Annotated in this window: 41 protein-coding genes, 2 tRNA genes, 2 rRNA genes, 2 pseudogenes and 1 riboswitch (1 of these 48 only partly in view); of the genes and pseudogenes, 14 read left to right on the top strand and 33 right to left on the bottom strand. The window is 44.7% G+C overall.

Annotated elements, in window-relative coordinates:
• Window positions 1-494 carry the 3' portion of an alpha/beta fold hydrolase gene (locus GLW00_RS16630; RefSeq protein ID WP_160915952.1) on the top strand. 331 nt of this gene lie to the left of the window's left edge, so the window shows 494 of its 825 coding nt (coding positions 332-825); the start codon falls outside the window, past its left edge; its stop codon occupies window positions 492-494.
• 58 nt (window positions 495-552) lie between these two features.
• A complete protein-coding gene (locus GLW00_RS16635) occupies window positions 553-999 on the top strand; it encodes a staygreen family protein (RefSeq protein WP_160915954.1) in 447 nt (148 codons plus the stop codon).
• A gap of 114 nt (window positions 1,000-1,113) precedes the next feature.
• On the opposite strand, the gene rlmD is transcribed toward GLW00_RS16635, so the two are convergent.
• A complete protein-coding gene (rlmD, locus tag GLW00_RS16640; RefSeq protein WP_160915956.1) occupies window positions 1,114-2,574 on the bottom strand; it encodes a 23S rRNA (uracil(1939)-C(5))-methyltransferase RlmD in 1,461 nt (486 codons plus the stop codon).
• A gap of 111 nt (window positions 2,575-2,685) precedes the next feature.
• The gene (locus tag GLW00_RS16645) at window positions 2,686-3,870 is read right to left on the bottom strand and encodes an MFS transporter (protein ID WP_160915958.1); all 1,185 of its coding nucleotides are present in this window, start codon (window positions 3,868-3,870) and stop codon (window positions 2,686-2,688) included.
• Window positions 3,871-4,415: 545 nt separating this feature from the next.
• Between GLW00_RS16645 and GLW00_RS16650 the strand changes: the two genes are divergently transcribed.
• Window positions 4,416-5,234 (top strand): pyruvate, water dikinase regulatory protein, encoded by an 819-nt coding sequence (locus GLW00_RS16650; RefSeq protein ID WP_160915960.1) that lies wholly within the window; start codon window positions 4,416-4,418, stop codon window positions 5,232-5,234.
• Window positions 5,234-7,909 carry a pyruvate, phosphate dikinase gene (ppdK, locus tag GLW00_RS16655; RefSeq protein WP_160915962.1) on the top strand — a complete coding sequence of 892 codons (2,676 nt, stop codon included), beginning with the start codon at window positions 5,234-5,236 and terminating at the stop codon, window positions 7,907-7,909. Before GLW00_RS16650 ends, ppdK begins: the two co-directional genes overlap by 1 nt.
• Before the next feature lie 206 nt (window positions 7,910-8,115).
• Here the strand turns inward: ppdK and betA are convergent, their stop codons facing one another.
• The 4 genes from betA to GLW00_RS16675 form a co-directional block, all read right to left on the bottom strand.
• Window positions 8,116-9,819, bottom strand: a complete 1,704-nt coding sequence (gene betA, locus GLW00_RS16660) for a choline dehydrogenase (protein ID WP_160916028.1) — start codon at window positions 9,817-9,819, stop codon at window positions 8,116-8,118.
• A 108-nt stretch (window positions 9,820-9,927) separates the two neighbouring features.
• Entirely contained in the window at window positions 9,928-11,406 is a 1,479-nt protein-coding gene (gene betB, locus GLW00_RS16665) for a betaine-aldehyde dehydrogenase (protein WP_237417547.1), read from the bottom strand.
• A gap of 595 nt (window positions 11,407-12,001) precedes the next feature.
• On the bottom strand, window positions 12,002-12,712 hold the full coding sequence (locus GLW00_RS16670) for a nitroreductase family protein (protein WP_160915966.1): 711 nt from the start codon (window positions 12,710-12,712) through the stop codon (window positions 12,002-12,004).
• Between the two features lie 112 nt (window positions 12,713-12,824).
• On the bottom strand, window positions 12,825-13,238 hold the full coding sequence (locus tag GLW00_RS16675) for an RrF2 family transcriptional regulator (protein ID WP_160915968.1): 414 nt from the start codon (window positions 13,236-13,238) through the stop codon (window positions 12,825-12,827).
• Window positions 13,239-13,643: 405 nt separating this feature from the next.
• Between GLW00_RS16675 and GLW00_RS16680 the strand changes: the two genes are divergently transcribed.
• Together GLW00_RS16680 and GLW00_RS16685 are read left to right on the top strand one after the other, a co-directional pair.
• Complete coding sequence (locus GLW00_RS16680) at window positions 13,644-14,966, top strand: BMQ_0737 family morphogenetic spore coat protein (protein WP_160915970.1); 1,323 nt, start codon at window positions 13,644-13,646, stop codon at window positions 14,964-14,966.
• Window positions 14,960-15,709 (top strand): hypothetical protein, encoded by a 750-nt coding sequence (locus tag GLW00_RS16685; protein WP_160915972.1) that lies wholly within the window; start codon window positions 14,960-14,962, stop codon window positions 15,707-15,709. Before GLW00_RS16680 ends, GLW00_RS16685 begins: the two co-directional genes overlap by 7 nt.
• A gap of 92 nt (window positions 15,710-15,801) precedes the next feature.
• Here the strand turns inward: GLW00_RS16685 and GLW00_RS16690 are convergent, their stop codons facing one another.
• Window positions 15,802-16,110 carry an SDR family oxidoreductase gene (locus GLW00_RS16690; protein ID WP_335808492.1) on the bottom strand — a complete coding sequence of 103 codons (309 nt, stop codon included), beginning with the start codon at window positions 16,108-16,110 and terminating at the stop codon, window positions 15,802-15,804.
• On the opposite strand from GLW00_RS16690, the pseudogene GLW00_RS16695 reads away from it, so the two are divergent.
• Window positions 16,062-16,289 (top strand): annotated as a pseudogene (locus GLW00_RS16695) (M28 family peptidase); the annotation flags it as partial. The gene GLW00_RS16690 and the pseudogene GLW00_RS16695 sit on opposite strands and share 49 nt — an antisense overlap.
• 201 nt (window positions 16,290-16,490) lie before the next feature.
• Complete coding sequence (locus GLW00_RS16700) at window positions 16,491-18,008, top strand: multicopper oxidase family protein (protein ID WP_160915974.1); 1,518 nt, start codon at window positions 16,491-16,493, stop codon at window positions 18,006-18,008.
• 92 nt (window positions 18,009-18,100) lie between these two features.
• Here GLW00_RS16700 and GLW00_RS16705 read toward each other — a convergent pair whose 3' ends face one another.
• The 8 genes and pseudogenes from GLW00_RS16705 to GLW00_RS16735 form a co-directional block, all read right to left on the bottom strand.
• Window positions 18,101-19,249: an MFS transporter gene (locus GLW00_RS16705; protein ID WP_160915976.1), complete on the bottom strand. Its 1,149-nt coding sequence runs from the start codon at window positions 19,247-19,249 to the stop codon at window positions 18,101-18,103.
• 317 nt (window positions 19,250-19,566) lie between these two features.
• Window positions 19,567-20,484 carry an endonuclease gene (locus GLW00_RS16710; RefSeq protein ID WP_160915978.1) on the bottom strand — a complete coding sequence of 306 codons (918 nt, stop codon included), beginning with the start codon at window positions 20,482-20,484 and terminating at the stop codon, window positions 19,567-19,569.
• A gap of 429 nt (window positions 20,485-20,913) precedes the next feature.
• Window positions 20,914-21,852: a nucleoside hydrolase gene (locus GLW00_RS16715; protein ID WP_160915980.1), complete on the bottom strand. Its 939-nt coding sequence runs from the start codon at window positions 21,850-21,852 to the stop codon at window positions 20,914-20,916.
• A gap of 74 nt (window positions 21,853-21,926) precedes the next feature.
• Window positions 21,927-22,028, bottom strand: a riboswitch (purine riboswitch).
• A 137-nt stretch (window positions 22,029-22,165) separates the two neighbouring features.
• Window positions 22,166-22,612, bottom strand: coding sequence for a threonine/serine exporter family protein (locus tag GLW00_RS16720; RefSeq protein WP_160915982.1), 447 nt, complete (start codon window positions 22,610-22,612; stop codon window positions 22,166-22,168).
• A gap of 18 nt (window positions 22,613-22,630) precedes the next feature.
• Window positions 22,631-23,374, bottom strand: a complete 744-nt coding sequence (locus tag GLW00_RS16725) for a threonine/serine exporter family protein (protein ID WP_206946816.1) — start codon at window positions 23,372-23,374, stop codon at window positions 22,631-22,633.
• Between the two features lie 48 nt (window positions 23,375-23,422).
• Window positions 23,423-23,581 (bottom strand): annotated as a pseudogene (locus GLW00_RS20975) (IS91 family transposase); the annotation flags it as partial.
• A 686-nt stretch (window positions 23,582-24,267) separates the two neighbouring features.
• A complete protein-coding gene (locus GLW00_RS16730; protein WP_160915984.1) occupies window positions 24,268-25,401 on the bottom strand; it encodes an MFS transporter in 1,134 nt (377 codons plus the stop codon).
• Window positions 25,402-25,458: 57 nt separating this feature from the next.
• A complete protein-coding gene (locus GLW00_RS16735; protein WP_160915986.1) occupies window positions 25,459-26,013 on the bottom strand; it encodes a TetR/AcrR family transcriptional regulator in 555 nt (184 codons plus the stop codon).
• 191 nt (window positions 26,014-26,204) lie between these two features.
• On the opposite strand from GLW00_RS16735, the gene GLW00_RS16740 reads away from it, so the two are divergent.
• Window positions 26,205-27,692, top strand: a complete 1,488-nt coding sequence (locus tag GLW00_RS16740) for a glycine betaine uptake BCCT transporter (RefSeq protein ID WP_160915988.1) — start codon at window positions 26,205-26,207, stop codon at window positions 27,690-27,692.
• A 119-nt stretch (window positions 27,693-27,811) separates the two neighbouring features.
• Here the strand turns inward: GLW00_RS16740 and GLW00_RS16745 are convergent, their stop codons facing one another.
• The 3 genes from GLW00_RS16745 to GLW00_RS16755 form a co-directional block, all read right to left on the bottom strand.
• Entirely contained in the window at window positions 27,812-28,558 is a 747-nt protein-coding gene (locus GLW00_RS16745) for an SDR family NAD(P)-dependent oxidoreductase (protein ID WP_202412546.1), read from the bottom strand.
• Between the two features lie 470 nt (window positions 28,559-29,028).
• A complete protein-coding gene (locus GLW00_RS20830) occupies window positions 29,029-29,190 on the bottom strand; it encodes a hypothetical protein (RefSeq protein ID WP_272482824.1) in 162 nt (53 codons plus the stop codon).
• Window positions 29,177-29,584 (bottom strand): Lrp/AsnC family transcriptional regulator, encoded by a 408-nt coding sequence (locus GLW00_RS16755; protein ID WP_160915990.1) that lies wholly within the window; start codon window positions 29,582-29,584, stop codon window positions 29,177-29,179. Before GLW00_RS16755 ends, GLW00_RS20830 begins: the two co-directional genes overlap by 14 nt.
• A 130-nt stretch (window positions 29,585-29,714) precedes the next feature.
• Between GLW00_RS16755 and GLW00_RS16760 the strand changes: the two genes are divergently transcribed.
• Window positions 29,715-30,494, top strand: coding sequence for an MBL fold metallo-hydrolase (locus GLW00_RS16760; RefSeq protein ID WP_160915992.1), 780 nt, complete (start codon window positions 29,715-29,717; stop codon window positions 30,492-30,494).
• A gap of 451 nt (window positions 30,495-30,945) precedes the next feature.
• On the opposite strand, the gene groL is transcribed toward GLW00_RS16760, so the two are convergent.
• Window positions 30,946-32,577: a chaperonin GroEL gene (groL, locus tag GLW00_RS16765; RefSeq protein ID WP_160915994.1), complete on the bottom strand. Its 1,632-nt coding sequence runs from the start codon at window positions 32,575-32,577 to the stop codon at window positions 30,946-30,948.
• A gap of 57 nt (window positions 32,578-32,634) precedes the next feature.
• Complete coding sequence (groES, locus tag GLW00_RS16770) at window positions 32,635-32,919, bottom strand: co-chaperone GroES (RefSeq protein ID WP_089654972.1); 285 nt, start codon at window positions 32,917-32,919, stop codon at window positions 32,635-32,637.
• Between the two features lie 262 nt (window positions 32,920-33,181).
• On the opposite strand from groES, the gene GLW00_RS16775 reads away from it, so the two are divergent.
• Together GLW00_RS16775 and GLW00_RS16780 are read left to right on the top strand one after the other, a co-directional pair.
• Complete coding sequence (locus GLW00_RS16775) at window positions 33,182-33,898, top strand: CPBP family intramembrane glutamic endopeptidase (RefSeq protein ID WP_160915996.1); 717 nt, start codon at window positions 33,182-33,184, stop codon at window positions 33,896-33,898.
• Window position 33,899: 1 nt separating this feature from the next.
• Window positions 33,900-34,100: a YdiK family protein gene (locus GLW00_RS16780; protein WP_089654970.1), complete on the top strand. Its 201-nt coding sequence runs from the start codon at window positions 33,900-33,902 to the stop codon at window positions 34,098-34,100.
• Window positions 34,101-34,143: 43 nt separating this feature from the next.
• Here the strand turns inward: GLW00_RS16780 and GLW00_RS16785 are convergent, their stop codons facing one another.
• Window positions 34,144-35,556 carry an MDR family MFS transporter gene (locus tag GLW00_RS16785; protein WP_160915998.1) on the bottom strand — a complete coding sequence of 471 codons (1,413 nt, stop codon included), beginning with the start codon at window positions 35,554-35,556 and terminating at the stop codon, window positions 34,144-34,146.
• Window positions 35,557-35,734: 178 nt separating this feature from the next.
• On the opposite strand from GLW00_RS16785, the gene GLW00_RS16790 reads away from it, so the two are divergent.
• Window positions 35,735-36,556, top strand: a complete 822-nt coding sequence (locus tag GLW00_RS16790) for an SDR family oxidoreductase (protein ID WP_160916000.1) — start codon at window positions 35,735-35,737, stop codon at window positions 36,554-36,556.
• A 37-nt stretch (window positions 36,557-36,593) separates the two neighbouring features.
• On the opposite strand, the gene GLW00_RS16795 is transcribed toward GLW00_RS16790, so the two are convergent.
• The 3 genes from GLW00_RS16795 to moaC are packed head-to-tail and all read right to left on the bottom strand — an operon-like array spanning window position 36,594 to window position 38,366.
• Window positions 36,594-37,148 (bottom strand): GNAT family N-acetyltransferase, encoded by a 555-nt coding sequence (locus GLW00_RS16795; RefSeq protein ID WP_160916002.1) that lies wholly within the window; start codon window positions 37,146-37,148, stop codon window positions 36,594-36,596.
• A 60-nt stretch (window positions 37,149-37,208) separates the two neighbouring features.
• On the bottom strand, window positions 37,209-37,868 hold the full coding sequence (locus GLW00_RS16800) for a redox-sensing transcriptional repressor Rex (protein ID WP_160916004.1): 660 nt from the start codon (window positions 37,866-37,868) through the stop codon (window positions 37,209-37,211).
• Between the two features lie 15 nt (window positions 37,869-37,883).
• Window positions 37,884-38,366, bottom strand: coding sequence for a cyclic pyranopterin monophosphate synthase MoaC (moaC, locus tag GLW00_RS16805; RefSeq protein WP_160916007.1), 483 nt, complete (start codon window positions 38,364-38,366; stop codon window positions 37,884-37,886).
• Between the two features lie 160 nt (window positions 38,367-38,526).
• Between moaC and GLW00_RS16810 the strand changes: the two genes are divergently transcribed.
• Window positions 38,527-40,461, top strand: a complete 1,935-nt coding sequence (locus GLW00_RS16810; RefSeq protein ID WP_160916009.1) for an ABC-F family ATP-binding cassette domain-containing protein — start codon at window positions 38,527-38,529, stop codon at window positions 40,459-40,461.
• A 412-nt stretch (window positions 40,462-40,873) separates the two neighbouring features.
• Here GLW00_RS16810 and tsaD read toward each other — a convergent pair whose 3' ends face one another.
• The 9 genes from tsaD to GLW00_RS16855 form a co-directional block, all read right to left on the bottom strand.
• Window positions 40,874-41,905, bottom strand: a complete 1,032-nt coding sequence (gene tsaD, locus GLW00_RS16815) for a tRNA (adenosine(37)-N6)-threonylcarbamoyltransferase complex transferase subunit TsaD (RefSeq protein WP_160916011.1) — start codon at window positions 41,903-41,905, stop codon at window positions 40,874-40,876.
• Window positions 41,902-42,345 carry a ribosomal protein S18-alanine N-acetyltransferase gene (gene rimI / locus GLW00_RS16820; protein WP_160916012.1) on the bottom strand — a complete coding sequence of 148 codons (444 nt, stop codon included), beginning with the start codon at window positions 42,343-42,345 and terminating at the stop codon, window positions 41,902-41,904. Before rimI ends, tsaD begins: the two co-directional genes overlap by 4 nt.
• A gap of 1 nt (window position 42,346) precedes the next feature.
• Window positions 42,347-43,033, bottom strand: coding sequence for a tRNA (adenosine(37)-N6)-threonylcarbamoyltransferase complex dimerization subunit type 1 TsaB (gene tsaB, locus GLW00_RS16825; protein WP_160916014.1), 687 nt, complete (start codon window positions 43,031-43,033; stop codon window positions 42,347-42,349).
• Complete coding sequence (tsaE, locus tag GLW00_RS16830) at window positions 43,030-43,485, bottom strand: tRNA (adenosine(37)-N6)-threonylcarbamoyltransferase complex ATPase subunit type 1 TsaE (protein WP_160916016.1); 456 nt, start codon at window positions 43,483-43,485, stop codon at window positions 43,030-43,032. The genes tsaB and tsaE overlap by 4 nt, the downstream gene beginning before the upstream one ends.
• Entirely contained in the window at window positions 43,486-44,472 is a 987-nt protein-coding gene (gene thiL / locus GLW00_RS16835; protein ID WP_160916018.1) for a thiamine-phosphate kinase, read from the bottom strand.
• A 158-nt stretch (window positions 44,473-44,630) separates the two neighbouring features.
• Window positions 44,631-44,707 (bottom strand) — tRNA-Asp (locus GLW00_RS16840).
• Between the two features lie 113 nt (window positions 44,708-44,820).
• Window positions 44,821-44,897, bottom strand: a tRNA-Met gene (locus tag GLW00_RS16845).
• Window positions 44,898-44,981: 84 nt separating this feature from the next.
• Window positions 44,982-45,095: ribosomal RNA gene (gene rrf / locus GLW00_RS16850) — 5S ribosomal RNA — on the bottom strand.
• A gap of 89 nt (window positions 45,096-45,184) precedes the next feature.
• Window positions 45,185-45,305: ribosomal RNA gene (locus tag GLW00_RS16855) — 23S ribosomal RNA — on the bottom strand; the annotation flags it as partial.

The following is a 45,305-nucleotide window of genomic DNA, read 5'->3' on the forward strand; positions in this document are numbered from 1 at the left end:
TTGGAACCGATGGGATCAAGTCTGTCATGCTGATCGATATGCCGCCGAAATCTTTATCGTTGAAACAAGACGAGGACTGGGTGGAGGGTCCACTTGATGACCTGGCTGCAGCGTATACGAACTTCCTCCGACACCCCAGAGGACAGCGGGAATTCATTTCGGCTTATGCCACCGGTGTAATGGTCCAACGGGAACTGACCAAAGAAGAATTGAATTGGATGGTAGAGCAGTCTTTGAAAACCCCCTACTATATCGCGGCCAACTTATTCTCTTCCGGTCTCTTTTCGGATTATCGAAAAGAAGCGGAAGAAAGCAGTGCATCCATTCCGACGCTTTTCGTTGTCGCCGAACATTGGGGAGAGACAGCGACCGCTTACCTTAACAAGCTGACGCCTTCCGCTTCGGTGAAGACTCTGGGAGGACACCTCATGTTTTGGGAGCACCATGGGAAGTTCAACCAGATGGTCGAAGAATTTTTGAGTGAGTCTCATTAATTTTTTAAGGCTTTCTGCCTGGGGTTCCCAACACCATTCTTTATGAGGGAGGGCCCTTTTGAAAAGGCTTGATCCAGACAAACTTTTCGTTGAGTTTAGACCTGGGGTTACAAAAAACGCTCCCCTGTTAGGACGCAAGTATACACTGACCCACTCCGACATAACGGCAGAGCTATTTCTTACGCTGGGATTGACGTATGCCTATGACAAGATCACTCAGATGAGAGATGAAGTGCTTGAGGAATGGAGGATAGAAAATGGTCGTCCCTATCTCTATGTCTACGTTTATGTGGATGGACAATATGGATCTCACCAATCCGCTGTTCGAAATGCCATCTTCAGACGTGAACTACCCTTAGCCCTTGAAGCTATCAGGTATGGGGACCGGTATTTTTTTGAAGCCTATCCCGAATTGGATCATGCCCCCATTTTCATTCGTTTTGATTCCATAGATCCCCGATACAATCGCTATGAGTACTGGGGTTACCCGAAGGATTATAAGTAGACTCGACAGGATGTCACCTGCCCAAGTCACAGATATACAGAAAAAGGTTCATCCACTGCTTTGGATGAACCTTTTTCTCATGAAGATAGCCAGTATCGTGGATTCAGATCCTGGTTATTTTTTCAGCACTAACTTTGCCACAGATTCCACATGATACGTCTGTGGAAACATATCCACGGGCTGAATGCCTTCCACTTCATAGCCGTTCTTTACTAAATATTTCATATCCCGCGCCTGTGTTTCCGGGTTACAGGACACATAAACCACTCGCTTCGGCTTAAGCTTCACAACGCTTGATAAGAAGGCTTCGTCACTACCACTTCTCGGCGGGTCCATAATTACGACGTCTGCTTTCTCCCCGCGCGCAGCCATATCGACCATGAATTCACCAGCATCCCCTTGGTAGAAGCGTGCATTGGTCACGCCATTGCGCTTCGAATTTCGGATGGCATCCCGGACCGCATCCTTGTTCACCTCTACTCCAATGACTTTGCCAGCTTTGCGGCTGGCCACAAGACCGATCGTACCAATTCCGCAGTACGCATCAATCACGGTGTCGTTTCCAGTCAGCTCGGCCATTTCAATCGCTTTTCCATAAAGCTTCTCCGTCTGAACAGGATTGATTTGGTAAAAGGACTTTGCTGAAATTTCAAATTCCAGCCCGCACAACGTATCTGTAATCGTTCCCTTGCCGAACAGCACTTTCTCCTGTTCGCCCAAAACAACACTTGTATCCCGTTTGTTCACATTCAACAGCATGGTCGTTATATCAGGGTGAGCTTTTCTTAAAGCTTTAACGAAGTTGTTTTTCCCCTTGAACTCAGAGGAGGCAGCAACGAGTACCACCATAACCTCTCCGCTGACTTTACCTACTTTGATCAACACATGCCGTAAGAAGCCACGTCCAGTGTCTTCGTTATACGGCTGCATTTTCGAATTCCTCATATAATCTTTGATGGTGTCTATGATTTCGTCCGCTTTCGGATCATGAATGAGACATCGATCCATTGGAATGATTTCATGCGTGTGCTGCGCATACAGACCACCAATGACCTGACGCTTGTGATTCAAACCGAATGTATTATGATTCTTGTTGCGGTAATCATAGGGGTGGTCCATCGTGTAAATAGGATCCGGTTTTCCAAACGGTTTCATCAATTGATCAATGGTTTCCTGCTTGAAACGGGCCTGGGCATCGTTACTCATATGCTGAAGCTGGCATCCTCCGCATTCGTAATAATATGGACAAGGTGGGTCGACTCGTTCTTGTGCAGAAGTGATTACATTCTTCACCTCTGCGTCCAAAAACTTCCCTTTTTGAACGATGTTCACCTCAGCCTTTTCACCTGATAAAAGCAAAGGGACTTCCAACTGTTTCCCCTTCCACTCGGCAATCCCCTTCCCTTCATCGGTGAGACCTGTGCACGTGACCTGTGCGGTTATAGGTTTCTGCCCCCGTGCAGGTTTACCCTTAGAAGGTCTATTCGGAGAAAAGTTCTGTTTCCCGGTTGGCCTGCCCACCTTTTTCGGTTTCTTATTCAGCTTTTTATTTCCTTGATGCTTTCGTTTACTCATAGGCACTTCCTGTCTTTGCTTATTTGCCCCTCATTATAAACTACCGGGAGCCGGCGGTAAAACAGAGAGAAGAAAAACGAGCCTCCCCCTTAGATTGGGAAGGCTCCTAAATTAGCTCTTTTTAAGTTTTTGAACCATAAGGAATCCGGCTGTCATCGTAAAAAAGATCAGCAATAGACCCGCAAAACCGTTGGTGAAACCTGTGCGCTCAATGGCAAATCCGAACATTGGAAAGCTGACCATAATGATAAAGCTCTCCATTAAACCGATCAATGAAAAGAAGGTGGATCTGACATTGCTTTTTAATAAGTTTTGCACAAATGAACTGAAGATGGGTTCGAATAAACTCAACAGCTGTGCAAGGAATAGGAAGGATAAGAGAATAGCCCAGTCCACAGCGAAGATGAACAGGATGAAAAACAAAAAGAACAGGCCTAAACCGTAATGTAAAAGATTGAAGAACTCAAATCGTTTTTCGACCTTGTAGGCGATTTTCGCCATGACAACACCCAATAGTCCCTCGATTGTAAATACAGCACCTACAACTACAGAAGAGTAACCTAACTGGATAAAGTATTCCTGGCCATAAAAAACGAGTATAACCATAACCGCACTCGCCAGAATAAATAACACCACAGGCTGGTGGAGGACCGAATTCCGCTTCCATACATCGATACCTAATTTAAATTGATGGACCCACTGGTTATACCATCGTCCGCCGATGTCCTCTGTCTTTTCTCGTTCCGGTTCTTTCAGTAAAAACAGAGGAATCAAGGCAAGGATATGGGTGAAGATGGTGGAGCCATAGACCCACTCCCAGCTGATCTCTGCCATGAATCCTCCCAGGAACTTAGCAAGGCTCAAGGATAATAGAGCAAGAGCCGTCATGCTTCCGATCACCTTCGTATAATCTTTCTCCCTATTTTCATTTTTCAACGTATCATATGCAAAAGCCTGTTCCGCGCCTGAGTGGAAAGTAACCATGATTCCCATCGATAAAAAGGCGAGTGTGAACATCGAAAAGGTACCGCTGATCAACATGAACAGGCCATAAAAAAGACTGAACACATTCCCGATGACTAAGCTCACTTTTCTCCCGTACAAATCAGCAATCATTCCTGTGGGTACCTCAAACAGGACAATCGCCAAGTGAAGAAAAGCTTCCAACAAACCAATCTGACCGAACGTCATCCCTCTGTCTCCGAGGTAGATGACCCACAAGGCCCGGTCAAAAAACAACTGAGCAAAAAAGATATAGAAATACAGCATATAGATACTGCGTTTTGTTTTAAACATGGTCATTCGTCCTCTCTTCTACATAAAAAAGCCACACGTGATCATTCCCGTGTGGCAGCCTCCGCTAATTAAAGGAAATCATACATACGTTCACTTTATGGAATTCAGCTAAAAAAGGACACACCTGTCCCTCTGATCGCTGATTTTCCAATAATAGACATCATGAAAAGCAGGTGCTTATCCTCACTTTTGATGTCTAAGGTGAATGCATGCATGAATTTCCCTCCTTTATGTACAAGATTGATCCCCATTATATAACGGTTCAGAACTTAAGACAACTTCATCTGGTCCAATAGCAATCCTCTGATTCTCTATTTCATCCGAAAGCGAATCGATCTTTTCAAAAACAGTCCATACAATAAACGACCTTTTTGTTGTATCTCTATGAAAACAATGATACTATACTATTCAGTAATAGTATGACACATTAAAACGAATCAGAACAATTAGTGTGACATAATAAAAGGGCCATAAATGCAGGAAGCTGTACATAACATCATCGCTTTCCCGGCCCTCCTCATCACTAAAAGTAAGGGAGATGGATTGTGACTACTAAAGAAATGGTGTATATCGTGTCAGATTCAGTCGGTGAAACAGCTGAATTAATGGTAAAAGCTGTGGCGAGTCAGTTTTTTGGTCAGGATGTTGAAATCCAGCACTTCTCCTATGTAGAAGATGAGCAGGATATTAATAATGTCATCACAGTGGCGAAGTATCGTCCATCCATCATCGCTTACACCATCGTCCTTCCTGATTTGAAGGAATACCTTGACCACAGGGCTGAAGAAGAACAAATCATTGCGGTGGATTTAATGTATCCGTTGATGAATGCGTTCGCTGAAAAATTCAATATGCAGCCTAATCGTCAACCGGGACAGATGAGAAAGTTGGATGAGAACTACTTTAAACGAGTGGAAGCAATTGAGTTTGCTGTGAAGTATGATGACGGACAGGAAGTCAGAGGATTGAAACAAGCCGATATTGTTCTTGTCGGAGTGTCACGAACCTCAAAGACTCCTCTTTCTATGTATCTAGCGAATAAGCAATTCAAGGTGGCCAACGTCCCGCTCATCCCGGAGGTCCCGCCTCCAGAAGAACTTTTTAACATCCCTAGAAAAAAGTGCGTGGGATTGATCATCTCACCGGAAAAATTAAATGACATTCGCAGAGAGCGATTAAAACGACTCGGGTTAACGAACTCAGCCAGTTATGCCTCATTGAATCGAATTTTTGAAGAATTAACATGTGCGGAAGACATCATGAAAAAGATTGGGTGTCCAGTCATCGATGTCTCCAATAAAGCCATCGAAGAGACGGCCGATATCATTCTGGCCATGTTTAATAAAAGGGGGAGCTTTGCCTAATGGAAAACAATGTTGTATTCATGTTTGATCACACAGAAAGCGGCAAGAAGGAACTTCTAGGTGGAAAAGGCGCAAACTTAGCGGAAATGACCCGTATCGGTTTACCTGTCCCATATGGTTTTACGATTACGACCGCTGCCTGTAACGCGTACTATGATGCAGGTGAAGTCATTTCGCCGGAAGTCGAAGCCCAGGTATTACAATCCCTTCAAACGCTTGAATCCAAAACAGATAAACGCTTAGGCGATCCAACCAATCCGCTGCTTGTTTCGGTGCGCTCAGGTGCTGTACATTCCATGCCCGGGATGATGGATACTGTTTTGAACCTTGGCATGAATGATGAAACGGTCAAAGGAATGGCAGAACTTACGAATAACCCTCGCTTTGCCTATGACTCCTACCGCCGGTTCATTCAGATGTTCGGGAATGTTGTTCTGGATATAGAAAACTATCTTTTTGAACAACAGTTGGAAGAGATCCGTGAAGAAAAAGGGTACCACTCCGATACAGAATTGACAGCTGAAGATTGGAAGCTGGTCATCGAAGCATTCAAAACCACTGTGGTCAAATATACGAAACGAAGCTTCCCTCAAGATCCTAAAGAACAACTTTTCCTTACCATTCAGGCTGTGTTTGACTCATGGAATAATCAGCGGGCCGTCCTGTACCGCCGCCTTCATCAAATCCCTGGACACCTTGGGACAGCCGTCAATATTCAAAGCATGGTTTTCGGAAATATGGGGGAAGATTCCGGGACAGGCGTCGCCTTTACACGCAATCCTTCTACTGGTGAGTCCAAACTTTATGGGGAATACTTGATCAACGCACAGGGAGAAGACGTTGTGGCAGGAATTCGTACACCTCAGCCAATTGCGACGCTCAAAGATGAGATGCCGGATGTGTTTCAACAATTGGTGGAGACCTGTCAGCTGTTAGAAGACCATTACAAAGATATGCAGGACATTGAATTCACCGTAGAACGCGGGAAGCTGTTCATCCTTCAAACACGGACAGGTAAACGAACCGCCCAGGCTGCCATTCGTATCGCAGTTGAAATGGTGAAAGAAAAAATCATGGATCAGCGTGAAGCTCTTTTACGTGTGGACCCAGATCAGCTCAACCAGCTCCTCCACCACCGCATTGATCCTGACTACAAGAGAGAAAAATTAGCGGCTGGCTTACCCGCTTCCCCTGGAGCAGCCACCGGCCAGGTCGTCTTTGATGCAGATGAAGCCGATCAGCTGTCCAAGGATGGAAAAAAGGTGATTCTCGTTCGACCAGAAACGACGCCTGATGATATCCATGGCATCATCGCCTCTCAAGCTACCGTTACGAGCCGGGGCGGGATGACCAGTCATGCCGCCGTAGTCGCAAGAGGTATGGGGAAAGCCTGTATCTGCGGATGTGACGCGTTGAAAATTCATTTGGATTCCAAACAGTTCATTGTAGGGGATACCACTGTGAACCACGGAGATATCATTACGATCGATGGTTCAACCGGAGAAATATTCCTCGGTGAAATTCCAATGATCGAACCGGAACTTTCAGAGGAATTCCAGTTACTTCTACGCTGGGCAGATGAAGAAAGAAAAATGGGGGTACGGGCGAATGCCGACAATCCGACAGATGCAGCGAAAGCTCTGGAGTTTGGAGCCGGCGGCATTGGACTCTGCCGTACAGAGCATATGTTTATGGACAGCTCCCGCATCCCTACCGTTCAAAGCATGATATTATCTGAATCCATTACGGAACGGAAGGAGCATCTCGATCAGCTCCTGCCGATGCAGCAGCAGGATTTTGAACAGATTTTTGAAACGATGCAGGGCCACCCGATTACCGTACGCTTGCTGGATCCACCACTTCATGAATTTATGCCGGACAAAGAAGAACTGCTTGTTGATGTGACGAAACTGCAAATCACAAGTCCTGACTCCAACGAGCTGCAGGCAAAGCAAAACCTTTTACGCAAAGTACGATTATTAGAAGAGGCGAATCCAATGTTGGGCCTCCGTGGCTGCCGCTTAGGTATGATCCATCCTGAAATTTACGAAATGCAGATCCTGGCTATTTTCCAAGCGATGTCTACCGTCATGAAAAAAGGAATCGCCGTGAAACCGGAAATCATGATCCCTCTTGTCAGCCACGTAAATGAACTGAAAGAAATGCGTCAATTGGTCGTTCGGATCAGCCAGCACGTTCAGTCGGAAACAGGACAGGAATTCGAGTACCTGATTGGAACCATGATTGAAACGCCACGCGCAGCACTTACAGCCGATCAAATTGCTGGAGAAGCTGACTTTTTCTCCTTTGGAACCAATGATCTAACTCAAACAACGTTTGGATTCAGTCGAGACGATGCAGAAGGGAAATTCCTCCAATATTATGTAGATAGCGATGTGCTCCAGAGAAATCCGTTCGTTTCCTTAGACCAGGACGGCGTCGGGAAACTGGTGGAAACTGGTGTGAACCTCGGCAAAGAGACAAATCCTGCACTGAAAACAGGGATTTGTGGAGAGCACGGTGGAGAAAAAGAGTCCATTCAATTTTGCTATGATTTAGGGCTGGAGTATGTAAGCTGTTCTCCTTTCCGAGTTCCATCCGCAAGACTCGCAGCCGCTCAGTCCACCATCCGCAGTGAACGGAACAAGTCCCGGAAAGAACCGCAGTATAATTAATGGAAGAATGAATACCGAATTTCCTTCTATCTTGATAAAAATCACGCTCCATCCTCTTTGGATGGAGCGTGATTCTTTTCTGCCTATTCCCTTCTATTTCACGATCCTGGATCATCAATCCCCTACCATAAAAAAGAGAAGGCCCTCCATCATTCATGTACGCTTCTCAAGCCACACATTGTGATAGAGTCCTTCTCTATAGACTTTTATTTGGTTACAGCTTTTTTAGATTTAGGAACTGTCCCTGCTTCCGCTGGGTGAACGCCATGCTGGTAGTAATCAGCGTCGATTGGATTCAGTGGTTTACGGCCAAGGATCAGGTCTGCTGCTTTCTCTGCCAGCATCAATACAGGAGCATGGATGTTTCCGTTTGTCACGTAAGGCATAGCCGATGCATCGACCACGCGTACGTTATCAAGTCCGTGAACCTTCATGGATTCCGGGTCTACGACAGACATTGGATCCGATTCAGGTCCCATTTTCGCTGTACAGGATGGGTGAAGAGCTGTCTCCGCATCTTCTCTTACCCATTCAAGGATTTCTTCTTCTGTTTGAACCGTAGGACCAGGTGAAATTTCACCGGCATTGTATTGTTTCATAGATGGCTGGGACATAATTTCACGAGTGATATTAATAGCTTCAATCCACTCACGCTTGTCCTGTTCTGTAGAAAGATAGTTATACACCATGCTTGGATGCTCTTTCGGATCTTTGGATTTAATCTTCAATGATCCGCGGGCATCAGAGTACATTGGTCCGATGTGTACCTGGAATCCGTGATCTGTCGGTGCTTTTTGTCCATCGTAACGAACCGCTACCGGAAGGAAGTGGAACATCAAGTTCGGGTAATCGACCTCATCGTTGGAACGGACGAAACCTCCGCCTTCGAAGTGGTTCGTCGCAGCTGGGCCTGTGCGTCCAAGCATCCACTGTAGACCGATCCAAGGCATGCGGCGCTTCTGAAGATTCGGCTGTTCGGAAACAGGAACCGGGCAAGCGTGCTGGACATATACTTCAAGGTGATCCTGAAGGTTTTCTCCGACACCTGGAAGATCAACGACTGGATCAATGCCAAGGGAACGAAGGTGTTTCGCATCGCCTACACCAGATAGTTGAAGCAGCTGTGGCGTGTTGATCGCTCCACCAGCAAGGATGACTTCTCCCGCTTCTACTTGATGCATTTTTCCGTTTCGCTTATACGTTAACCCTTTAGCTTTTGTGCCATCAAAGTCAATGCTCGTAACGAAAGCACGAGTTTTGACTGTCAGGTTTTCACGGTCCATGACCGGGTGCAGGTAAGCACGGGATGCGGACAAGCGCTGCCCTTTGTATACATGCTTATCAAACGGTCCGAAACCTTCCTGGCGAAATCCGTTAACGTCAGGTGTACGGTTATAACCAGCTTCTACAGCTGAATCAAAGAAGGCTTGGAATAGAGGATTCTTCGCTGGACCGCGCTCCAATTTAATTGGACCATCGTGACCGCGCATATCATCATCCGGTGATGCCAGCGCATTTTCCAGACGTTTGAAGTATGGAAGGCAGTGAGCCCAATCCCAGTTCGTCATGCCTTCGTCGGCACCCCAGCGTTCATAGTCTTTCGGGTTTCCACGTTGGTAGATCATCCCGTTAATAGAACTGGAACCTCCAAGTACCTTTCCTCGCGCATGAGGAATACGGCGTCCGTTCATATAAGGTTCAGGATCGGATTCGTACTGCCAGTCATAAAGGTTTTTGCCTGAAGGGAACGGCAGAGCAGCAGGCATTTGGATCAATAGATCCCAAGAATAGTCACTGCGTCCTGCTTCCAATACAAGTACACTTTTTTTGCCATCTTCACTCAGGCGGTTTCCCATTACAGAACCTGCACTACCGCCTCCAACGATTACGTAATCATATGATTCAATCATAGCCATACACTGTTCCTCCTTGATGTTAAATTCGGTCAGAAGGAGGTCAAAGTCCCCCTTCTCCCTTTATCTGAGTTTGATTATGAATGTTAATAATAAATGGTCCGCTTAGAACCAGTTGATTTGTTCTGGTTTAAGGTTTTGGAAAATATGCTTCGTTTCTGTATATTCTTCAATTCCTAATTTACCTAGTTCGCGTCCAATTCCGGACTGCTTATATCCACCCCACGGCGCGTGTGGGAAATACAGGTTGAATTCATTGATCCAAACCGTACCCATGCGCATCTTCGCCGCACAGCGCTCTGCTTTTGCGATATCGTTTGTGAAGACACCGCCGGCAAGTCCATAGATGGAATCATTCGCAAGTTTCACAGCTTCTTCTTCTTTCGTGAACTTCTCAACTGTGATGACTGGACCGAAACCTTCTTCCTGGACGACCGTCATGTCGGTTGTGCAATCGGTGAAAATCGTCGGCAGGAAGAAAAAGCCGTTCTGTAATTCAGGGTCTTCCGGTCGTTTACCGCCAACGGCTACCGTAGCCCCTTCTTCAATTCCTGCTTCTACATACTTTTCAACTTTCGCAAGGTGGTCAGCAGAAATCAGTGGTCCCATTTGGGTATCTTCGTCAAATCCGCTTCCCAGTTTGAATTTCTTCACTCGCTCGACAAGCGCGTTGACGAACTCATCGTGAATGCTTTCTTCTACAATCAGTCTTGTCCCAGCAGAACAGATCTGCCCTGCATGGAAAAATACGCCGTTCAATGCCTGATCGACAGCAAGGTCAAAATCAGCATCTGCAAAAATGACATTCGGGTTTTTCCCGCCAAGCTCAAGAGCAAGCTTCTTCACATTCGAACTTGCTGCCTGCATGATTTTCTTCCCGGTCACAATACCGCCGGTGAAAGAAATGAGATCAACGTCTTCGTTGCTGGACAGTTCGGCACCTACTGTAGCGCCTGCACCAAGAACGAGGTTCGCAACACCCGCTGGTACACCCGCTTCTTCGATCAGTTCAAATACTTTGATATGCGTAAGCGGCGTGATTTCACTTGGCTTCATAACTAATGTATTACCAGTTGCAAGCGCTGGAGCAAGTTTCCAGGACGCTTGTAGTAGAGGATAATTCCAAGGGGTAATCTGCCCACAAACACCAACCGGTTCGTGAACGACTTTACTGATGGAGTTTGGCACTGGAGAATCGATGATTTCGCCGCCGTTCTTATCCGCAATCTCTGCATAATAACGGAAAACTCCAGCGATATCGTCCATGTCTCCACGGCTCTCTTCTACGGTTTTACCAGTATCCAAGGATTCTAGATTCGCTAGTTCTTCTTTATCTCTCTCAATCAATTCAGCGATTCTACGTACAATTGCCCCACGCTCCGTTGCCGGGGTCGTCGGCCATTCGCCGTGATCGAAAGCTTCTCTTGCGGCAGCGATGGCTGCTTGTGTATCGGTTTCATCACCTTCTGGAACGATGGCGATTGTTTCCTGGTTGAATGGATTGATAATCGTACGCGTTTCCTCGGAATTCGCGTCTACCCATTTCCCATTGATGTATTGTTTTAGTTTTATATTTACGTTCATTTGATCAACTCCAGTTCTGAAGTGAATTAAGTTTGTTAAGAATTTATTTAACGTTTTTAACACTAACATGTCTTTTTTAGGCTGTCAAAGTCATTTCAAAGAAAAAAAGCACCCGTCCCCCTACATTTGCTTTCGTGTAGGGGAAGCGAGGTGCTTCCTGTACTGAGATTCTTTTTTTCTACTTAGTGAAGGAAGATTGTATCTCTCCCTGAGAATGGTAAGTGTACTTTCCGGCGTCATACCTATGTATGGAAATTCCTCAGCAGTTAAATTGGACAGGTTCGCCATTTATGTAAGTCTTGAATTCCGATCATCTGATTCTGGGATAGGTCCATAAGTGCAAGCATCACTTTCACATGATTTTGCATAATCCTATATTGTTCTGTCGCGACCTGTTTGATCTCTGGTTCTTGAACCCCCTATTGAAATGTATACCAATGATTGGAGGAAATGACGAAAGTATAAAACAACCTCTTACTACTTCCTATTGTGGGAGCAGAAAGGTTCCGACGGTAAGGTATCTCTTCAATTAAAGTATTCTTTTGAATGTTCTTTGAATAAAAAAGGTCATCCACTAGGGATGACCTTTTCTGATTTATTCGTAACGATTCCACTGCACAACACTATCTAGAGGGAGACGTGTTTTCTGGAAACCTGCTTTAACCCCTTTTCCAAGGGAGATCAGCATAACAGAAGTGTATTCTTCAGGAACATTAAAGGCTTTTAGAAGCTGTTCTTCATCATATCCTCCCATTGGTACGGTGTCATATCCTTTCGCTTTGGCAGCGAGCATGAACTGCATTGCAACGATCCCACCGTCAATGTGAGCAATTTTAGCAAGACGCTCTTCTGGGAAGTTCCCATAGTTGTCGAAAATACTGTTTACGTACATGTCCTTTACATCTTCCGGCATATTGCCTTTTTCAGCGATTTGAGAATAAATTTGATCGGCATTTTTATACGCTTTTTTATCCCCAAGAACAGCAATTACAGCTGAAGCATCGACGATTTGCTGCTGATTGTTCGCAATGGGAAGCAGTCGCTCCTTCTCTTCCTGCTCGTCTATGACAAGGAAACGCCAGGATTGCAGGTTGGAGGATGAAGGTGCCAATGTCGTGGTTTCCAACAACTCTTCAATTTCCTTCCGTTCGATCTTATAGTCCGGATCGTACTGACGTACAGAGCGTCGTTCTTTAGCTATTGTAAGAAAATCCGTATCATCAAGGACTTTCGGTGCTTCCTTCGTCGAATCGATTTCTTTTACTTTATTAAGGTATTCTTCTTTGGTCATTGTTTTGTGAGACATGAGTTTCCACTCCTTTAACTGTATCTTTAACAAATACAGTATAGAGCGTTAACTGTTACTTTGTCAAATACAGTTACTTATTAAAAGAAAACGAAACGGTCATCGTTTCGTTTTACTGTTCGATAAAATCCGATAAGGACTTTGACTGTAAACCTTCTACTATCCAAGACTCCATTTCTCTTTGTAAGTCACAAAGAGATTGTTGAGAAGTGCCTGAGAAACAGTGTTTCCCTTCCGTTTCAAAATAATCTTTCACGACAGTCTCAGCACGAATCGCCTCATATACTTCAGAAAGCTTGATGTCTTCTGTTTTTTTACTCAGGGCGTATCCTCCATCGCGGCCTTCTTTAGCACTTATTATCCCCGCCTTAACCAGATGAGTCAGAATCTTACGCAGATAAACAGATTGAGACTCCAGTTTCTCCGCAAGTTTCCCACTCGGGCAGCGGCTTTCGTTCTCAGCTAAGACGATCAATGCTTTCAGCGCCATACTGAACCAACGCACATTATTCATTTTATCTGACATCGTTTCACCTCTTATCCAACCTATATTTTGGAACATGCAATACTAAAAGTCAAAGCTAAAAAGTCAAATGCCGCTGGATTTAAATAGACCTCCTCCATCTTCTTGTACATACTCATGTATTTATTTTTGCATTTGTAAGTATTCAAGAAAAACACATCACATCCATACTGGTACCCTTTAAACCACCTTCCATTAACTCCTCCTTTCACTCATCATCAGTCTACTTTCTTCACTTGAGTCGATTATTCCCCTTTATGTAGGCATTTGGTTAAAACGAATAGCCTTATCTTTCATAGGATATTGAAGGAATCTTTCATGCCGAACCAGCACTTTTTACCCACTACTTATCATCCTTATTCCATCTGCATGGGAGGAACGTAATAACCAGAAAGGAGCTTTTTCAGAATGAACCCAGATTTATGTGAGCTTTTAGCTAATGACGGGTTTCTCAGGTGCTATTTGACCAATATGGAAGGAATACCTGTGGACGCCCCCACTTGCGAAGAGCTCCAGCAGCAAGGTGGCCGTGAGAATATAGAGGTCCTCTTACCCGGAGGAGAACAGGCCATGCTTCAAATAGTGAGAATCAAAAGCGAAGGGTATGTCGTCGTAGAGGTAGGGGATGAGGATTCCCTCTGCATATCAGAACCGATTCCTTTTTGTTTTGTAGAAACATTGATTCTCTGTGCGCCGGATGGTACCACGGTCTCTTGTGAGGTGATGGAGTTCGAATGCCAGCCTTGTGTCAATTGCCGTGATGGAGAGTTCGAGTCCCTGGATATTCAATTCAATGTGTGCCTAAGCGTACAGACAGAGGCAGATGTAGTCATTGAGGTGGAAGCTGGATTCTGCCAGCCCCGAGCCCCAATCACTCCTCCTTCTTGCGATTTTTCTATCCCAAATCAGTGCCCTCCATTATTCCCACTCGAAAGGGAAGCTCAAGGCATAGAGACGGAGGGCGAGGAAAAATGCAGTTCTGACCTAGTAAAGCCTAAGACACTAGCGCGCACACGCCTCCAGGAATCGGCCTGCGTATCAGTTGCGAAGGTGTACGATTGGGTCATTCAGCAAAAAACACTGGAGAGAACGGTCAATGCAGCAGATATCAATTTCATGTGCAGCCCATGTGACGTCCATTTGTTCGTCCCCGCTGTAATCCTATGCGACCGTTTACTTACCGGTAAAGTCGTATGTGGAGATGTCGACGAAATTGAAGGAGCAGAAGTGACATTCAGTGCAGAACCACCAATTGTAGATTTTGAACCGGACTCCGTTTTCACTGATGAGTTTGGAAATTTTGAAGTGGAAACGATCGTAACACCAGTGCTCGAACCGACTCCTGTCGTAATTACGGCTACTACGGTGGTTGAGGGAGAAATCATACAAACATCGCTTCCAACCACTGTTCAGTGTTTGACGGACCCTTGTATCATCGAATTATTTGCTGAAGATGAAATTTTCTGTGAAGGTTTTGTCAGCGGGCGGATTCGCTGTGATGGCAGAGTTGTTGAAGGAGTCCCTGTTACTCTTGAAAGCAGCAACCCTGCGGTTGTGACATTTGATCCAAACCCTGTAGTTACTTGTTCGTTAGGAAACTATTTTGCCGGTGTAATCCTTGAGGATGAAACACCTCCTCAAACGATTACGATTACAGCTTCCGCCACTGTGGAAGGGCAGTTGGTTTCCAATTCTGTAGATGTATTTGTGGAGTGTGATCGACCATGTTAACTATTAATGTACCGGAATTGATTACTTGCGATGCAGTCATTACAGGAAATCTCAGTTGTCCCGTAGGTACTCCCGTTGAAGGAGCGGAAGTGTTTTTCAGTGATTTTCCTGAGGATGTCGTTTTTTATGATCCGAATCCTGCCATTTCAGATGCGAACGGGGATTTCTCAACCACTGTCACGGTTCTTCCAGGGACGCCACTCACAGCAATTGATGTTACTGCAACGGCAGAAGCATTAGGAATCTTCTTTGAAACTCATGCCGGAACTCAAGTCGAGTGTCCAGAAGAGGTATGTCCATGTAAGTTTAGAATAGGAATACAGAGAAATCGGGCTCCTGCCGTGGTAAAAATTACTGACAATGGGTCTTCTTCAAAACTTAAGGGAAACATTAACGTTTCAGCAGTTCAGTGTTTCACAGCAAGCCCTATGTGCAACCCTGAGGTGGACAATTTTAATGTAACGTTTCGGTCACGGGGCACTACCATCAATTTCATTCAGGGGAGAAGAATTGAAATTGATTGCATTACAGATAAATTTGCGATGGTTCGTGGAACAGCTTTAGCAACCGGGAACCTTTTTACCGGACTCTTTGAAGTAAAGATTGAAGTGACGATAGGTCCTGGGAATATAGGCACATGGACGATTATGGCTAACGATAATATGGGGCACACTTTTTCAACGACATTTACAGCCAGGATGAGTCCTATCACCTCCATCGGGGAGTGCGGTGTTCAATTCTAATCTGTTAAGGGAAGCGCTCAGTTCAAAATTATAAATGAAAAAGGGGGTGTCTATAGACATCCCTGTTTTTCATGGGCAAAATGGCCAAGATTTTAAGGTAGACTCAACTGGGTCATTCTGCCGCCATCCACTGTATAGACCTGCCCTATGATAAAACCTGCCTCATCTGCTGCAAGAAAAGCTACGAGCGCTGCCACTTCCTCCAGCGAACCTGTGCGTGCTACAGGATGAATGCGTCCAATACCACGCCGGAAAGCTTCTGCATCAGATTTACTTTCGATGAGATCAAGGTTCAGCTCGGTGTCGATCCAGCCAGGAGTGCAGGGGCAATAGTGGCAGAAGTTGACAGCCTGGCCACAGCGACCATGTATCGTTTTATCTGGAGGGAATTCCTTCCGCACTGTTTATCCATGCGCCTCTTGAGCCATGGTACCACTCTCCTGAAGATACGTTAGATAAAATCAATAAAGAGAAATTGAAAGAGACGACAGAAATCGTCGGAGCAGCCGTCTATCAAATTGCAAGACCAGATACACCTGCCCTTGAAAATGCACGCGTCGCCCCTGGTCCTGTTCATTAGGAGTTTGATGATCGTCCCCTATAATTTTTAATTTTTCCAGTAAGCAGCCAGTCTATGTCAGACTGGCTGCTTTAAATATTTCATAGACTTTGTGTAGAGTAAAAAAACCCATCTCCATAGAATGAAAGAGTGAAACAGGCGTAATCTTCATCCTCTGTAAATAAAATAAAAGAAGCCTAACAATCAAGAGGAGAGATAGATATGCTGAAGAAGTTCGTGGACCGCCTTCCCATCATGAAAACCATCCGCCCAACGGGTCATATTAAGAATGTCCCCTTCTATGAGCTGAACATGCAGGAAACCTTTCAGAAACTGCACTCAGACCTCCCCCCAACGAAGGTCTGGGGCTATAACGGACTGTACCCTGGTCCAACTTTTCATGTGCAGAGACATCAGCCGATCCACGTTTTATGGAAAAATGAACTTCCTGACCGTCATTTTCTTCCCGTTGATACAACCGTTCATGGGGCCGAGAAACATAACCCCGAGGTGCGGACCGTGGTGCACCTCCATGGAGGGGTAACGCCAGATACTAGTGATGGTTATCCAGAAGCATGGTTCACCCGCAATTTTCAAAAAGTAGGCCCCCATTTCACCAATAGACTGTACACGTATCCCAATCACCAGCCCTCGACCAACTTGTGGTACCACGACCACGCCATGGGCATCACACGACTCAATATTTACGCCGGACTTGCCGGCATGTATATCATCCATGACCAGGAAGAAAAACGATTAAATCTTCCATGCGGACCCTACGACATCCCGCTGATCATTCAGGACCGTTCTTTTCATAAAGATGGCCGGCTCTTCTACCCATCGGAACCAGACAAACCTGAAACAGCTCCCCATCCCTCTGTCGTACCAGATTTCTTTGGAGATACCATCCTGGTGAATGGCAGAGTATGGCCTTATATGAACGTAGAACCAAGGAGATACCGTTTCCGCATTCTGAACGGCTCAAACTCCCGCTTCTATCGTTTGACCCTTTCCAACGGAACACCTTTTATACAGATTGGCACTGATCAAGGGTTACTTGAAACCCCGATCCTCGTCCCTTCCCTTATATTAGCGCCAGCGGAAAGAGCGGATGTGATCATCGATTTTTCTACTTGTGTCGGAGAATCAATTGTCCTGCAAAACGATTTTGAAAGGAAAGGAGAAAAACCCGACCCGGAGACGACGGGGAGTGTGATGCAATTTCGTATAGTCCATTCTCTCAGCTGTCAGGATAAAAGTTCCATACCCGCTCACCTGGCATCTGTCCCCAAACTCACTCAATATCAGCAAAATAGGACCTTACGCCTCAATATGCGAAAAGATTCCTACGGGCGCAACATCCACTTGTTAGACGACCGGCTGTGGTCAGAACCCGTTTCAGAGACACCGAAGCTGGGTCAAACGGAAATATGGACGCTGATTAACGAAACCCAGGATATACACCCTATCCACCTTCATTTAGTCCGGTTCCAAATTCTCGATCGCCAACCCTTCGATCGTGATGTCTTTGAAAAGGAAGGGCGGCTCATTCCTGCAGGTCCACGTGTACTTCCAGATTTAAATGAACGAGGATGGAAGGATACCGTCCGGGCTAATCCTGGTGAAGTTACGCGGATCATCATTCCATTCGGTCCTTATCCTGGATTATTCGTATGGCACTGCCATATTTTAGAGCATGAGGACTATGAGATGATGCGTCCTTATTTAGTCATAAGGTAAAGAAAAAAAGGGGAGCAGTAAAAACAAAAAGTTCCGCTCGCGAGAATATCGAGAGCAGAACTTTTTTCATGGTGAGCAAAGAATTCGTTTATTTAAAATTCATTCCGCAACACCGGCAAAGCAAACAATTTTACCAAGCCAATGATTCCTAACAACAGAAAGATCAAGCTATACGTGGAATAAGCCAATATCCAACCAAACACCGCCGGGCCGAGAATCGCACCGATATTCAGCACAATGATACAGATGCTGAACCCTTGGGCTGGAAACTTCGGAAAAACTTTCGCACTCCAAATGGGCAGGTATGCGGCGTATAACATGAAGGAGATGCCAAACGTCAATCCTGAGAAACATACAATAAGCCATCCTTGAGATAAGAACAGGACCGACATGCTGAGGGAATAAAGGACAATCGTGAGTGTGAAACTCAACCTCATTCCCCACTTACTGATGAGTTCTCCGCCTAACAGTCCGGCAAGCCCTCCTACACCTGTGATCAGGAAGAAAATCGCATTTGAATTAGCGATAGAGAAATTATCCTGCACAAAGTCCGCAGAATACGTCCAATAGGTAGACTCCGTGAAACCGAATAAGAATGATGCTGCATAGAACGGCTTCGTATATTTCGTGAACAAAGGCCGAAGATCCGCGATTCTAATTCGCTTTACATTTGAATCCTCTTTCTGATAGGGTACCGTCTTATACGCCCACCAATAGATGAGGTAGCCCGCAACAGCTCCACCACCCCAAACTAGTCTCCAATTTCCGTCCAGGAGCAAGTAGATGAGAGAAATGAAAATCAGCCCCACCGTTGAACCCGTACTGATAATGGCAAGCGTCCGCTTCTGAATGTTTTCAGGCAGGTGCTCGTTCACACTTTGGGAGAAAGAAGACCATGTCAGACCGGGACTGAATCCTGCAAGTAAACAGGAGGCTGCAAAAACAAGCCAGCTTCCTGTAAGAGAGGCAACCAACAACCCTGTCGAAGCTGTCATGATTCCAGCCATAATGACATGTCGTGACCCAAACCTTGCTACAAAAAGGACAACGATCAATGCCCCTATTAAAAAGGTGACAAACGTAAGACTGGAAATCACCCCCAGCAGGGAAGTGGAAAGACCGAAAGCTTTCTTAAATTCACTGAACAACAACCCATAGCCGTACCGGAACCACCCAAAAATAATCATAAGCGCAAGCAAACCGATTATTGATATGGAGGGTATTTTCTCTGTTTTTATCATATGTCCACCCCATCATCTTTTAGTTGTTTTCCTGGAAAAGATTTTCCCCTTCATCTTTACCTTTAAAACTTAAAAGTAAGAAATTGCTTTTTACAGCTATGTATGACCTGACACTTACTGAAAATAATAGTGGGTGTAAGTAAACGCGGTGTAAAGTATCGTTGAAGATTTGATAGATGAGTAAATGAAATAAAAGAGTTGGCCTCTCTTCTTGAGAGACCAACTTTGATTCAATCATAAACTTCATTATAGGTTTGGTATACGCGAAAGTGTCTCCCCTCCTCCCCCATTGCCTGGAACCATATATTGAACAATCGTTACTTATGTTTATTACTAAATAACCGAGCCATCTCAACCGGATAATCAATAAACGGATTCCGATTTCCCTGAAGCTCAAAAATCGCCTGATTCCGGTGAAATTCATAGATTTCAGGTGGTTCATTCCTATGCCACTCAAGCATAAGATCCACATCAATTTTTTCTCTATGATTTGATTCCAATTCATCCGGGTATCTCAGCAAGAAATAAAGCATCGCACGCGCCACCGTGCCTTTGGCGTATTCCGGTTCAAATAATTCATCCTCTGCTTTCCCGCATTGATTCTCGATTCGAAGAATCCCCACCTCTTGTCCAGCCGGATAATTATGAAAATCATGATAAGGAAAATTACTTCTGATTGAATTACATAGAGGTTCACAGGTAAATAAATGATGCAAGTCGCCCCGCATGGGTTCCTGCGCATCATACCAGGATTGAGGAACGACATGTTCACAATTGTATTTAAAGGCGGTAACGGCCTCTGCCATCACGGTCATCAGATTCTCGTTCTCTTTGTTAGCTCTTATTTTTTGTTCACGTTTCTGCGAAGCTACATAATCTTCCTGTATGATATCCTCCGGCTCTCTTACTTCTCCTGAATAGATGCTCTGTAACTTTCCATCTGGTCGCAGATCTACCCAGGGATAAACGTATGAGCTCGGGTCGTAGCGGAAATAGTTTTTATGAGTGGACTGGATTAATTCCATAACCTTTTCTATTGCTGTGATGTTGGCAGGATCCGAAAAATCAACAGACGCATAATATTCTTGTTTCGTTTGTTCGTTTTTACTTTCATCAAAGTAGAGCTGTTGATTCTTATCAATCGCTTCCTTGTTTTTCTTCGCTTGTTTTACGATTTCGTCTATTCGTTCCGGGTCCGTAGATACGGAAATCGCCTGGCTGACCATTTTATCCATCCATTGATCCCTCCTAATAATCTATGTGAACTGTAAAGCTTTCTCTCCTCTATGCATTCCACTCATTCGCTTCATTCCCCTTTTATAGAAGTAATAAATTTGTATAAAGGTACAGAAAAGTTTACAAGCCTATTTGAATTTTAGATACACGATGAAGATAAGAGGTTATAATAATAAATTCAAAATGCTTGCTCCCAAATCGCTAAAATTATATAGTTGAGGAGTAAAGAATTACAAAAAAGATGGCGAGCAAATGCTCGCCATCTTTTTATAGCATAGGGAATGACATAATTACCTCAAGCCACCCACTTATTAATTAAAATAGCTTAAAACAGAAACTAAATTCCTTCATATAAAAACCATTTCAGCTAACTAGTATACTTTTAATTAATAACTCATTGATCAATATAAGTATGTTCCAGTCAAAAATCAACCTTGTCTAGATAACTCTGTCACGTATTCAAAGAACTCATCACGGTTCACTTCATACACAAGATTAACCTTACGGCCGTCCTCAGACAACTCCGTTCTTCCCTGGCTCACCCCAGAGTCGTGGACGATGCTCTTCACTGTTCTTTTCTTCACGAGCCCTTCATTGCCGACCGTCGCCGTCGTCAACACGTCCCACAAAAAGTAAGTCGAGTTCGTCTGATTATGGACAAGCGGCGGAACCATCGCATAGCACTGACCGAGAAAATCAATGCCCAGATCTTCGCGCTGTGATGCCCATTTTTGACGGACGTCGAGCGTCAACGGAACCATGTTCGTGCTCTCAAGAGCGACCAGGTCGATGACGATCGAGCTGTCCCAGACCCGCTTCGCCGCTTCAGGATCCCAGAAGGCATTCCATTCCGCTGTTCCGTCGTGCTCCGGTTCTTCAACGTTTCCAACCTCAAGGAAAGTCCCGCCCATCCAAATCAGCTTCTCGATCTTACCTTCGATATCCGGTGCTTCAGCCAGTGCGCGGGCAAGATCCGTAAGCGGTCCGATGAACACGAGCGTCGTCGGGTCCTCCGTTTTACGGAGTGTCTGAATCAAATGCTCGTGAGCTGGAATCGAGGCAAGCGGTGCATCGATGTTCCCTTTTTCATTTAACAGCGGCAGGGCGTCCACATAGAACGCATGCATGCGCCAGTCCTTCGGAAAAGCGTTCATCCCGCGCGAATTCGATGCCGCGACTTCGACCGACTTCCCATGTCCGAACCGGTCGATGATCTTACGGCTCGCATAAGCAGCAGGCTCCAAATAACAATCGGCAGGAATGACGCCCACCCCTGTCAGTTCCACATCATCCATCTGTAATAAAAGGAAAAGCGACACAAGATCGTCGACTCCACCATCATGGTTCAAATATACATTCTTCATCATCCATCTCCACCTCTCGTTGTATGCACGAAAAAAAAAAGACCTCTTTCCCGTAAATAAAAAAGGAAAGAGGTCTCGCCGCGCGATTCTCTCCTTATAGTCCAGCTTTTCTCGGCAGCTGGGTAGAAACGTGTGGGCCATCTTTCCACATATATATAAGGAATGCTGATTTAATTGGTTTCATTTTAGCACAGGGGGTAAATGGAGGCAATCCTTCATACCCAAACGATGAATAATAAGAAAATCTACTGTTCACAAAAAAGATGCTTCTCACTAGTGAGAAGCATCTACTATTAGCGCAATTGAGGTTCATCCATTACCTCAATTGCGCTTTTGTTTGTCTTACCTTTTTTATAATCTGGTTAAGCACTTCCGAGAACACGAGCCCAAAGGCAATAGCACCAGATATCATAAAAGCTTTCGCTGCAATAGAGATAGCGGAGCTGTAGTCATTTTGTACAAAGTTCCGCATCGCGTCATAAGCGAGACTTCCTGGTACGAGAGGAATAATCCCTGGTACGCTAAATATAATCATAGGCGTTTTGAATCTCCTTGCCAGCGTCTGGCTGACCAGGGCAATAACAAAGGAGGCGATGAGTGTAGCCGGGACACTGTCGACTTCTTTCCATACTAAAAATGCGTAAATCATCCAACCAACCATGCCGACGAGACCACTTTTGACGAGCGTATTTCTTGGCGCCTGATAGATGATTCCAAAGGCAGCTGATGCAAAAAAGCTTGCTATGGCATATTCAATCCACATAGTCATTCCTCACGATCTCTAAAATAGTGCAAACATAACAGCAATACCTGCCCCAATTGCAAAAGCCGTTAAAAAAGCCTCCGCCCCCTTGGCGAGTCCTGAGATAAGATGACCTGCCATCAAATCTCTTACAGCGTTGGTGATGAGCAGACCAGGGACCAACGGCATGATTGAACCGACAACGATCTTATCAACTTCCTTCCCAATACCGAATGAAAAAAGGGAGAAGGCTGTAAAACCGATCAACAACGAAGCAACGAATTCAGCAACGAATTTAATTTCAAATAATCGAATAAAGTTAATCAATGCAATAAACCCCAGTCCCCCTGCTAAGCAGGCTGGCAGGAAATCGTACCAGCTCCCCTGAAACATGATAGTAAAGAAACCACTCGCTAACGTGGCAGAGATGATTTGCATGAGCATGGAATAGTCTGTAGGACTGGTTTCAATCTTTCTGAGCTCTTTATACGCTACGTGAGTAGACATTTCCCCACTTGCGATCTTTCTGGAGACATTATTCGCAAGGTTCACTTTCTCGAGATTTGTCTCTCGTGCCGAAACTCTTACTAATTTTGCATGCGCACCAGGGCTAATCGTAAACATAATCCCAGTAGGTGTTACATAACTTTGGGATTCATCCCGTCCGAAAGATTGGGCAATCCGCGTCATCGTATCTTCCACACGATAGGTTTCCGCTCCATTTTGTTGCATGATCTTTCCCATTAATAAACATAACTCAATCAAGTCCTCTGTACGATCCACTCGGTCACCTCAATTCGTATTACAGTATGTTTAGTGTGTCTATTCCTATACTAAAAGCTTAAAACCCTTTTTAAAATTTCCACAATCTCGAAACTTCTCCACTTTCTTTTGCACGACTGGTCGGCTCTTAGCTCCACATTTGTTCTTAAAGGCTTCCCAATGTTGATGTTCATCAAAGAAAATTCGTCGTAAAATATTCGTCTCCATACAGGTACAATACCACATCATCAAGGGCTGTCGTATTGTCAAAAGTTATAGATTCTTTACTTTGAACAAAAACTAATAAAAGAACTATCAGAAAAAGAGGTGTGCATTAGTTCCACACCTAGTTTTCTTGAATGTATAAATCATTCGGCTATGGGGACTTTAGATCTAAATAATATTTGCTATTTTTTCTGTTGACTAGATTTTACGGTATTCTAAAAAAACTGAAATGCAAATTTTAAAAGCAAAAAAGGACTACCTCCTTTATTTAGGAAGTAGTCCTTTAATTACTAACTATTTATACATTACTTTGTAATGCGGAAAAAAACCTATTATATAAGTGGTTTGAGCGTTATTACATCATGCCGCCCATTCATTCGTACATTTAATAGGACAATAATAAGACCCACAGAACCTTGTTAAACCAAGGTTTCCATCTCAAAGTGAACTGATAAACCACAATAAGTTTTAATACTGTATGAACAGTATCCAGTCATAATCCAGTCACTAAAAACACCACTTAGAATTCAGAATAAAAGAAATAGATCTTTACCTCTTTGGGATTTCTATTATATAACTTTGTAAAGGTTACAACTTTTAAAATACCCCTCAATATCTCAAAACTGAATCTTCCACAATCCGGCCCTTGGAGGGAGCTATTACCTCCTCCCTCCAATCCTTCTTCAAAGCTAATTCTTATTTGGTCCCATCAAGGAAGCTACCATACCAATCAACCCGTAAAGTGTAAAAGAAGAAATATACCCCCATGTCCCAATAAACCAACCAGCAATTATAGATCCCAGGACTTGCCCCACTGCCAAAAGTAGAAATGGAACACCAATCCCTAAGGACGCATTCGTTATAAATACACGGATTCCCCAGACAAGAAGAACACCGGTTAAAAATATATAAGAGCAACCAAAAATCCCAGCTGCTAAGTACGACAATAACCAATTCTCAGATGTAACTGCTAGAATAGTAGAAGCTGACCCAATTGACAAACTTCCTAACGTATAAGAGAAACGCAAACCTCTTCTTTCAATTAAACATCCAGAAAACCCACCTAACACCCCAAACAGCCCTATAATGACCCAAAATCCAGAAAGTTGCCATTCACTATAATCCCCAGTTATCTCAATAAACGATCTGGAAAAAGTCCAGAAAGCCGCTGTAGAAACTCCCAGAGTAAGTGAGGCTAAACTCAGAGGGATGGATCCTTTCACCCCACGTATAGTGAGATTCCCTTTTTTAAACCTCAACTGCGGAGAACTCGTCTCCTCTTTTGGAATAACTTGAAAATTCCACAAAAATATCAAGCACGCCAAGGTAGCATAAATCAAATACGTCAGTCTCCAATGCGGCGTTAGTAAAATTGCTCCTAATCCAGATAGAGCTATACCGAAACTAGTGCCTGAATTAATCCAGGTATTCGCTCTACCTTGCTCCCCTTCTTTAATCCAAAGCGCTATCGCCGCGCCATAAGGCGGAGAGACCAGCCCCGTGCTTCCTCCAGCTAATAACACTCCTAAGGCAAACACCCAGACATTTGAAGATATGCACATGAACAGCAAACCAATAAAAGCAGAAAGTCCTGCTGAAAGTATCATCCTTCTAGGACCTTCTCTTGTAGTAATTACAGTGGATAGAATTATTGTGAAGCAATAGGCTAAATAAAACAGTGAAGAAATCAGACCAGAAACCAACTCTGACATATTAAGTGTTTGATTGATCTCAGGGAGAAGCAGTCCAAAACTAAACCTTGCCAGCCCATAGGTGACCGCAATCATGGTAGCACCGGGAAATACTAACTTCGAAAAATTCATAATCTCTCACCTCTCACATTTAGATAGAACGACCTTTCTAATTTTGACTAAAAAAAATTACGATGTATGTTGGACAAGTGTCCTAGCCATCGCAATAGAATGTTTCGTTGCTTTCTCCGCTCCGATCAAAGTAGTCATCGATGTAGTACCTTCAAGCAACAATGTAAATTGATTTGCCAAATCTCGTTCGTTGTCTTTCCCTTTCCTTTGAGCTAATAATTGAAAATACTTCAGCAATTTGGATTTATGCCCTCTTGCAATGCTTTCAATTTCATTATCAGTTCCCGCATAGTCTTCTATGGCTCTTAAAAACATATCTCCCCTGTAGGATTGTTCTTTTAACCAGCGGCCATGAGCTTCCACAGCAAGGATGAATGGTGAATCAGATTCCAATTCCACGTGAGAATCTAAATAAGACCAATAACGTTCTTCTCTCTGTTTTAATACTTCTTCCACTAAATTATCTTTGGACGAAAAATGATTGTATACCGTCATAGTGGCTACATTAGCTTCATTAATAATTTGCTTTAATCCTACTCCGCGAAATCCGTGCTCATAAAATAATCGTTCAGCTACTTGGAGTATCGTATCTTTCTTTGTTGATCGACCCATATCAGCTACTTCTCCTTTAGATAGAACATTCATTTTATTTAATCTTATCAATTTGGCCCTTATGTAGCAAATCCAAATGTCCAATGGATAACATGAGTGAGTATTTTCGGTTGATAAATTCAATGTGATTATGCAAGAATTAGAATGAACGTTCTATCTACTAATTAAAATACTTTAAAGGAGAATGATTTATGAAAAAAGTAACAAGCGTTTTTTGGATATCATTATCCATATCGATTGTTTTTGTCGTCTGGGGAGCGTGGGCACCTAAAAACCTAAACACGGTGTCTTCTGGAATTCAATCCTTTTTAACAGATAAGTTTGGCTGGTTATACATTTTTGCTGTATCGATATTCCTCATTTATTCGATCTATTTGATTTTCAGTCCTTACAGAAAAATTAAATTAGGTAAAAACGGAGACAAACCCGAATACAACCGAATCACATGGTTTGCTATGTTATTTAGTGCGGGGATGGGAATCGGTATCATTTTTTGGGGAGCAGCCGAGCCTCTTGTCCACTTTGCTTCTCCTCCACACGCTGATCCAGAATCCCAGGAGGCCGCCGTAAATGCTTTAAGATACTCTGTGTTTCACTGGGGACTCCAAACCTGGGGGATTTATACAATCATCGCACTAGCCATCGCTTATTTTAAATTCAAAAGGGAAATACCTGGTGTGATTAGTGCAACCTTCCAACCGATCCTTGGAAATAAAGCTAATGGCGCCATCGGGAAGCTCATTGATATCATAGCAGTTTTCGCTACTATCTTTGGTGTGGCGACTTCTCTTGGACTAGGTGCTTCTCAAATTGCCGGGGGCCTAGCGTTTATTAGTGATATTGAAAACACAATGACAACCAAATTCATAATTATCCTTATAGTGACTGTGTTATTTATGGTATCTGCGTGGAGTGGAATTAGTCGAGGAATTAAGTATTTGAGCAATACTAACATCATTCTAGCCGTTATTTTACTCTTATTGACAATAATAATTGGACCAACAGGGTTTATATTCGACCAATTTTTCTCGGCTACATTTTCTTATTTGAAGCATTTACCTGAAGATAGCTTTGAGGTTGCGCCTTATGATTCAGATTATAATCAGTGGATTCAGGATTGGACCGTGTTTTATTGGGCATGGTTTATTGCCTGGTCTCCATTTGTAGGAACATTTATTGCCAGAGTTTCAAAGGGACGGACCATTCGAGAGTTTGTAATGGGCGTGCTTTTTGTACCCACCATCTTCTGTATCGTTTGGTTTGCTGTATTTGGAGGGGCAAGCCTTCACCAGGAACTTGAAGGAATTAACACCGGTTTAACTGAACTGGCGAAAGAGGAAGCGATGTTTGGAATGTTCTCTTCACTTCCGTTCGGCACCGTCGCTACAGTACTAGCTGTATTGTTAATTAGTACTTTCTTCATCACATCTGCGGATTCTGCCACTTTCGTCCTGGGCATGCAAACGACAAATGGCAGTCTTAATCCTCCTAATACGGTAAAACTCACCTGGGGTGTGATTCAAGCAGCCACAGCTTCTGTCCTTCTAGCTTCAGGGGGGCTTGGAGCTCTGCAGACGGCGTCCATTGTTTCCGCATTTCCTTTCATGTTTATTTTATTAATTATGATTTTTTCACTAAACAAAGCATTAAAAGAGGATTTACAAGCACAGAAATATTGAAAGAAGGAGGAATGTTTTATCAACATTCCTCCTTATTTATTAAAAAAGTTGCTATTCTATCTAGTTAAGTTTCCTATTCCATGATTTCTACTACACATGCAAGTAAGCAATATGAGTGTTTAAGGAAGACTCAATTTGGTCATTCTGCCGCCATCCACTGTATAAACCTGTCCCGTGATAAACCCAGCCTCATCTGCTGCAAGAAAAGCCACAAGCGCCGCTACCTCCTCAGGGGAACCTGTGCGCCCTACAGGGTGAATACGACCAATGTCACGCCGAAAAGCCTCTGTATCAGGTGAACTTTCAATGAGGTCGAGGTTCAGGTCAGTGTCGATCCAGCCAGGGGCCACCGCATTGCAGCGGATGCCCTCATGCCCATGATCCACTGCCACAGAGCGGGTCAATCCATGAAGCCCTGCCTTAGAGACACAATAAGCTGCATGTTTAGGATTGGCTGCCAACCCTTCTGTTGAACCGGTGTTGACAATGTTACCTTTTGTCTTGCGGAGGTAAGGGAGAGCCGCGCGAATCAACAGGAAGGGTGCCGTGAGATTCACGGTGAGGTTACGCTGCCAATCCTCAAGGCTCATCTCTTCAATACCAGCTTCCATCATCATACCCGCATTGTTGACCAACACATCAAGTCGCCCTGTCCGGGAAATGACTTCTTCTACTATTCGTTCCGGTGTAGACGGATCGGAGAAATCAGCCGAAATCCAGTCGAATTCTTTATCCTCGCCGCGCTGGGCAGTGATCACTGTGGCTCCTTCTTCATGTAGCCGTCGAGCAATAGCCCGGCCAATGCCCGAACGTCCCCCTGTCACCAGCGCTGTTTTGTTTTCGAATCTTTTTATTTGATTTCTCATTTAATAGTACCTCCTATATTTCAGCAATGTAAAACCCCTTTTGGTTATCATATCCAAAAGGGGTTTTCTTCTCAAATTATTCACTACTAAGAAGCATTGGTTTTTAAAGGCTTTTTACAGAGTTGAAAAAAGAAGGATGGATACCTATGCAGGCTCCATCTTTCCTAAAATAACCTCCTAATTTTTTCGACCATCATATTATTTCAGCCTCTCATTAATGTGGACAGTGTTTTTCAAATCATTGCCTTCTTTCATGGAATTACTGCTAGCCATATTTCTTACAAATTCCTTGACGGTTTTCACACTAAGTCCCGATTCCCAAAACTCGGCAATATCGGGAGTCACTTTCTGGTCGAATACGGACAGCTTGTCCGCAGCGACCATGTGCCGTTTTATCAAAAGGGGATTGCCGCATTATTTATCCATGCTCCTCTTGAGCCGTAGTACCATTCCCCTAAAGACTACCGATTTTAAAGACCAGCCCCCCCTGCACTTGAAAATGCACCGGCTCCGCCAACGATTCCAGTACCGATGCCCACAATTAAAGCAAGGAAGGTCGCAAGCCATTTATTAAACTTTACTTGATCCCAATCATTCGTTTCTACAAATACAAATATATTACTTAATAACAATCGATAATTTATAACTTACATAATTACTTATATTAGTCAAAAATTCGTCCAATATTTCATTGGATGGAAATTTACATTCAAGAAGATAGCAACTTTCACCACTGACCTTATAATTGTTTATGACATATGGATCTTGTTTTTGCACGAACGACAAATAAGGTTGGTGATTAGTGTCTTTAAGAAAAATGTGCAGGAGAGCGTGAATGGAATACCCCATTTTTTCTTGATTCACTTTAATGGAATAACCTTCAATGACTCCACTATCTTCTAATTTTGCCACTCTTGCGGAAGTAGCTGGTCCAGTCAAATGGACTTTCTCACCTAATTCCTTCATTGTAATCCGACTGTTCTTGGATAGTTCGTCTAAAATATCAATATCCGTTTTATCTAACATTTCTGGAACTCCTTTCATAAATAAAGTCAAACGCCCAAAAGACTTTATTTAATCTATGTATTCGTCAGTGAGTCGTAGTTTAGAATATACATGGTACGAAACAATTTTTAAAGAAAAGGAGTTATTTCATATGAATATACAACTAATTCGAAATGCAACAATCACCGTTGAATATGCAGGGAAGAAGTTCTTGATTGATCCAATGCTAGCTGAAAAAGGGACTTTGCCTGCTTTTGGGCCTGAGGTAGGGCTACCTGAAGCACCAAGACAAGATCAGAACAATCCTTTGGTAGGCTTGCCGACATCCATTGAAGATGTCATCCAAGATATTGATGCGGTCATCGTCACTCACCTGCATCCTGACCACTGGGATATGGCAGCTATTGAAGCATTGCCAAAAGACATTAAACTATTTTCCCAAAACGAAGAAGATGCAACAGAAATACGCAGCGCTGGGTTCAAAAATGTAGAGGTATTACAAGAGAATACCGTGTTTGAAGATATCCAATTGATTAAAACAAAGGGCGAACACGGAAGAGGCGAAATCTTAAAAGCGGCTGGGCTCGTTTGTGGAGTTGTTTTTAAACACTCCTCGGAGAAAACATTATATATTGCTGGAGATACGGTTTGGTATGAGGCAGTTCAGGAAGTAATTGACGCACATAAGCCTGAAGTTATTGTCGTAAATGCTGGAGATAATCAATTTAATATAGGTGGTTCTCTCGTAATGGGTAAAGATGACGTATATGAAGTAAATAAAACTGCTCCTAACGCAAAAATTATTGCTGTCCATATGGAAGCTGTAAATCACTGGACGTTATCAAGGGAAGAATTAAAAAACTTTGCTAACGAAAAAGGGATCTCCTCTCTGGTTTCAGTGCCTAATGATGGACAATCATACTCATTTTAATACGCCCTAACCCGAAAAAATTCTTAAACGAACTGCATAAAAGTTTGAAGTAGGGAAAGCTGATTTTCAAAACCGAAAATCAGCTTTTTTTATTTTATGGTTTGCCACGTTTTAAGCGAAGTGAGCTAGAAACAACAACCTGACTTTTAATAATTTCATCTTATAACTGAGCACCTATTCTTGAAGACTCCGTTTCGGTATAACCGTCTTATCACTTAAGAACAATTTTTTAAAATCAACCTTTGTCACATGCATATTTCAACGTCCCTAAATTATTAATCTTGGTGTAACCAAATGTATCCCCCGGCCCATATTTAAGAATAAATGAAAAGCCTCTCAAAAGTTTGTAGACTCTTGAGAGGCTCGTAAGATTTATTGGACGATTTAAAAAACCAGTCAAAATCCAGTCAGATCGTTCTCAAACCCTATGTTGAAAGGGTTTTGGGGGCTATCACATCATGCCGCCCATTCCGCCCATGCCACCCATATCAGGCATGCCGCCGCCATTATCCTCTTCTGGATGATCAGCGACTACCGCTTCAGTTGTCAAGAACATAGCGGCTACGGATGCTGCGTTTTGAAGCGCAGAACGTGTAACTTTTGTAGGGTCAACAATACCTTGCTCAACCATGTTCACCCATTCGCCTGTCGCAGCGTTGAAGCCTACGCCGACTTCTTCGGCTTTCAGACGCTCAACGATAATGGATCCTTCAAGACCTGCGTTATGAACGATTTGGCGAACCGGCTCTTCAAGCGCACGAAGTACGATGCTTGCACCTGTTGCTTCGTCGTCTACAAGGCCAAGACCTTCTACAGAGTTGATGATGTTGACAAGCGCTGTACCACCACCGGCAACGATTCCTTCTTCTACTGCTGCTCGCGTAGAGTTCAGGGCGTCTTCGATACGTAGTTTACGCTCTTTCAATTCTGTTTCTGTTGCCGCACCGACTTTGATGACAGCTACGCCGCCAGAAAGCTTAGCAAGGCGCTCTTGTAGTTTCTCTTTGTCGAATTCAGAAGTTGTTTCTTCTGACTGGGCACGGATTTGAGCAACGCGGGAAGAGATCTGCTCAGGGTTACCTGCACCTTCGACGATTGTTGTATTTTCTTTAGTGATGACTGCTTTAGACGCGCGTCCAAGCTGGTCGATCGTTGTATTCTTCAATTCTAGCCCAAGATCTTCTGTAATCACCTGGCCGCCTGTAAGTGTCGCGATATCTTCAAGCATCGCTTTACGACGGTCACCGAATCCAGGAGCCTTAACAGCTACCGCGTTGAATGTACCACGAAGTTTGTTCACAACAAGTGTAGCAAGTGCTTCGCCTTCAACGTCTTCAGAGATCAATAGAAGTGGCTTGGATTGTTGAACCACTTGCTCAAGTACAGGAAGGACTTCCTGAATGTTGTTGATCTTCTTATCTGTAATTAGAATGTAAGGATCTTCAAGAACCGCTTCCATCTTATCCTGGTCTGTAACCATGTAAGGTGAAGCATAGCCGCGGTCAAACTGCATACCTTCAACCACTTCTAGTTCGGTGTTGAAACCTTTAGATTCTTCGATTGTGATAACACCATCGTTACCTACGCGCTCCATCGCTTCAGCAATCAGCTGACCGACTTCATTGTCAGCAGCAGAGATGCTGGCAACCTGTGCGATTGAATCGCGGCCTTCGATAGGTTTAGAGATTTTGCGAAGCTCTTCTGTTGCTACAGCAGTCGCTTTCTCAATACCTTTACGAATACCTACAGGGTTTGCGCCGGATGTAACGTTTTTAAGACCTTCACGGATCATTGCCTGTGCAAGAACCGTTGCTGTCGTTGTACCGTCACCAGCGACATCGTTTGTTTTAGAAGCTACTTCAGAGACGAGTTGTGCACCCATATTTTCGAAGTGGTCTTCCAATTCGATTTCTTTGGCGATTGTCACACCATCGTTTGTGATGAGTGGAGAACCGAATTTCTTATCTAATACGACGTTACGTCCTTTTGGTCCAAGTGTAACTTTAACAGCATTTGCTAATGTATCTACACCACGCAGCATAGAGCGGCGTGCGTCTTCACTAAATTTGATTTCTTTAGCCATTTAAAATGCCCTCCTCATTAAAATCGTATCTCTTAAGTATTTTTATAGGAATAGTGACTACTGAATAACAGCTAGTACATCTGATTCGCGCAGAATCAAGTATTCGCTGCCTTCATACTTCACTTCTGTACCTGCGAATTTAGAATAGATCACGCGGTCGCCTTGTGCGACTTCCAGTGCTACTTTTTCGCCGTTGTCTGTAATGCGGCCTGTGCCGACAGCAACAACTTTACCTTCTAGTGGCTTTTCTTTCGCAGAGTCCGGAAGTACGATTCCGCTCGCAGTAGTCTGCTCTTCTTCAACTAGTTCAATAACAATACGATCACCAAGTGGCTTTAACAATTAGGACACCCTCCTTGATATGGTTGTTTCAAATTTTTGTCGTTTATTAGCACTCGTCAATGATGAGTGCTAACACAATTATTATAATAAGCAATTCCCTATCGTTTTTCAAGTAGAAACTATAGAAATTTTGCACTTCTTTTTCGACAATATTCTTACACTGACCCTTATTCCTTACGTCTGGTTTTGAAACTGTGATAGAATACATAAAGTATGTATATTGAAGCTATTAAAAGGTATTTATAAAAGGAGTCGTGCCTTTATGCCGAAACATTATTGGTACATCATTGTGACCTATCTCATCACACAGATTTCTGCCATTGCGGCTGTCCCGGTTCTCGTCAAGGCTGCGGGGATGTCCCGCTTCGATGCGATTGCTGTCTGGTCTGTGTTCAGTTTTACGATTGCCACCATTATCATTCTTCTTCTGCTCCGCCGCAATCCAAAGGATGCATTAGCCCGGAGCGAGGATAAAGCAGGACCTGGGAAAGTCGTCCTCTGGTCGATTGCCGGTGTCTTTTTAGCCTTATTCGCCCAAGCCATTGCCGCAACCATCGAACGTGAATTGTTCGGTGTCTCACCTGGATCTGAGAATACAATGGGACTGATGGAGATCGCCCGCGAATCGCCGTTGTTCATCCTCCTTCCTGTCGTATTCGCACCAATTACGGAAGAAATCATTTTCCGTAAGATCATTTTCGGTTCGATCTATAAGCGGACGAATTTCTGGCTGGCCGTGCTCGTATCCGCTCTCGTCTTCGGAGCGTTCCATTTCGATTTCAGCCACATGTTAGTCTACTTCTCCATGGGAGTCGTTTTCGCCTTCCTTTATGTCAAAACAAAACGAATTATTACACCAATCGTGGCTCATATGGCGATGAACTCGTTTGTTGTCGTTTCGCAGTACTTCCTCACTGAAGAGGATATCCGCCGCATGCAGGAACAGCTGGAGACCATCTTTATTGGAGGCTTTTTATAATATGAGAACATCACCCTTATTCATGGCTTTTCTTTACATGATGATGGGTGTCGCATTCACCTACATCGCCGCCCAGTCGGCAGAAGAAACGGTATGGAATGCGATGACCATCATTCTGGCCATTGTCGCGACATTCAACATTGCCGTAGCGATTCGACTTTTCAATCTTCACAACAAGATTAAAAATGCCAAAAAGAAATAATGTCGCAAAAAAAGCAGGTCCACACGCGTGGGCCTGCTTTTTTCTATGCTTCCTGCTCTTCTTGATCATCCTGCACCCCTTTTAATATGAACGAAAACGGAATCGCGATGATCAGCACGATCGCAGATACGAGAAACGCTTCATTGAGCGTCTGCAGGGTAGCTGCCTGCATATCGATATCCGGATTCGCAGAAACTTGCGCACGTCTCACTTCATAATAAATGGAGAAAAACACGATACCCAGGGAAGAGGAAATCTGCCGGATGATGTTGTTCATCGCAGAGCCCTGAGCCACCAGGTGTTCCGGAATGCTGTTCATACCCGAAGTCGTTGCCGGCATGTTCCCCATTCCCATTCCAAGGCCTCTCACCGTATTTAACAAAAGGATCAGCCAATACGGGGTGGACAACTGTAAAAAGCTCAACCCAAGGGTCGCAAGCGCCATGATGGTAAGGCCAGGTGGGACAACGTATTTCGGTCCCTTTTTATCGAGAATTCGTCCACCGATGGACATGAACACTCCACTCGCGGCAGCAGCCGGAAGGAATAAGAGTCCAGTCATGACTTCATTTAGACCATACACATTTTGAATCAGTAATGGCAGCAGGAAAATCCCTGAGAACAATCCGATGGATGCGGCTGAAGTGACAACGATCGATACGGAATAGGTCGGCACTTTGAAGACGGATAAGTTCAGCAGTGGATCCTCCTGACGGTTTTCGTAAAAGACGAAAAGGACAATGGCGATCAGTCCGCCTACAATCAAGGCGATGTTCAAAGGATCGAACAACGTCTCAAGCGTCCTTCCCCTTCCTAAGGCAAACAGCACCGACCCAATGCCTGCCGCAATAATCAAGAAACCAACGAGGTCAAACCGCTTCGTCGGATCTGTTTCTGTACGTTCAAGAAATTTTGAAGATAAAATAAGTCCCGTCAGTCCGAACGGAATGTTGAAGGCGAATAACCACGGCCAGTCCAGATACTGGATGAGAAATCCACCGATGGTTGGTCCGATGGCTGGTGCGACCATGGCGGCAACGCCGTACACGCCGACCGCAAGTCCCCGCTCATAACGTGGAAACGAGTTAAAGATGAGCGCCATGGCGATCGGCATCATCAACCCGCCGGCCATTCCCTGGATCGCTCGGGATAAGATGACCATACCGAGCGTCGATGAAAAGAATCCGAGTGTGGAACCTGCAAGGAAAATACAGAGCCCGACAAGGTACACTTTCTTTTTTCCGAACCGGTCACCGAAATAGCCGGTAAGCGGCATTGTCATCCCCATCGATACCATGAAGATCGTTAAAATCCACCCGACTGCAACGGCATCGGATTCAAAAATCTCGATGAAGCGCGGCAGAATCGGGTTCAGCATACTATTGTTCAAAATGACCGTGAATGTCCCGAACAGGACCGACACGACCACGAGCCATTTATGAGGCAGTTTACTCAAATCGTCTCACCCGCTTTCTTTCGATACGCGAACTAGTATTTACTATACCACCTGAGCTTTTCATTAACCATGATTCCGCATGTTTCGACTGTAAGCGCCTTCTGTTCTAACGTAGGTTTACAACGATTCTTGAAGAGGGTATGTGCTATAGCAACGAACAAAAGGAGGTTCTTTTAATATGGAACGTTTAGATAATAAAATTGCCGTCGTGACCGGCTCGGCTACAGGAATCGGTGCGGCAACCGTTAAACGATTCGCCAGTGAAGGTGCAACGGTCGTTTGCGGGGATATTAATGTAGAAGAAGTACAAAAAACCGTGGATGAAGTGAAGAACGAAGGTGGAAAAGCAGAAGCTGTGGAGCTTGATGTTTCTGAGGTGGATAGTGTCCAGCAGTTCGCCAATTACGTAAAAGAACATTACGGGAAGGTCGACATCCTGTTCAACAATGCGGGCGTTGATCAGGAAGGCGGAAAGGTCCACGAATATCCTGTGGAACTCTTCGATAAAATCATTGCCGTCGATTTGAGAGGTACGTTCTTGACGAGCAAGTACATCCTCCCCCTCATGCTTGAAAATGGAGGCTCTGTCATCAATACATCATCCATGTCGGGCCAGGCCGCAGATCTCGACCGCTCCGGATACAATGCAGCTAAGGGTGGCATCACCAACTTTACAAGAGCGATGGCGATCGACTATGCGCGTGAAGGCATCCGTGTCAACTCGATTTCTCCGGGTACCATCGAAACGCCGCTCGTTCAGGAACTTGCAGGGTCCAAGCAGGAAGAAGAAGGCCGGGAGTTCCGTGAAGCGAATAAATGGGTCACTCCGATGGGACGTCTGGGACGTCCGGAAGAAATGGCAAACGTCGCCCTGTTCCTTGCTTCTGATGAGAGTTCGTATGTGACAGGTGAAGATATCACCGCTGACGGCGGCATCATGGCCTACACGTGGCCGGGCAAGATGCTCATGGACAAAAGCTGGAAAGAAAATACCGAATAACATAAAAAGAAGCTCAGCGTCAGGCTGAGCTTCTTTTTTATTCTGCATTTTTATAATAAATCAAGTTGTCCGTCCATTCCCCAAACTCATGGATGAACCCTTTCCGGGTGCATTCATACTCAAGGCCGATACTCTCTGCCATCTTGATGGAAGGCGCATTATCCAAATTGATATGGGCCTCGACCCTGTGGTAATTCAATTGATCAAAAGCAATCCTTAACGCTTCAGCAACCGCTTCCTTGCCATAACCCTTCTCCCAATGCTGGTTATGCAGCGCATACCCGATTCTTCCCCATTGGAAATCATATCTTACTAAGGTAGAAAAATCGATCATTCCCACATGGGTACGGTCTTCCTTCAGAAAAACACCGAAGACATAGGCGGTATCGTTCATCGCCAACTGCTGATGTTTCTCCACGAGCTCATCAAACCACTCTTTCGTACAAACACTCATATCAAGACGGCCTTCATCATGGCGGCGCCTGGACGGAAAACGTTCCTCATATCCTTGGAGCCAGCTTTCATAATCGCCTTTCTCAAGCGGTCTAATGACCAATCTTTCTGTTTCTGAACCAAACGATAATGTTTCCAAACCCTTTCCTCCTAAAAAAAGAGTGAGAAACCAAAATGATTTCACACTCGTATGTCCTTCTTATTGATCTTCCTCTACTTCCCCTTCGTTCAGTGGATAATGCTTCAGGAAATAAACGAGAGCCTGCAGCTCGATGGCAAGGTCGATATGATGGACCCTGACATTTGATGGCACGCTGATTCTCGCCGGTGTAAAGTTGAGGATTCCGGAAATCCCCGCATTCACCAATCTGTCGGCAATCCCTTGCGCAGCAGATGAGGGAACCGTAAGAATGGCAACAGATATGTCGCCGAGTTTTTCTTCTAAGTCGTTGATGTGCTCGACCCCGACTCCACCCACTTCAGAACCAACACGCTCGTCGTTCGCATCGAAGGCGATTTCGATTTTCGTATTGTTGTTTTTCGTGAAGTTGTAGTTCAAAAATGCCGTTCCCAGATTTCCGACACCAATTAACGCGACACGTGTCGTTTCATCCTGGTCGAGCGTTTTCCTGAAAAAGGAGAGCAAATACTCGACGTTGTAGCCGTATCCTTTTTTCCCGAGTGCTCCGAAATAGGAAAAATCGCGGCGGATCGTCGCTGAATCGACTTTCACCGCATCGCTCAGTTCCTTCGAAGACACACGCAGTTTGCCCTGGGTATGAAGGTTGTTCAAAAAGCGATAATAGAGCGGCAGCCGCTTCGCTGTCGCCTGTGGAATCTTCGTTTGTTCGATATCCATTAGCACCGGACTCCTTTACCTGTTTCTCGTGTAGTCGCCTTTATTCCCGCCTGTCTTTTCTTTCAAGTAGGTCGGGCCGATGACCATTCCTTTATCTAACGCTTTGCACATATCGTAAACCGTGAGAGCTGTGGCGGAGGCGGCCGTTAGCGCTTCCATTTCCACCCCTGTGCTTCCCTTCGTTTTGACGGAAACCTCGATGTGTAAGGTCGGCTGATCTTCAGTATCCCAATCAAAGGACACATCGATGCCTTTTAAAGATAACGGATGGCACATGGGAATCCAGTCGGACGTGTTTTTAGCTGCCATGATGCCCGCGACCTGGGCGACGGAGAGCACGTCCCCTTTTCCGATCTCATGGTTGGTGATTTTATGATAAATCTCTTCGTTCACTTGTACACTTGTTGCTGCGACGGCCGTCCGTACAGAATCTTTTTTGTCTGAAATATCTACCATACGGGCGCGGCCCTGGTCATTAAAATGACTGAACTCCGCCATTTTCTTCTACCCCTTTTTGTAAACAGTACTGATTGAAACACTACTCTTATTCTACCAAAAAATCAAACGGAAGTCGTTAAAGATTTCACATACTTCAGGAGCATTGTGTTGCTAGGGGATGCGCCTATGAGATACACTGATTTTATTGAGGTGAAACGACATGATTCTCATGCAATTGAACCAATTGACGAAGCGTTTCGGCGCCGAGTTGATTTTATCGAATATCAAATTGGAAGTACAGATGAACGACCGGATCGCCATCGTCGGTCGGAACGGAGCAGGAAAATCGACCTTGCTCAAAATGATGGCTGGTGAAATGAGCCACGATGAGGGCAATATTTTCAAACCGAAAGAAACCACGATGGGCTACCTGGCCCAAAATACAGGGCTGCAGTCAGAGGAAACCATATGGAACGAGATGGAGAAGGTGTTCGAACACCTGAAGGACCTGGAGCAAGAACTCCGCTCCATGGAAGTGCAGATGGCGGACCCCGACCTGCTCGACGATCAGAAACGCTACCAGCAGCTGCTGGCGGATTACGACCGGAAACAGGAATATTTCAAGACGGCTGGCGGCTATCAGTATGAAGCAGATATCCGCGGCGTGTTGAACGGGTTGAATTTCAAAAACTTCAACTGGGATACACCGATCAATTCCTTGAGCGGCGGGCAGAAAACGCGCCTCGCGCTCGGAAAGCTGCTGCTCACAAGTCCGGATGTCCTCATCCTCGATGAGCCGACGAACCACTTGGACATCGATACACTGAGCTGGCTTGAAGGTTACCTGCAGGGCTATCAAGGAGCCGTCGTCATCGTCTCCCACGACCGCTACTTCCTGGACAGGATCGTCAATACCGTCTACGAAATCGCGTTTCAATCATCCAAGCGGTACCACGGCAACTACAGCGATTATTTAAAAAAGAAAGAAGCGGACTATGAGCAGGAACTCAAACGCTTTGAAAAGCAGCAGGAAGAAATCAAGCGGATGGAAGATTTCATTCAGAAGAACATCGTCCGGGCGACGACAAGTAAGCGGGCCCAAAGCCGCCGGAAACAACTGGAGAAAATGGACAAGCTCGAAAAGCCGAAGGATGACAACCAGTCGGCGAAGTTCAGTTTCCAGACTGCGAAACGAAGCGGCAATGATGTGTTGAAGCTGCGCAACTATGCGTTCCGTTATGATGATAGCGATGACTACCTTTTCGACAACGTATCCCTTGATTTGAACCGTGGCGATTCTGTGGCGCTTGTCGGTCCTAATGGTGTCGGAAAGACGACGTTATTGAAGACACTCATCGGAGATTTGGAACAGTCGAAAGGTGAAAAGCTGATCGGAACGAACGTGCAAATCGGTTATTACGATCAGGAGCAGACAAAACTGAACTCAACGAAAGCGGTTTTGAACGAGCTCTGGGAAGAATATCCGATGAAAAACGAAAAGGATATCCGCACCATCCTCGGCAACTTCCTTTTCTCAGGTGAAGATGTGCTGAAGCCAGTCTCTGCGCTCAGTGGTGGAGAAAAAGCGAGGCTCTCCCTAGCCAAACTGATGATGCAGGAAGCGAACTTCTTAATTCTCGACGAGCCGACCAACCACCTGGATCTTGATAGTAAGGAAGTGTTGGAAGCAGCGCTTGTGGATTATCCTGGCACCCTTTTATTCGTTTCCCACGACCGTTACTTTATCAACAAGATTGCGACGCAGGTTGTGGAAATGAATCCTGAAGAGACCCGCCTTTTCCTTGGTGATTATGATTACTATGTTGATAAGAAGCGGGAAGAGTACGAGCTGCAGCAGATCGAAGAAGCTGAACGCCTGCAGAACGAACCGAAGCAGCAGGAAGTGCAGCAGAAGAACAGTTTTGAAGAAGACAAAGCTGCGAAACGGGAAGAACGGAAGAAAAACCGACGCATCGCTGAAATTGAAGAAGAAATTGAACAGTTGGAAGCGAGACTTGAAGAAAACGAAGAGCTCCTCTGTGACCCGGACATCTTTCAGGACCACGAACGATCCCTGGAAATCACAGAAGACAACACACAGCTCCAGTCTAAACTCGAAGCCCTCATGGAAGAATGGGAAACCCTCCATGACTGATCACTGACAGAAACAGGTGTACCAGGTCATCCAAAATATGGATGACCTGGTACACCATTTTTTTCCACAAATATCATTCTATTCTTTTTTATTGATGGATTCTGCTCACATGTATATTCGTGTATGAATGATGATTCAGTATCCACATAGTTTTCAACAGTTGAATAGCTTTATTAACAGTTTTCAACAGGGTTATGCACATTATCCACAGAAACACTTATATTTATCCACAAAATTGGTACCGTTTTCTTTCCTGTTTCTACTTATCCACTGATGGTTTATCCACTGTATGTTTATACACATGTGGATAAACGCCTCTCTGTATTTTTCTCAAACTTATACACACTCCCTATGAAAAAGGAAAAGCTCTCCTTATTTAAAAGGAGAGCTTTGATCGTTCCTGTTCACGACCTTACTTTTTACGTGCACCAAAAAGCTCGAGATCCAGTCCTGGATTGGCATTCAAATCCCATCCAGCCCGGTGACCCTGATTGTACGCAACAGCTCCAGCCGCAGCAATCATAGCGGCATTGTCTGTGCACAAATGAAGCGGTGGTATAAGCAACTCTGTTTCGCTGTCTTTGAATTTCTCCTGCAGGGCTGCTCTTAATCCCTTATTGGCAGCAACACCACCAGCGACGATCATTTGCTTTACACCATACTCCTCGGCCGCACGGAACGCTTTTGTGGATAACACGTCCACAACACTTGCTTGAAAGCTTGCGGCCACATCCTCAGGTTTTAAATATTCATCCCGCTGCTTCGCTTTGTGGAGACGGTTGATCACAGCTGATTTCAATCCGCTGAAACTGAAATCATAGGATCCATCTTCCAGCCAGGCACGAGGGAAATCAATCGTCTCTTCCCCTTCTTGAGCGAGGCGGTCGATTTGAGGTCCGCCTGGGTAGGGAAGCTTCAGCGTTCGCGCTACTTTGTCATACGCTTCCCCTGCGGCATCATCGCGCGTTTCACCGATGATTTCAAAGGATCCATGTTCACCCATCAACACAAGCTCCGTGTGCCCGCCGGATACAACAAGGGAAAGAAGCGGAAATTCAAATTCCTTTTCCAAACGGTTGGCATAGATATGACCCGCAATATGATGCACGCCCACAAGCGGCTTCTGTTTAGCAAAAGCGATTGATTTCGCTGCATTGACACCAACAAGAAGGGCACCGACCAGTCCAGGTCCTTCCGTTACCGCAATGGCATCCATATCATCAATGGTCATCCCCGCGTCTTCAAGGGCTTCTTCAAGTGTAATCGTCATCTGTTCGATATGGTGCCTGGAGGCAATTTCCGGTACCACACCTCCGAAACGCTTATGACTTTCTATTTGGGAAGCGACGATGTTCGTCATCAGTTCTGTTTCGTTTTTGACAATTGCTACGGCTGTTTCATCACAACTCGTCTCAATCGCTAAAATGTATTGATCTTCCTTCATTTTAACCCCACCCACATCACTAACGCATCTTCACCATTGTCCGAGTAGTACCTCTTTCGGATTCCTCCAGGTACCATCCCGAACTTCCGGTACATATGCTGCGCGGCTGTATTTGAAACTCTCACTTCAAGCGACAGCTGGATTGCTCCATGCTCAATCGCTTCGTTACAAGTATGGCGGAACAAACGCTCACCATACTTGTTTCCTCTATGGTCTGGATGAATGGCGATATTCGTGACATGAGCCTCATCAATGATCAACCACAAACCACAGTATCCAATGATCGCGTCCTGTTTTTCTACTACATAATAATACGCGTAAGGATTGTCTTCCATCTCTTTTTCAAAAGTTTCCTCCGACCACGGTACGGCAAAAGAAGCCTTTTCGACTTCCATAACAGCTTCTACATCATCCTTCGTCATTCTCCTGATTGTCGCCATCCTACTTCTTCCCCTGCTGCTCCAACCATTTAGCTTCCGCCTCAGGAATCCGCAAATAGTTCGGAACGAGGTCATGCAACGGGCCGGGTTCCTTTTCTTCTGCTATAGAACCGATGATGGCAGGTCGTGCATAGTGATAAGGAGCTTTCGGAAGAACCGCCTGATCGCCAAGAATCTCGACAATCTTTTCATCATGCACAGCTATATCCTGACTGAGGAAAAGAACAGGTTCGTCCAGTTCCTTCAGTTGATGGAGCCAATCCTCCATCAAGACGTTCGTCTCATCCTTTTCCAGTGTCATATCTGATCGATACAGCCCTGTATAGACAAGCCCACGGCGTGCATCAAAGAACGGACAGACATACCCTTGGAAAAAGACTCCCTGCCTTGCTACAGCTTCTAAGCTCGAAACACCTACAACTGGGATTCCGAGCGACCACGCCATCGTCTTTGCCGTCGTCAACCCGATTCGTACACCCGTATAGGACCCAGGCCCATGTGCAACCGCGATTCTGTCTAAGTCACTTGGCTGCATGTCCGTTTCCTTCATAACCTGATCGATCGCAGGCATCAGACGGATGGAATGATTCTTTTTGATATTCGTCACATACTCGCCAGCTACAGCCCCATCTCTGATGACCGCAACGCCCATGACATAATTCGAGGTATCTATTGCCAGTACATTCATCCTAAAATCTCCTTACATAACGATTCAAAATGATCGGATGCCGTTTCGAATGTGAACACCCGCGTCACTTCGTCCATATAACGGATCGTAATATCCAGCCGTTCATCAGGTAAGAATTCCTCAATGAACTGGGCCCACTCCACGACCGTTACTCCTTCTCCTTCAAAATACTCGTCGAAACCGAGATCTTCATCACTCTCTTCCAAACGATAGACATCCATATGATAAAAGGGGACACGCCCCTGATATTCTTTCATAATCGTAAAGGTCGGGCTGTTGATCGTCCGTTTGACGCCCAATCCTTTACCCAGGCCTTTTGTGAACGTTGTTTTTCCAGCCCCTAAATCGCCCTCTAATGTTAGTACATCGCCCGGTTGCAAACGTTCTCCGAGCTTTTCTGCCAACTGCTGTGTTTCTTCTGTAGAGGAGCTTCTCCATTCAAATGTTTTCATTCAATCACCCTTTTCCTTCAAATGAGTATAACCGGAAGAGGTCAAGGTCTCCCACTTCCCCTTTTGATGAAGCATCACAACGGGTGCAGCCCCCTCTTTCTCTTTCACGTATCCGATTTTACTTATCGTAACACCTGCGTGTTCGGCAGCTTTTATCACTTGTGGCCAGTCCTCCTCAGGCACGGCTCCAAGCAATTCAAAATCTTCTCCACCGGATAATCCCCATTCCTCATGATGTTCAGGGAAAACATTGCGGATCGCTTTAGAAAAAGGGATACCTTCTGACTCAATAAACAGATCAACATTAGATGCCTCCGCAATTTCCTTCGCTTCATTCGCAATTCCGTCACTAACATCATTCAAAGTTATCCGTTCAATCTGGGATAAATGTGAGGCAAAAGAAACCCTCGGCACAGGAGTTTGATGACGTTCAATAAGGTATGTAATCTCCGCAGACTTTTCCCATTGTGGATTCAACAAGCATTCCAAACCTGCCCTGGAGTCTCCGAGGGTTCCCGTGACAAACAATACATCCCCAGGTTTCGCTGTGGAACGGTATCTCGCTTTTCCTTTATGAACCATCCCTATAACCGTAACACTTAACGAGAGTTCTCTCCCGGACACCGTATCGCCGCCGATCAAATCCATTTGATAGGAATCTCCAAGCTTCTTCATTCCCTCATAAATACATTCAAGTTCCTGCTGACTCCAATTAGAAGGAATCGTAATCGAAACCATGTAAAAAGCAGGCGTACTGCCCATCGCAGCAAGATCACTGATATTTGCTGCCAACACACGGTGACCAATCTTCTCAGGTTCCATCGTCTGCCTTGTAAAATGGACTCCTTCCACCATCGTATCCACAGCTGTAACGATATCATGACCCGAAGGACGGAAGACCGCCGCATCGTCATCAATCCCTTTTATTAAGGAAGATTGTCGGTAGTAATCGGGCTTAATCGATCGTATAAATGAGAACTCATCCATATATATGTCCCTTTCTCTTATGACCGCTTTCTTATCTCAAACCGGCCGCTCGTATAATCGTAATATTCCTATTATACCAAGAGAGAGGCACATTTAAAAAATTCCATAATAAAAGCCTTAGGAAAGGTTCCTAAGGCTGAACGTTTAATTTTAAGTAGTGGCGGTCCGGACGGGACTCGAACCCGCGACCTCCTGCGTGACAGGCAGGCATTCTAACCAACTGAACTACCGGACCAAAATTTTTCATAAAAAAAGAAAGTCAAAAGACTTAATGAAAATTGGTTGCACTTATTAGTAATACGATGTTTATTTAACTTGGATGATTACTCGACGTAGTTAAATAAAATTTGGTTGCGGGGACAGGATTTGAACCTGTGACCTCCGGGTTATGAGCCCGACGAGCTACCAGACTGCTCTACCCCGCGATAATGTGGGATGACTTTAATAAGTTCCCATAAGATTTAATTGTGAACTATTTTCTATTGTACTACATTTTAGAAAATAAATCAATGTGGCGGCGTCCTACTCTCACGGGGGTAAACCCGACTACCATCGGCGCTGAAGAGCTTAACTGCTGTGTTCGGCATGGGAACAGGTGTGACCTCTTCGCCTTCACCACCACATCAATATAAAGTTTGAGGTGAACCCTCAAAACTGGATAAGGAAACATCTTGTTTGAAAAGCAACGTTCTTCACGAATGATTATAATCAGATAGATAAGTCATCGATCCATTAGTATCCGTCAGCTCCACGTGTCACCACGCTTCCACCTCGGACCTATCAACCTCATCGTCTCTGAGGGATCTTATTTGCTTAAAGCAAAGGGAAATCTC

This window comes from Halobacillus litoralis (assembly GCF_009856445.1).
Classification (GTDB): domain Bacteria; phylum Bacillota; class Bacilli; order Bacillales; family Halobacillaceae; genus Halobacillus; species Halobacillus litoralis.

Coding starts and splice junctions, on each gene's coding strand:
- rimI (WP_160916012.1), bottom strand. CDS start 42,345: ATGGCGACAATCAGGAGAATGACGAAGGATGATGTAGAAGCTGTTATG.
- GLW00_RS16705 (WP_160915976.1), bottom strand. CDS start 19,249: ATGATAAAAACAGAGAAAATACCCTCCATATCAATAATCGGTTTGCTT.
- GLW00_RS16700 (WP_160915974.1), top strand. CDS start 16,491: ATGCTGAAGAAGTTCGTGGACCGCCTTCCCATCATGAAAACCATCCGC.
- GLW00_RS16645 (WP_160915958.1), bottom strand. CDS start 3,870: ATGTTTAAAACAAAACGCAGTATCTATATGCTGTATTTCTATATCTTT.
- tsaD (WP_160916011.1), bottom strand. CDS start 41,905: ATGAAGGAAGATCAATACATTTTAGCGATTGAGACGAGTTGTGATGAA.
- GLW00_RS16775 (WP_160915996.1), top strand. CDS start 33,182: ATGCCGAAACATTATTGGTACATCATTGTGACCTATCTCATCACACAG.
- GLW00_RS16755 (WP_160915990.1), bottom strand. CDS start 29,584: ATGTTAGATAAAACGGATATTGATATTTTAGACGAACTATCCAAGAAC.
- GLW00_RS16730 (WP_160915984.1), bottom strand. CDS start 25,401: ATGAATTTTTCGAAGTTAGTATTTCCCGGTGCTACCATGATTGCGGTC.
- GLW00_RS16720 (WP_160915982.1), bottom strand. CDS start 22,612: ATGTGGATTGAATATGCCATAGCAAGCTTTTTTGCATCAGCTGCCTTT.
- GLW00_RS16710 (WP_160915978.1), bottom strand. CDS start 20,484: ATGGATAAAATGGTCAGCCAGGCGATTTCCGTATCTACGGACCCGGAA.
- GLW00_RS16740 (WP_160915988.1), top strand. CDS start 26,205: ATGAAAAAAGTAACAAGCGTTTTTTGGATATCATTATCCATATCGATT.
- GLW00_RS16810 (WP_160916009.1), top strand. CDS start 38,527: ATGATTCTCATGCAATTGAACCAATTGACGAAGCGTTTCGGCGCCGAG.
- tsaE (WP_160916016.1), bottom strand. CDS start 43,485: ATGAAAACATTTGAATGGAGAAGCTCCTCTACAGAAGAAACACAGCAG.
- groL (WP_160915994.1), bottom strand. CDS start 32,577: ATGGCTAAAGAAATCAAATTTAGTGAAGACGCACGCCGCTCTATGCTG.
- GLW00_RS16675 (WP_160915968.1), bottom strand. CDS start 13,238: ATGTCAGATAAAATGAATAATGTGCGTTGGTTCAGTATGGCGCTGAAA.
- betB (WP_237417547.1), bottom strand. CDS start 11,406: ATGAACGTAAATATAAAACTAAAACAATACATCAATGGGAAATGGGTA.
- GLW00_RS16760 (WP_160915992.1), top strand. CDS start 29,715: ATGAATATACAACTAATTCGAAATGCAACAATCACCGTTGAATATGCA.
- ppdK (WP_160915962.1), top strand. CDS start 5,234: ATGGAAAACAATGTTGTATTCATGTTTGATCACACAGAAAGCGGCAAG.
- rlmD (WP_160915956.1), bottom strand. CDS start 2,574: ATGAGTAAACGAAAGCATCAAGGAAATAAAAAGCTGAATAAGAAACCG.
- GLW00_RS16780 (WP_089654970.1), top strand. CDS start 33,900: ATGAGAACATCACCCTTATTCATGGCTTTTCTTTACATGATGATGGGT.
- GLW00_RS16685 (WP_160915972.1), top strand. CDS start 14,960: ATGTTAACTATTAATGTACCGGAATTGATTACTTGCGATGCAGTCATT.
- moaC (WP_160916007.1), bottom strand. CDS start 38,366: ATGGCGGAGTTCAGTCATTTTAATGACCAGGGCCGCGCCCGTATGGTA.
- GLW00_RS16735 (WP_160915986.1), bottom strand. CDS start 26,013: ATGGGTCGATCAACAAAGAAAGATACGATACTCCAAGTAGCTGAACGA.
- betA (WP_160916028.1), bottom strand. CDS start 9,819: ATGATTGAATCATATGATTACGTAATCGTTGGAGGCGGTAGTGCAGGT.
- GLW00_RS16680 (WP_160915970.1), top strand. CDS start 13,644: ATGAACCCAGATTTATGTGAGCTTTTAGCTAATGACGGGTTTCTCAGG.
- GLW00_RS16745 (WP_202412546.1), bottom strand. CDS start 28,558: ATGAGAAATCAAATAAAAAGATTCGAAAACAAAACAGCGCTGGTGACA.
- GLW00_RS16715 (WP_160915980.1), bottom strand. CDS start 21,852: ATGATGAAGAATGTATATTTGAACCATGATGGTGGAGTCGACGATCTT.
- GLW00_RS16670 (WP_160915966.1), bottom strand. CDS start 12,712: ATGTCTCACAAAACAATGACCAAAGAAGAATACCTTAATAAAGTAAAA.
- thiL (WP_160916018.1), bottom strand. CDS start 44,472: ATGGATGAGTTCTCATTTATACGATCGATTAAGCCCGATTACTACCGA.
- tsaB (WP_160916014.1), bottom strand. CDS start 43,033: ATGAATGTACTGGCAATAGATACCTCGAATTATGTCATGGGCGTTGCG.
- GLW00_RS16800 (WP_160916004.1), bottom strand. CDS start 37,868: ATGGATATCGAACAAACGAAGATTCCACAGGCGACAGCGAAGCGGCTG.
- GLW00_RS16790 (WP_160916000.1), top strand. CDS start 35,735: ATGGAACGTTTAGATAATAAAATTGCCGTCGTGACCGGCTCGGCTACA.